We start from the raw sequence: 41,136 nt of genomic DNA on the forward strand, positions 1-41,136 counted from the left end.
TGCGATGTGCATGGTGTGAGAACCCGCATCATCGCAGGCAGGAGGCCACCTTCTTCGTTCATGTGTCGATACCGGCCACTACATCCGCCGACTTCACACCAAGATCACAAACCTTGACGCTCCCCTGGCTCTCCCCCCCACACGAAGGCAGTCCACCCAATCGAGCACAAACGTAACGGGTGTTGCGTACCAGCGGGGTCGGCATTTGGAGATCTAAAGATGAAACAAAAAAAGAGGGAGCGGGCCGGATCGGAATTCCGGGCGGAGTTGGGCCGGGCTGGGCTGGGTCGAGCTGAGGCCGGGTTGGGCTGGGACCGGGCCTGGCGGGGACCGGCAGGTGGCAGGTGGTGGGCGATCGGGCTGGCGAGAGGTGGGCCTGATCCAGGGCAGGTACTGCCGTTCTCGCCGGTCAGTTCTCTGGGTGTTGGATCAGGTTCAGCTGTCCGATCAGGCCCCGGTGGTGCAGGTCCAGGAACAGGTCCGCCGCGTCCGGGTCGAATTGGCTTTCTCGTCCGCCGCGGACTTCTTCCCGGGCTCGGTCCTCGCTCAAGGCCGCCTGGTAGGGCCGGTCTGATCGCATGGCTGCCCAGGAGTCGCAGACCGCGAGCAGCCTCGCCTCGACGCGGATGTCGTTGCCCGCCAGTCCGTCTGGGTAGCCGGTGCCGTCCCAGCGTTCGTGGTGTTGGCGGATGATCGTTGCGACGTCCGCGTAGCCGGGGACCACTGAGGCCAATCGGAAGCCGTGGTCGGGGTGTGCGCGCATCAGTGCCCACTCGTCCGGGCTGAGTCGGGAGGCCTTGGTCAGGATGGCGCGGGGGATCACGATCTTGCCGATGTCGTGCAGTCTGCCCGCCAGTTCCGCGCGCTGGACGGACTCGGTCGGCAGGCCCGCGTGGGTGGCCAGCAGTTTGGTCCACCGGGCGATGGCGCGGCTGTGTTCGTAGCTGGACAGCGTTCGGTCTACCTCGTCGGCGGTGCGGTGGAGGTAGTCGGTGGTCTCGGTGCGGGGGACGCTGGGGTCTGGGCCGACCACGACGCGGTCGCGGCCCGCTTCCTTCGCGGCGTAGAGGGCGCGGTCGGCCAGGGACACCAGTTCGTGCGGGTCCTCGCCGTGGATCGGGTAGACCGCTGTCCCGATGGACACCGTGACCGACACCCACTGCTCGTGGGAGATGGCGATCGGTGCGCCGGCGACGCGTTCGCGGAGGCGGTCGGCGATCAGCGGGAGGGTGTCCGCGGGCGCGTTCGGGAGGATCAGTGCGAACTCTTCGCCGCCGTAGCGCGCCAGGACCTCGCCGTCGCGGACGGTCGAGCGTAGGCGGGTGGCGATCTCGACCAGCACGCGGTCGCCCGCCGGGTGGCCGTGCTGGTCGTTGATCGTCTTGAAGTGGTCGACATCGGCGATCAGCACCGCGACCGTGCCGCCGGAGCGCCGGGCCCTGGCGACCTCCAGGGGCAGTTGGGCCTCGAAGAAGCGTCGGGTGTGCAGGCTGGTGAGCGCGTCGGTGATGGCGAGCCTGCGCTGGTCGGACACCAGCCCGGCGAGTCGGGCGATGGTCAGGCCGAACAGCAGCGCGCAGACCGCGGCGACCACCGGGACGTCGCGGACCGAGCCGTGTGCCCACTGCAGCACCAGGACCGCCGGTGCCACCAGCGCCGCCGCCGACAGGCCCGCGATCCGGACCGGGCTCAGCGGGGCGTCGGGGACAGGTGAGCGCTCGGCCAGCAGGCGCATGGTCGGGTGCAGGGCGCAGGCGCCCAGGGCCAGGTTGCCGGTGAGCCAGATGGCGTCGAGGAAGTTGCCCGCCTGGTAGTTGCCCGTCAGCTGCTGCAGCACGTAGATGGTGTCCGCGGTCATGATCGCGGCCAGCCAGGTGATCAGCAGGAAGAACGCCTTCGGCCGCGAGCCCGAGCCCAGGATCAGCCCGAGCGCCACGGTGAGCATGGCCAGGTCCATCACCGGGTAGCCCAGCGACCCCAGCTCCACCAGCACCGGTGAGCCGCGGCGGGTCTGCGGGCCGATGACGTAGAGCCAGGACAGCATCGCGGCCACCACGGCCAGCGTCGCGGCGTCGAGCAGGCCGGGCAGGTCGCGGCCGGGGGTGCGGCGGCGGATGAGCAGCAGCAGGCCGACCACGGCCAGCGGGAAGTGCGCGAGGTAGAACAGGTCGGCCAGCGACGGGTACTCGGTCACGTCGAAGACGTAGTGCGAGATGTAGAAGATCCCGTCCGCGGCGGCGTAGACCAGCTGGCTGGCCGCGATCATCACCCACGGCAGCCCGGGCCGCGGCCGGTTGCGCAGGAGCCCGTAGCAGACCGCGGCGGCCGCGGACGTGCTGACCAGGCAGTACAGCACCACGCGCAGCGGGAAGCCGCCGACGCGGACCGGTACCTGGTAGTACAAGGCGATGAGCACGGCCCCGGCGGCCAGGTACACCAGCCACAGCCTGCTCGGGTGCTTCGCCGCCGGTGGTCCGCTCCGGGACGGGGGCGTGGTCGCCTGGATCGCCGTGCCCACCCCGGCGGTGTCGTCCTCGCGGGCGGTCATCGCGTCGGCCATGGGGTGTCGGCGTCCTCCGCGGTGGTGGTTCGGCCTTCCCCGGCATGGGAGCGCGACCGGTGGCCCGCGTGCGCGCCGTCGGCAGGGAATCCGGCGATGTCGACCACTCGGACAGATTGGCATAGCGGGATTCCGACCCGTGACGCGACTCTCCGTAAGAACCCGTGCGACCCCGCCATTACGCCATTCGTGTCAAAATGCCGCCCTGCCGGGGGATTGCGGCCCCCGGCAGGACGGCGGTGTTCAGCAGCTCAGATTACTGCCCGGAGTCGTGCCCAGGATGCCCACGAAGCTTTGGTAGGAGTTGATCCGGCTCTGCACCTGCGCGGGGTTGCCGCCGTTGCACTCCAGGGCGCCGTTGATGCTGCGGATCGTCTCGCCGAAGCCGCGGCTGTTGACCATGGCGTCGTGCGGGGTCATGGTGCCCGGGCCCTTCTGGGTGTTCCAGTACCAGAGCGCGGTCTTCCAGGCCACGGCCGCGTCCTGCTCGACCAGGAACGGGTTGCGCAGCAGGTCGATGCCCAGCGCGTCGCCCGCGGCCTTGTAGTTGAAGTTCCAGCTCAGCTGGATCGGCCCGCGGCCGTAGTAGGCGGCCTGTCCCGCCGGGCAGCCGTAGGACTGGGTGGCGTCGCAGTAGTGCGGATAGTTGGCGGTGTTGGTCTCCTTGATGTAGACCAGCCCGCCGGTCTCGTGGTTGACGTTGGCCAGGAAGGCGGCGGCCTCCTGGCGTTTGACGGTGTCCGAGCCGGTGTTGGCGAACCCGGGGTAGGCGCTCAGCGCCGCGACCAGGCCGCTGTAGGTGTAGAACGGGTTCCGGTTCGGGAACATCCTGGTGAACTGGGCCTCGGTGACGACGAAACCGGTGCTGGGCGGGTTGCTCGTCGTCGGCGGGGTGGTGGTGGTCGGCGGGGTCGTGCCGCCGGTGCAGGTGTAGGGGTCCCAGTACCAGGTGCTCACGACCGGGCTGTAGCCCGGGTTGTCGTGCTCGGCGATGTAGAACTTGCCGTCGGTGTACTTCACGATGTCACCGGTGACGTACGCCTTGCCCTGCACCCAGGCGGGGTGGTTGCACCCGCTGGGCGGGGTGGTCGGCGGCGTCGTGGGCGTGGTCGGCGGGGTGGTGCCGCCACCGCCGCAGGCGCCCTGGTCGGACCAGACCTGGGCGGAGCCGGGGGTCTCGCCCTGGGTCCACCACTTCGCCGACCAGTTGTGGCTGTTGTAGGAGGCGGTGTTGCCGCCGGTGTAGACCGACGAGCTGTTCCACGCGGTGACGCAGGAGGCGGCCTCGGCGGACACCGACGGCAGCACGAAGGCCAACCCACCGGCCAGCGCCGCGGCACCGACCGCGGCGAGGATTCGGTTTCTGGACACGGGATCACTCCTTAGGGGCCTGCCCGGGACAAGGCAGGCGAGCAGGGAACGGCCCCGCCGCGGCCTGCTCGCGCGCCGCCGCAGCCGGGCCGATCCCACTTAAGCCGATTGGCCCAACCGCCGTCAAGGTCTAGACCACCTGTCTCGTGGTTCGAACCTCTGCCACTCCTCGGCGCGGACACCCGGCAGCTCTTCCCGCCCGGCCCGGCGGTGGGTGAGCGCCACTCGGCTGGAGCGGCGGCCGGCGGATTATCGCCGCGCCATGCCATTGCCGCCACACCATTGCCCGCCGTGTCACTCCCGTCGTGTCACTGCCGCTGTGTCACTGCCCGCTGTGCCCTCACGGGCTGATCAGCCTGGCGCCTGACCTAGGATCCGCCCGGCGCGGACCGGCCACCGGGCTTCCGATTCCATCGGACCAATGGCGCGGTTGGCGTTCGGTGAGGTCCGCGCAGTCCACTGTCGACCGGGTAGGTAGTGCTCTCGACGGCAACACCTGTGCGCCATGGTCGCCTGCTCCACCTCGCCGGGTCGGCAAGGCCGGTTCGATCTCCCTCCCGCAATCGGCGGCGGTAGTGAGGGAGAAGGCGCCATCGCTTTTCCGCTTCCTTAATGGCATGCGGCGCGGTCTGTACCGGTGTGGGCACGGTGGTCGGACGGTCGGTCCGGGTAGGTCCGGTCCCGAGGCGAGTGGCCCCCACCCGGTGTCCACCTTCGCCCGGCTGGGTGCGACGTGATCCACTCGAACGAGCGGTTTGGTCGTTTTCCATGCTGGAGCAGTGTTCTGGTCCGTTCGGCGGTGTTGCCAGATGATCTAGGCTCGGGGCGAACCGGTGGTGCGATGGAGGGTGGCACGGATGACGCGGTCGGCCAAGGAGCTGCTGGAGCGGGTGCAGCGCGAACTCCTGCCCGCCGAGGGCGACAACCGGTTGGTGCCGTTGGTCGCCAGCGGGGAGGCTCCGGTGGCGGTGCTCGGCGCGTTGGCCGCGGAGCAACACCGGATCATCCAGAGCGACTGGCGCACGTTCCTCACCCTGGCCGCCCAGGCCGTCGACCCGACCGCGCGCGAGGTGTTCAGCTCGCTGGCCGCGGGCGAGGGGATCGCGCTGGCCAACCTGCGCGACTTCGCCGCCGCGTGTGGGCTCAGCGAGGACGACGTCCGCGACTACCAGCCGCAGCCCGGGTGCCAGGCGTACCCCGCCTACCTGGCGTGGCTCGCCCTCAACGGCAACCCCCGCGACGCCCTCCTCGCGATCCTCGCCAACTTCGCCGCCTGGGGCGGCTACTGCGCGACGATCTCGGCGGGCCTGCGCGAGCACTACGGCTTCGACGAGAAGGGCACCGCCTTCTTCGACTTCTTCGCCACGCCGGTGCCGGAGCTGGAAGAGCAGTACGTCGTGGCGATCCAGGAGGCCCTGGACGCCGGCTGGACCCCGAAGACCTCGATCGGGTACGGCCGCCTGCTCCAAGGGTACGAGCTGATGTTCTGGAACACCCTCGCCGACCTGACCGTGTGACCGCCTGACCGGGGAGCCCGCACCCGGCCCGGACACCCTTGCCGTCGCACAGCAGATCTCGGGCACAGCAGATCTCGGGCACAGCGGATTTCGGGCACAGGAGATCTCGGGCGCGTCGCGTCCCACCCGCTCGAGCCCGACCGTGCCGTCGGCGTGCCTTCTGCCAGACCGGCCTCGTGAGCGCCAAGCGAATCCGGCCCGCGGCCCCGATGCCGCGCACGTCGACGGGGTGAGCGGACTCGCAAGGAGCTCGCGGACTCGCGGCCAGTCCGGATCGGCCGGGCCGGACAGCTGCTGAAAGCCCAGTTCTACGTGCCGTCCGCGACGACCACCTGTTCGCCCGGCACCCGCGCATGCGAACAGTCTGTTGTGGACACATGCCCAGCCCGGTGGCTCTCAGGGGCGTGCTATCACGGAGATCTCCGTTCCCCACGGCGCCGTGACCGTGGCGATCCGGCCGTAGACCATGTCCTCCGGCGCCGTCGTCGTGGCCCCCGCGGCCACCGCGCGGGCGACCGCCTCGTCGGTGTCGGCCACCTCGAACGTCGTGTTCCAGAACGGCGACCCGCCCGGGTTCGCGAAGATGCCGCCGATCTCGTGGCCGTCCCGGCGGCGCAGGAAGGTGAAGTCGAAGTCCGGCAGGTCCTGGTTCCCGTCCAGCGTGAAGTCGAACACCTCGGCGTAGAAAGCCCGGGCGGCCGCGGCGTCCGGTGTCGCCAAATCGTTGCGCACCAGGGAATTCGGTTCGTTCACCACCTCGCAGCCGATCCGGCCGCGAGCCTGCCACAGGCCGAAGCGGGCACCGGTCGGGTCTTCGGCCTCCGCCACCGTCGCGCCGTCGACCTCGCGCACCGGCGCCACCAGGCGACCTCCCGCCACGACAACGGATGCCGCTGTGCCCGCGCAGTCCTCGGTGGCGAAGTGGACTGTCCACGTGGGTGGGTCCGGGGTGCCCCCGGTCAGCGCCGCCACCGGGCGGCCGTCGAGCAGGCACACCGCCGCCCCGCCGGACACGGCGAAGTCCCACGAGAACAGGGCGTGGTGGAACGCCATCGCGGCGTCGAGGTCGGTGGTGGCGAGGGTGAGCCAGGTGGGGGTCCCGGGCGGCTGGGCTGTGGTCAGGATCGGCATGGGCAGGACCATAGGCCCGCGGTACGACACCGGGCCGGGAGTTGTCCACAGGCCCGGCCGCGCACAACCCGCCGCATGACCGTGCACGTGCGGATGGTCCCGCCGAACGCCAAGTGCACGGCGTTGGCACGACCCGGGCAACCGGTGCGCCCGATCAGCCGGGGCCGTTCGGCTCCGGGTGGTCTTATCGGGTGGTGGACCACCCCCGGCTGACACGACCCCGTCGCGTACGCGATACGGATCGAAAGGGGGCGCCCGCGCGCCCGCGAACCGTTGTGCCACTACCACTCTGCGAGGTGCCGTCATGCGGTCCAGCCTGGTCGAACTCCTGGTGTGCCCGGCCTGCTCGGGAAAGCTGAGGCTGTCCCTGGGCGGGGACGCGGGCGAGGTGCACACCGGTGAGCTCGACTGCGTCGACTGCGCGCTGGCCTACCCGGTCACCGACGGCGTCCCGCGGCTGCTCTCGGCGCGCGAGCGGGCGAACCAGGACCACGTCTCGGCCAGCTTCGGCTTCGAGTGGCAGACCTTCCACGACGGCGGCTTCGAGAGCGACACCGTCTTCGGGCGCACCATCGAGGAGGACGTGGCCCAGTTCGACGACGTCTTCGACACCGCCACCGAGCCGATCGCGGGCCTGGTGGTCGCGGACATCGGTTGCGGCAGCGGCAAGCTGACCGCGGAGCTGGCCCGCCGCCACCCGGGCACCACCTTCCTCGCCGTCGACCTCAACCCGGCCATCGCCGAGGTCGCCAAGCTCGCCGCCGACCTGCCCAACCTGCACGTGGTCCAGGCCAGCGTGTTCGCCCTGCCGCTGCGCGAGCAGAGCGTCGACCGGTTGTGGTGCAACGGGGTCATCCACCACACCGGGGCGACCGAGATCGCCTTCACCGCCCTGGCCCGGCTGGTGCGCCCGGCCGGTCAGCTGTTCGTGTGGGTTTACCAGCGCAAGTTCAGCCCATTGGTGCTGGTTCGTGACCTGCTCCGCCCGCTCGGCCTGCACCGGTGGAGCCACCGCACGACCTACCGGCTCTGCCGCGCCCTCTCGCTGCCGACCCTGCTCGCCGTGCGGGTGCTGAACACCGTCGCGGGCCTGCCGGGGCTGCGCTCACTGGTCGCCCGCAGCACCCACGCGAAGATCCTCACCCGCCGCCGCGAGTACGACGAGCTGGCGCTGACCTGGTTCGACGTGCTCTCCCCGCGCCACCGCGACACCTATTCCGCGACCCAGGTCGAGACCTGGTTCACCCACAGCGGGTTCGAGCCGGTCCGGCGCTATTGGTGGCCGGTCGGGGTCACCGGCAGGCGGGTCGGCTGAGCCCGTCCACATCGGAGCCCGACCCGGTTCGCGCCGTTCCGGTGTGGACACGCGGGCCGGGTCGCTCCGCGACCGGTGCTTCGGGCTGCTAACTTCCATTCCAACCAGCAACCCGTTGTGCAATGAGGTGCCCGAATGGCTCAGAAGACAATCGTCCAGCTCTACGACGACCTCGACGGATCGACCAGTGATGACATCCGGGTGGTCGAGTTCAGCCTGGACGGCGTGCAGTACGAGATCGACCTGACCGAGGCCAACGCCGAGCGCCTGCGCGAGGAGCTGGCCGATTTCGTGGCCGCCGCCCGCCGCACCGGCGGTCGGATCAAGCGCGCCGCCGGTCCCGCCTCGGCCAAGCCCGCCGGGGAGGGCCGCAGCAAGGAGCAGACCAAGGCCATCCGCGACTGGGCCCGGCAGAACGGCCACGACATCTCCGAGCGGGGTCGCATTCCCTCCGCGGTGGTGGACGCGTTCGAGACCGCGCACACCGAGCCGGAGCCCGAGCCCGCCCCGGTCGCCAAGCCGAAGCGCGCTCCCCGCGTCAAGAAGGCCGCTTTCTCCGGCTGAGTGGTGGCCCGGCTGAGCTCGCGCTCAGCCGGGCCTTCGCCAGCAGGTAGTCCCGTTCCGGCGCGCTGAGCGTCAGCCGGGCGGCGGCGCGGTAGTGCTCGCTCGCGGCGGCGTGGTCCCCGGCCATCGCCAGCAGGTGCGCCCGGACCGCGACCAGCCGGTGGTGCCCCGCGACCCGCGGGTCGTCGGCGAGGGTGTCCAGCAGGTCCAGACCTTCCGCGGGCCCGTGCGCCATCGCGGTGGCGACCGCGCGGTTGAGCGTCACCACCGGGTTCTCCGAGACCTGCTCGAGCAGGTGGTAGAGCGCGAGGATCTGCGCCCAGTCGGTCTCCGCCGCGGTGCGCGCCTCGTCGTGCACGGCCGCGATAGCGGCTTGCAACTGGTACGGCCCGAACACCGGGTCCCTGGTCAGCGCCACCGCGGCCAGCCTCGACCCCTCCGCGATGGCGGCCTCGTCCCAGAGGTCCCGGTCCTGGTCGGCCAGCGGCACCAGGGCGCCGCCGGGCCCGGTGCGGGCCGCGCGCCGGGCGTCGGTCAGCAGCATCAGCGCCAGCAGCCCGGTCACCTCACCGTCCCCGGGTAGCGCCCGGTGGACCGCCCTGGCCAGCCGGATCGCCTCGGCGGCCAGCTCCTCGCGGCCGGTGTAGCCCTCGTTGAACACCAGGTAGAGCACGTGCAGCACCGCTCCGAGCCGGTCCGCGCGCTCGGCGGGCGGCGGCAGCCGGAAACCGATCCCCGACGCCTTGACCCGCTGTTTCGCCCGGGTGATCCGCTTAGCCATGGTCGCGGGCGGCACCAGGAACGCGCGGGCGATCTCCTCGGTGGTCAGCCCACCGACCGCGCGCAGCGTCAGCGGTATCTGTGCTTCGGGCGTAAGAGCCGGATGGCAGCACAAGAACAACAGGACGAGCGTGTCATCGCTGTCTACGCGGTCCTCATCCGCGGCGGGGGAGACCACCGGCGCCTCTGCGCCGACGGTCTCCTCCCTGCGCCTGCGCGCGCCGTCTGACCGAAGCGCGTCCACGAGCTTGTTCGCCGCCACGCGGACCAACCAGGCCAGCGGGTCGTCCGGGGTGCCGTCCACCGGCCACTGCGCCGCCGCGGCGATCAGCGCCTCTTGCACGGCGTCCTCCGCGGCGTCGAAGTGCCCGTAGCGGCGCACCACGGCGCCGAGCACCCGGGGCGCGAGGCCGCGCACCAGGTCCCCGACGGACACGCTCAGACCCCCAGGTCCCCGGCCGGGCTCATCATCGGCCGCAGCTCGACGCTGTCGCCGGTGGCGTCGGTGATCCGGGCGGCGATCTCCACCGCCCGCTGGTAGCTCGCGCAGTCGACGATGCCGTAGCTGACCAGCACCTCCTTCGACTCGGCGAACGGGCCGTCGGTGGCCACCGCGACCCCGCCGGTCCGCCGCACGGTCTTGCTGTGCGAGGGGTCGGCCAGCCCCTCGGCGGCGACGAACTCGCCGGACTCGACCAGCTCCTTGCCCAGCTCGGCGTAGAACTCGCAGGCCGCCTGCACCTCGGCGGGCATCCGCTGGGTCTCGGTCCACTCCCGGGTGGCCGCCTCCCACGCGTCGCGGTTGGTGTAGGCCAGCAGCATGTACTTCATCGGATGGCTCCTCTCTCGGCGTCCCGGCCGGGCCGCCCGCGACACCGAGGTCGGAGCCGATGGCGGTGGGAGGACACCAGCGAGCGCATCGTCGCAAACTCCCGCTAGGTCTTCTTCGCGACCTCGGCCAGCAGGGCGGCGTACGCGCTTTCGGAAATGACCGGGATGCCGTACCGACGTGCTTTCTCCGCCTTGCCGGACTGCGAGTCGGCATCGGCGGCCACCACCAACCGGGTCGCCTTGGTAACCCCGGGTGCGGGCACCAGCCCGGCGGCGACCGTGCGCGTGTGCCAATCATCACGCTCAACGGTCCCCTCCCCGGTGAACACAACCACGTCACCCGGGACCAAGCGGAACAGCGGAACCGGGCGGGACTCGCTTTTCAACGCGGAGTCCACGCTGTCCTCGGACAGACCGAGCAATGCGGCTACCTCACGCAGGTCATTGCGCTCAGCCGAACCGATCTCACCTTCCGATAGCGCTGCCTTGGCGATGGCAGCGAGGTAGGTCTCGTGCAAACGGCGCGCGTCCGCGGCTGAGAGGTCAAGGCTGTGCGCGAGCGCGGTCAGGGACTCTTGTTCGTCGAGCGACACATACCGGTCGAGCAGCGCGCGATCGAGCAACGCCAGGTACTCGTCGGCCCGCGCGGGCTCGGACACCCGGGGCAGCCGGTCGACCAGGCGGGCCAGGAAGTGGCTCTGCACCACGGGTGCGTCCCGGGTCAGCGCGGCCCGGGTGGCCTCGGGCACCTCGGGCCAGCCACCGGGCTCGACGGGGAACTCCGCGCCGCTGTCGAGGAACCGGGCCAGCAGCCGGGCGCACGCGCGGGCGTCGTCCAGCGCGGAATGCGCCCGACCGATGTCGATGCCCGCGACCCGGCAGCAACTCGCCAGCGACCGCGACGGCGACGGCAGGTAGAGCGGCGCGGCCGTCATCGTGCACACCCCGTCGCGCACCGGCGCCACTACCCCGACCCGGTCGAACTCGGCGGCGATGAAGTCGGCGTCGAAGGCGAGGTTGTGCGCCGCGATCACCCGACCGCGCAACCGCTCGCCCACCGCACCGGCGATCTCGGCGAACGCGGGTGCCCGGCGCGCCTGCGCGGCCCGGATGCCGTGGATGCGCTGCGGGCCCATGTCGCGGCCGGGGTTCACCAGCGTGCACCACTCGTCGACGATGGCCCCCGCCCGGTCGGTCCGCACGACCGCGATCTCGGCGATCCGGTCGTGCCGCGCCGGGGACAGCCCCGTCGTCTCGACGTCGACAACCGCGTACCCGTCCACCACGTCACTCCCGTCCGTCGCCCGACCGCGTCAACGATCTACCAGGAACCCGACCATCCGGGTGGCGAAAGTGTGGTTTTCGACACCGATGCCCGCGCCGTTCGGTACCGTTCCGATCGCGGTCGGTCACTGGGGGTCCGCCGCGCGCCAGCCCGCCCCCGGGCCGGGAGCGGTCCGCCCGAACGATGGTGTGATGCGTTGAGCGAATCGGTCGACTGCAGGCACTGCACCGCCCCCGTGCAGCCGGGCAGGCACTTTTGCGAACACTGCGGCGCCGAACAGCGCATGCTGTTCTCCGGCCCGGCCGAGGCCCTGGACCTGCGCCAGGTCGCGGGCATCACCGACCGGGGCAGACGACGCGACCACAACGAGGACGCGGTCGCCGTCGGCACCCTGGGCCCGCTGTCCGCGGCAGTGGTCTGCGACGGCGTCGCCTCCTCACCGGGCTCCGCGGCGGCCGCGAGCCACGCGGTACAAGCAGGCCTACGCGGACTGCTCGACGCCGCGGCACGGGGCGAGGATCCGTCGATCGCGACCACCGCGGGCGCCCTGGCAGGCGCCGCAGCAGCGGCAGCGCTGGGAGACCCGAGCGACGACAACCCCCCGTGCACCACCTACGTCTCCGCACTAGCGGCAGAAGACGAGGCAGCCGTCGGCTGGGTCGGCGACAGCGCCGCCTACTGGGCGGGACCAGAGGGCCTGAGCAGACTCACCGTCGACGACTCCGCAGCGGGAAGACTCACGGCCGCGGGCGTACAACTGGAGGACCCACGCCTCGCCGACCCCACAGCCCACGCCCTGGAACGCTGGCTGGGCGCCGACGCGGGTGAAGTGGTACCGCAGGTCTACCAGTTCACCCCACCCACGCCAGGCCTGATCCTGGTGTGCAGCGACGGCCTGTCGAGATACCTGGACGCGGGATTGGTGGTCTTGGCGGATTATCGGGGAAGACCGGCAGAGATCGCCCAGGAACTTCTCACCGACGCACTTGAGGTAGGCGGCCACGACAATGTCACGATAGCCGTCATCGCTTGCCAAGGACCACTAGTCTGACTCTAACCCCACCACGACAGCGCCCAGTCGCAGCGGAAAGGCGCCCTCGCCACCGTCCAAACCGCAGCGGTGAGGCCGACCCGGCTGGAACGCAACAAGATCCCGACCCCGCTGGTGTCGCAGCGGAAAGAAGGCCCCTACCTCCCGTCCAAATCGCAGCGGAAAGGCCGCCCCCTCCGCCACCAAACCGCAGCGGATAGGCCGACCCCGCTGGAAAGTAAGTCCCGTTACGAATGCTCGATCTAGTGGACTCGCTTCGTGTGGGGGGAGAGTGCCGCTAAACTTGCCGTGGGTGGGGATGCCCTTACCCTGCCCTTTTCTCTCCGCCGCGGTGCTCTAGGGGCCCCGCACGAAGCGAGTTCACTAGATCGAGCCCATGCTTTTACTCGGGCAGCCCCAGCGACGAGCCACCATGCAGGTCGACCGTAGGTCGGCGTGCGGCACACCCTCCGAGCTGCCCAAGTAAGAGCGGCGCTCGATTGGCTGGACTGCCTTCGCGTGGGGCCCCTAGGCGACCGCGTGGGGAAAAAGCGTGGGGAGAAGGGCATCCCCACCACAGGTCAAGTTTAGCGGTCGCCTCCCCCCACACGAAGGCAGTCCACCCAATCGAGCACAAACGTAACGGGTGTTGCGTACCAGCGGGATTGGGTTCTAAGAATGAAGAGAGAAATGGAGGGAAAGGGAGACAGGAGAGGGGGCAAAGGGCAAAGGGCAAAGGGCAAGGGGCAAGGGGTAAGGGGCGCCGGGAGGACGAACTGGACGTCGGTCAGACCGTGTGGTGTCGTGTTCGTAGCTGCTCGGCCATCGGTCCCTTGATCTCCACCCGGGCGCCCGGACCTCGACCCGCCCGGGTCGACCTCGGTCAGGGCGCGCCCGAAGTGAATCTGCAAGGGTCGGTGTGGCCCACGGGACGGGTGGCGTGGTCTGCTGTCCTCGTGCACGAGGCGGCGGGGCCACGACAGGGGCGGTATCCGGTGCGGTTCGGGACCGCCGAACTGCTGCGCGACCTGGATCGGGCCAATGGCTGGTTGCTCAGTGTCGATGGTGTCGCACAGTCCTATCTCGACCTCGATGACCCGACGCACCTGGAGTTCGACTACGTGCGTCGGATCGCCGACGTGGTCGACGCCGCCGCCGACCCCGACGAGCCCGTGGACGTGGTGCACGTCGGTGGGGGAGCGTGCACGCTGGCCCGCTACATCGCCGCGACCCGGCCGGGGTCGCGGCAGCGCGTGGTGGACGCTGATGGTGCCCTGGTCGCGTTGGTGCGCGCGCACTTCGGGCTCGACGTGCCCGGTGTGGAGGTCACCGTCGGGGACGGCAAGGAGATCGTCGCCTGCCTGCCCGACGCCTCGGCCGACCTGGTCGTGGTCGACGCGTTCGAGCGGGGGATGCTAGCGGGCGGGCTGCTCACCATCGAGTCCACAAGAGACATCTCCAGGGTGCTCCGCGCCGACGGCGTCTACCTGGCCAACCTCTCCGACGGCCCTGGCTTGCCCTTCGCCCGCCGGGTGGTGGCCACCCTGTCCGCGGTGTTCGGCAACGTCCTGCTGCTCGCCGACCCGGGTGTTCTGCGCGGTAGGCGGTTCGGCAACATCGTGCTGGCCGCGGCCGCCGGGGAGCTGCCCGTGCGAGCGGTGGCGCAACGGGCCGCCGCGGCCGCGTTCCCGGCCCGTTGTGTCACCGCGGCGGAGTTGCGGGCGCTGTTCGGGCCCGCCAAGCCGCTGTCCGACACCGAGCCGGTCCCCGCGCCCGCGCCGCCGATCGACCCGTTCCTGAGTTCCTAGCCGAGCAGTCCCTCGCCCCAGTAGCCGCCCTGGGACAGTCCCGGGGGACAGGCGAAGTGGCCGGAACCGTTGTGCTCCAGGTACTCCATCATCTTGTCGTTGGCCGAGAGCGCCTGCTGCATCGGTACGAACTGGGTGCGCGTGTCCCGGTTGAAGCAGATGAAGAACAGCCCGGCGTCCAGGTGGCCGAAGCCGTCCGAGCCGTCGGTGAAGTTGTAGCCGCGGCGCAGGATGCGGGCGCCCTTGAGGCTCTCGGCGGAGGCCAGCCGGATGTGCGCGTCCTCGGCGATCCGGGGCACCCCGCCCGGGCCGCGCACGTGCAGGTCGACCTGGTCGAACTCGGCCGTCTGGCCCAGCGGCGCGCCGGTCCCCTTGGCCCGCCCGACGATCGCCTCCTGCTCGGTGAGCGAGGTGCGGTCCCAGATCTCGATGTGCATCCGGATCCGCCTGGCCACCAGGTAGCTGCCGCCGACGATCCACTGTGGACCCTCGGTGACCCACACGTGCTCGGCGAGCGCGGTCGGGTCCTCGGCCTTGAGGTTGTTGGTGCCGTCCTTGAAGCCGAACAGGTTGCGCGGGGTCGCCTGGGTGGTCGAGGTCGACGACGTCCGGCCGAAGCCCAGCTGCGACCAGCGCACGGCGACCTTGCCGAAGCCGATCCGGGCCAGGTTGCGGATCGCGTGCACCGCCACCTGCGGGTCGTTGGCGCAGGCCTGCACGCAGATGTCCCCGCCGGTGCGCCGCGCGTCGAGGTCGTCGCCGCGGAAGCGGGGCAGCTCCACCAGCGCCTCTGGTCGCTTGTCGGCCAACCCGAACCGGTCGTCGAACAGCGACGGCCCGAACCCGATGGTCAGCGTCAACGCCGAGGCGGGCAGGTCCAGCGCCTCGCCGGTGTCGGCGGGCGGGGCCTGCGGGGCGCCGCCGACCGCGCCACCCTGGGTGGCCTCCTCGCCCGCGGTCATCCGCTCGGCCGCGAGCGTCCAGTCCTTGAGCAGCGCGACGAGCTCCTCGCGCTTGCGCGTGGTGACGTCGAAGGCCACGAAGTGCATCCGGTCCTGGGCCGGGGTGACGATGCCCGCCTGGTGCGGGCCGCGGAACGGGACCGGGGCGGAGGTGTCGACGGCCGTCGCACGGACCTGCGGGTCGCGCGCGGTCGCCAAGACCCCGGCGGTCGCCCCGAGTCCGGCGACCGCCGCCCCCGCGCCCGCCAGCCCGAACAGCCGCCTGCGCGAGACACCCCCGTTCCGGTCGCTCACTTCTGCGCCACCACTTCGGCGACCTTGGAGATCGGCTCGCCCAGGGCGTCGACCGCCTCGGCGAACGCCTTGACCTCATCGGGGGTCAGGTCGGTGTAGAGCTTGTAGCCCTCGCCGCTGCGCTGCTTCTCCAGCAGCGCGTCGACCGCGGCGAACTTCTCGTCGAGCGCCTTGGCCAGCGCGGGGTCGCGCTCGGCGACCACCGGGCGCAGCGCCGCGACCGCGGCCTGCGAGCCCTCGACGTTGGCCCGGAAGTCCCACAGGTCGGTGTGCGAGAAGGTGTCCTCCTCACCGGTGATCTTCCCGGTTGCGACCTCGTCGAGCAGTTCCTTGGCGCCGTTGGCCAGCTGCAGCGGGGTCAGCTCGACCGCCTTGGCCTTGGTCACGATCTCGTTGACGTCGGTCACCAGCTGGTCGGCGATCTTGCCGCTGTCGGCCCGCAGGCCGGAGACCCACAGGTCCTTCTCCAGCCGGTGGAAGCCGGTGAACTCCTGCCCGGGCTCCAGGTCGGCCTCGCGCGCGTCGATCCGCGGGTCCAGGTCGCCGAAGCTCTCCGCGACCGGCTCGATCCGCTCCCAGTAGGTGCGCGCGACCGGGAACAGCGCCTTGGCCTCGTCGACCTTGCCCGCCTTGACCGCGGCGGCGAACTCGCCCGTCTTGGCCTGCAGCGGCTCGACCTGGGCGTTGACGTAGCGCTGGTAGCCCTTGGTGGCCTCGCCGAGCTTGACGTTCGCGTCGGCCTGGCGGGTGGCCGCGCCGGTGACGGTGAAGTCCGCGCGGATGCCGTCGCCGGTCATGCCGGGCCTGCACGAGGTCTGGTACTTGCCGCCGTCGGGCACCTCGACGATCAGCCGCCGGGTGATGCCCGGGGTGATGTTCTCGACCTCGCCCATGATCCGGTCGCCCTCGCCGTAGAGGTAGAACTCGGTGACCCGGCTGCCCTTGTTGCTCACCTCGAAGGTGATGGTGCCCGCCGCCGCCTCGGCCTTGGTCAGCCCGCAGGCGTCGTCCTTGGCCTCGACGGCGATCGGGCCGCCCGCGGCGGCCGGGGTGCCGCCGCTCGCGCCGCTCCCGCTGTCGCCGCAGGCGGCGAGGGTGGCGAGCGCGGCCAGGCCCGCCAGGGCGGCGGGCAGCTTGGGACGGGTCACGGGGCTTCTCCTTGGACGGGGACGGGAGTGGCCGAGGGCGCCGACGAGCGCTTCGGCCAGAGGAAGACGGTGAGGGTGATCGCGACGTAGGCGATCCAGGCGACGGCCTGCAGCCAGGTGGTCTGGGCCGAGTAGTTGAACAGGCCCTTGAGCAGCGCGCCGTACCAGGAGTCCTCCGGCACCGGCCCGGACAGGTCGAAGGCCAGATCGCGCAGACCGGGCAGCACCCCGGCCTCCTGCAGGTCGTGCAGCCCGTAGCCGAGCACGCCGGCCGCCACGAAGATCAGCAGCACCCCGGTGACGGTGAAGAATTTGGTGAGGTTGACCTTGAGCGCGCCCCGGTAGATGGCCCAGCCCAGGGCGACGGCGACCGTGATGCCGATCAGGAAACCGATCAGCGGGCCGCTGTTCTCGCCCGCCGACTGCGCGGTGGCGTAGAAGAACACGGCGGTCTCCAGGCCCTCGCGCCCGACCGAGAGGAACGCCACGACGATGATCGCGACCGGCCCGATGGCGACCGCGTCGGAGAGCTTGCCGCGCAGCTCCCCGCTGATCTTGCGCGCGGTGGAGCGCATCCAGAAGATCATCCCGGTGACGAAGGCGACCGCGATGAGCGACATCACCCCGCCGAAGGTCTCCTGCGCCTCGAAGCCGAGCTGGGCGCTGGTGAAGGTGACCAGCGCGCCGACGGCGACCGAGAGCAGCACCGCCGCGGCGACCCCGGCCCAGACCCAGCGCAGCGACTCGCGGCGCTCGGTCTTGACCAGGTAGGCGACCAGGATGCTCACGACGAGCGCGGCCTCCAGGCCCTCGCGCAGGCCGATCAGCGCGCTGCTGATCAGGAAGTTCACTCGACGTCTCCCGGGATTTGGCAAGCCTTACCTCTGGGAATGTAGGTAAGGCTTGCTTGGGATGTCCAGTGCGGTGGACGGGACGCGCGACACCCTTGCAGGTTTTGTCCGGTTCATCCCGACCGGAACCCGGCCAACCGCCTGCTCGCGGCATAACGAATCGGTAGCCTGCTGGGGATGCCGTTGTGAGGAGTCACGGGTGCGATCCCTGCAGATCGACGATCCGGAGCAGGTCGGTGACTACGCGTTGGTGGCCAGGCTCGGCCGTGGCGCGATGGGCACGGTGTACCTCGGGCGCTCGCTGGGCGGCCGACCGGTCGCGGTGAAGATCGCCCGGGCGGGCCTGGCGGCCGACCCGGAGTTCCGCGCCCGGTTCCGCCAGGAGATCGCCATGGCGCGCGCCGTCGGCGGGTTCTGGACGGCCGCGGTCGTCGGCGCCGACCCGGACGCGCACCTGCCCTGGCTGGCCACCGAGTACGTGCCCGGCCCCACGCTGCACGAGGCGGTTTCCGCGCACGGGCCGCTGCCCGAGCCGGTGCTGCGCAGGCTGCTGGCCGGCCTGGCCGAGGCGCTCTCGGCGATCCACGCCGCGGGCCTGGTGCACCGCGACCTCAAGCCGTCGAACGTGCTGCTCGCCGCCGACGGCCCCCGGGTGATCGACTTCGGCATCGCCAAGGCCATCCAGGCCGCCCCGCTCACCTCGACCGGCCTGGTGGTCGGCACCCCCGGCTACCTCTCGCCCGAGCAGATCGCGGGCGAGCCGGTCGGCCCGCCCAGCGACATCTTCGCGCTCGGCGCGGCATTGGTCTTCGCCGCCGCGGGGCGCGGCCCCTACGGCGAGGGTGAGCCCACCGCCCTGCTCTACCGCGCGCTGCACGCCGGACCCGACCTCGGCGGCGTGCCTGACGCCCTGCGACCCGCGGTGTCGCGCTGCCTCAACGCGCGCCCCCAGGCCCGGCCGACGCCCGCCGAGCTGCTGGTCGAGGCGGGCCCGTTCGACACCGGGAGCTGGCTGCCCGCCGCCGTCCGCACCCTGGTCGAGGACCGGCGCACCGAGCTCAACGCGCCCGTGCACCGACCGCCGACCCGGGTCTTCACCGAGTTCGCCGAGCCGCGTGCCCGCGTGTCGGCCCCACCGCGCTCCGCCACTCCGCCGCCCCCTGCCGCCCCACCGCACTCGGCCACCCCCGTGCGGCCTGCCACTCCGCCGCGGCAGGCGCCAGCTCCGGCCCGGGTGCCCGCACAACGGCCTCGTCCCGCGGCGCCCGAGCCCGCGGGCCGCACGGTGTTCCGGACCTCGCGGGTGATGATGTTGTTCTGGGCTGTCGCGGCTGGTTTCGGCGTCGCCGCCGGGGCCGCCGTCGCGGACTACGCCACCCAGCACGGCCGCTCCGACCTGGCGGCGGGAGCTCTCGTGGTCATCGTCCTGCTCGGGCTCTCCGGTGTCCGGTCCCTGGCCCGGTTCGCGGTCGCCAAGCGGCGCCGGGTCGAGGTGTCCGAGCACGGGCTCGCGGTGCGCACGGCGGACGCGACCAGGGTCCTGACCTGGGCGGAGATCGAGCTGGTTCGGGTCGCGGACAAGCGCGGGAAGCCGTGGTTGGTGGTCTGGCCGAGCGCTGCCGCGGACTCCGGCGCGAGTCTGGGCGCGAGGCACTCCCGCAAGCACGGCGGGTACCGGGTCTACCCGGTCGCGCACACCTCAGGGTCGCGCAGGCAGGCGCACGAGCTCGTCGAACTGCGGGCGGCGCTGGCGCGGTACGGCGGGAAGGCCTACGACCCGACGGACTAGCGCTCGACGGTCCAGGGCCCGATGGTCCAGGGCTCCCCGGTCTAGGGCTGAGCCCGCGGGGTGAACAGCTCGGCCAGCCCGGTGATCGCCAGCATCCTGGCCAGGTTGGGGTCGATGGCGGTGACCAGCAGTCGCCCGCCGAGCCCGGCCAGCCGCTTGTAGGCGGCGAGCAGCACGGACAGGCCGCTGGAGTCGCAGAAGCCGAGCTCGCCCAGGTCCAGGGCCAGCGTGGCGCCGGGGTCGAGGCGCAGCTCGGCGAAGGCGGCGGTCAGCTCGGTGGCGTTCGTGTAGTCCAGCTCGCCGCCGACCGCGAGTCCGCCGTCGGCCATACGGGTGATGTCGAGGGCGTGCGGGTTGGTCATCACCAGAGCGGACTCCTCGGTTTGGGTACGCGTCGGGGTACTACCCAGTCCAGTGGCCGCCCACACCTGCCCTTAACTGATGACAGTCCTCACTCTTTCCGGTGAGGAGGGCGAGCTGGGTCACAGCGCTACTCCGAATGCCTGGTGCACTCATCCCGCACTGACTGCGTCCGAACTCACCACCACCCCGGACGTCAGGACCTAGGAGGCTCTGTGCACCATCCGATTGACGAGCGCGGGTTGCGCGAACTCCTCGTGGAGTCCGACGACCTGCAATCCGACGCCATGCGTTCGGCGAAGCGCGATCTCGGTGACTACGTCGACGCCGCGCTCGAGGCGCGGTCCGAATCCCGTGACCCCGGGGGCCAGTGGCCCGGCTGGGGCCGAGCGGGCCTGGCCGTCGGTCTGGCGGGCGCGGGCACCCTGCTCGCCGCCTCGCCCGCCTTCGCCGACACCGCACTGGACGTCCAGGCGCTGCAGACCGCGGCGAGCCTGGAGAACCTCGCGGTCGCGACCTACAAGACCGCGCTGACGCTGCCGTTCATCGGCGGCGCCGACGCCAACGGCGTGGTCAAGGCGTTCGCGACCAAGACCATGGCCCAGCACACCGAGCACGCCCAGGCGTTCAACGGCGCCGTGCAGAAGCTCGGCGGCAAGGTCCAGAACGACCCGAACGCCAAGTACGCCGCCGTCGTCCAGCAGGCCGTGCCCACGATCAAGGGCGCGGGCGACGTGGTCGCCCTGGCGATCAGCCTGGAGGACGTGGCCGCGCAGACCTACACCAAGAACGTCGGTCAGGTCTCCACCGCCGAGCTGCGCCAGCTCTTCGCCAGCGTCGCGGGCGTGGAGTCGCAGCACAAGGCGATCCTGCTGGCGGTCAAGGCGCTGCTCGACGGGGGCGCCCCGCAGCTGATCGCCCTGCCCCCGGACGCGGCGAAGCTGCCCGACGCCGCGGGCAGCGTCGGCTTCCCGGACGCGTTCTTCCCCACCGACAAGGCCTCGCCGGTCGAGGAAGGAGCGGTCAAGTGACCGACAAGCGCCCCGAGATGGGCATCACCGAGCGCGAGCTCAACGCGCTGACCCGCGACCTCGACGACCTGCACCAGACCACGTTCCCGGGTGTGCGCGGCATGCTCGACGAGTTCTCGGCCAACCTCGCGGGCCTGGCCCGCGGGGCGGCCAAGAACCGCCGGGGCTTCCTGCTCGGCGTCGGTGGCGCGACCACCCTCGGCCTCGTCGCGGCCTGCTCCAGCAGCGACAAGGGGGCCTCGACCACCAGCACCACGGCCGCGGCCAGCACCGCCGCCGGGGCGACCTACGAGGGCGACCTGAAGGTGGTGGCCCTGGCCGCCGCCCTGGAGAACCTCGCGGTCACCGCCTACACCGGCGCCCTCGACGCCGCGGGCAAGGGCACGCTCGGCACCGTCCCACCGGCGGTGGGCGTGTTCGTGCAGACCGCCATGAAGCAGCACAAGGACCACTCCGACGCGTGGAACGGCGTGCTCAGCAAGGCGGGTAAGCCCACCATCACCGACGCGCCGCTCTCGATCACCGCCGACCAGGTCAAGGCCCTCGGCGAGGCGAAGTCGGTGCCGGACGTGGCCAAGCTGGCCCTGGGCCTGGAGCAGGCCGCGGCCGAGACCTACACCTTCGCCACCGCCAACGTCGGTGACGCGGGCGGCATCATGACCGCCGCCACGATCCAGCCGGTCGAGACCATGCACGCCGCGATCCTGCACTTCATCCTCGGCGAGTACCCGGTCCCGGACAGCTTCATCGGGGTGGAGAAGGCAGTGAAGCCGGACGTGCTGCTGGCCAAGTAAGTCGCGAGTCCGCACAGGCCCCGGTGCCCGACCGCAGGCTGGCGAGCCCGGTCGGGCACCGGTCCACCCCACGGGGCGGGCCGGTGCTCGCTGCGTTGTCCGTCGCGGAGGTTGTCGTGGTCATGTGGGTGCGGTGGTGGTGGCGTGCCGGAGGTTTCCGGTCGAGTCCAGGTGGACGGCGATCGGGTGCGCGGCCAGTGCCTCGGGCAGGCGCTCGCGGTCGCGGGCTGTGAAGGTCGGCTTGCCCGCCAGGTGCGGGAAGGCCGTGGCCAGGTCGCCGGTCAGGGGACCGGTGGGGGACAGGCGGATGATCTTCCCGCCGCGCACGTCGGTGGGTGTCACGGTGACGTCGCCGTAGCGGAGTTGGTGGCCGTCCGCCGGGGACGCGGGGACGTCCCAGACCAGGCGGTCGGGAGCCACCCAGAAGGCCTTGGGGTGGGCCAGGTCCACCTCGGCGGGGCTCGTCGAGGGTGGCAGGACGTAGGACGCCGAGCCGTCCGGGCGGGTGGCCCCTGAGACGAACCAGACCTCGTGGCCGGTGCCGGTCACGTCCAGGAACTGGTCGCTGCCGGGGTCTTTGGCGTCACCGCGGTGGATGATGTGGCTGAGCCCGCCCGCGCCCGGCGCCAGCGGCACCGACCACCACGCGCCGAAGCCGTCGGTCCCGTCCGGGGGCCGGGACTCGGGCCAGCTCGGGCTCGGGGTCTGGGAGCCGGTCCAGTGGTAGAGCGTCCAACCCGCGTAGTCGCCCGCCGGGCGGTGGTAGTGGATCACCGCACGGTTCTCGGCGGCAGCGCGGGACGGGTGCACCCGCGCGTCACCCTCGCGGACCCAGGCCGCCGCGCCGGGGAAGGCACCGCTGACCACCGTGCTTCCGTTGCGCACCAGCCTGAACTCCGACCCTGGCGCGACCTGCGCGGTGGCGCCGAACGCGTCACGGCCGGTCAGCGGCACCTCGGCTTGACCGGGAACCTTTACGGCGTAACCAGAGTAGTCGCCTGACGGGGCTTGGAAGTGCACGGTCGCGTGGTCGCTGGCGGCGATCTCGCTGGTGTACAGGGTTCCCTGTCCCTGCCGCAGCCAGACTTGCGCCCTGGTCGCGGGGTCGACCAGCCGGTCGCCGCCGTCCTTCTCGTCGCCCCGGTGCACGACGAACCCGACCTCACGCGCCCCTGGCTTGAGCCGCACCCAGGCGAAGCGGCCGTAGTCCGTCTCGCCCGCGAACGGCAGCGGCGCGGCCCACTCGGTCGGTGCTTCGACATCGCCCCACACGTGCAGGCCCCAGCCCTGGTAGTCACCTGCGGAGCGGTTGTAGTGCACCACCAGCCAGTCGGGGCTCGGTCCAGGCTCCGGCAGCGGGGGAGCAGCGGCCAGCCGGATCGACGCGCCATCCGCGCCGAGCCCGCCCGCCGAATCCTTCGCCACCAAGCGGAACTCGACCCTCTTGCCGACACCCGCCCCCGGCAGTGCCGCCACGTCGGCGAACACCCGGTACGGCGCGGCATCGTCGGTGCCCAACACGGTCCACTCGCGCGCGCCCTCGACCCGCGCGGCGAAGGTGGCTTGCGTGTACGAGGTCACACCATCGGCCCGCAACTCGACGCGACGGTCGAGCACCGTCCCCCGCGCAGGCACCACGAGGGTCGGTGCGGGTGTGGTCGCGGCCAGGCGGTCAATCCCCCGGAACGCGACGACGCTCAACGCCGGGATCGTTACCCGAACCTTACCCGCACTGCTCTCCAGTCGGGTGTCGCCAGCAGGAAGTGTTGCGCGATAGCGCTTTCCGGACACCGGGACGTTCACTGTGGTCTGTTCGGTGCCCGCGTTGACGACCACCAGGTGCTCGCGCTGCTCGCGGGCGGTCGTCCGGGTGAACGCGAGCACGTTGCCCTCGGCCAGGCGCAGCTGCTGGTTGCCGTCGGCCCACACCCGGTCTTGGTCCACAAAGGACGCCAGTGCGCGGAGCTGCCGGTACAGCGGGTGGCCGGGGTTGAAGTTGTCCTGCGCCCCGGTGCGACCGGCGCCGACCAGCCTCTCGGCGGCATACTCCGGGGTGCGGCTGGCGAACATGTCCTGACGGGCCAACTTGTCCCCGCCACCGCCCGCGAAGCCCTGTTCGTCGCCGTAGTAGACCACCGGGTTCCCACGCCACAGGTACATCAGCGCATTGCCCAACTCCAGGCGCCGCAGCAGCTCCGCGTCAACGATACCGGGCCGGGCGAGCCGCAGCTGCCAGGCCAACCTGCCCATGTCGTGGTTCCCCAGGAAGGTCGGCAGGCTCGCGGCGTTGGAGTCGGCGTCGGTGTACTGGTCGTCGGCCAGCAGCACGTCGGCCAGCCGCGCGGAACCACGGCCCGCCAACAGGTTCAGTGCCCCATCCTGGAACGGGAAGTCGAGGGTCGCCTGCATGCGCCCCGTGGTGGTGTAGGCCGACGTCTGCTCGGCGTCCCCACTGTAGACCTCCCCAAACACGAAGAAGTCCGGCTTCCCCCGCCGAGCCGCGTACGCCTTGACGTGCGGCGCCAGGGCCTGCCAGAACTCCATGTTCACGTGCTTGACCGTGTCTACCCGGTAGCCATCGATGTCGAGCGTGTCGATCCAGCTCGTGAAGATCCGCTCCATGCCCTCGACCACGCGCGGGTGCTCGGTCATCAGGTCGTCGAGCCCGGAGAAGTCACCGTACTCGGTGGACTCACCGGTGAAGGTCGAGTCACCCCGGTTGTGATAGAGCGCGACATCGTTGAGCCACAAGGGTTTCTTGGCACCCGGGTCAACCTGGACGGGCGTGTAGGGCGGGGATAGCACGGGAAAGCCCGGCCTCCCAGCGATGGCCTTGATGTCGACGGCGTTGCCCGCTGGGTCGAGGTAGGGATGAGCCCGGGTGTCAAGATACTCATGCCGCCCCTCCGCATGATCGATCACATCAGCAGTGTGGTTGGCCACGATATCGAAGAACACCTTGATCCCACGCCGATGCGCCTCAGTGATCACCGCACGCATGTCCGCCGTGGTCCCGAAGTGCGGATCCAAGCTGGTGTAATCGGTAGTCCAGTAACCGTGGTAAGCGGCCGAGACATCCGCCCCAACCCCCTGCACCCAGCGATTGGTGAACATCGGCGTCATCCAGATCGCCGTCACACCAAGGCCATCCAGGTAGCCCAACTTCGAACGCAGCCCGGCCAGATCCCCACCGTGGTAGAAACCTTTGTCCGACGGGTCAAACCCGGTCTTGAGCCGGTCCGGATCGGTGGTACCGCCACGATCATTACCCACATCACCGTTGGCGAACCGATCCGGCATCACGAAGTAGAACCGCTCACCCGACAACCCGGCACGCACCACATCCCGACCGAGGAACCGATCCCCGGGCCGAACTCCCGGCGCGACATCCACGACCTCCCCCACCGCCAACCGACCACCAGCGGCGGCCACTGCCTCGGGAACCGCCAGCAGCGGAACCACAAGCCCCAGCGCCACCAGAGCCCGCATCCCCCGACCCATCACAACCTCCGGCGGCATCGTTCCCGAGAACAGCCCGGCAATCGCACCAAACCACGCCAACCCCGACCCAGCCATCGGCCGATCGGTTGCACCTGGTCCACTTTCGGGCCACCGACCCCACCCGCCAACGCAGCGGAAGGGAGAGGAGGAGAAGGGAAGAGGAGGAGGGGAGAGGGAGGGGAGGGAGGAGGAGAAGGGCCAACCCCGCTGGCACGCAACAGACCACTACGCCCAGCAAACCCCAGCAGGTTCCCGACCCCGCTGGTACGCAAGTCCCGTTACGGATGCTCGATCTGGTGGACTCGCTTCGTGTGGGGGGAGAGCACCGCTAAACTTGCCGGTGGTGGGGAATGCCCTTCACCCGCCCTTTTTTCACCACTGCGGTGCTCTAGGGGCCCCGCGCGAAGTGAGTTCACTAGATCGAGCCCCGCTTCTAACTTGGGCAACCCAGGGCCGCAAACCCAACCAGGCAACGCAGAGCAGCAACGCCCACCAAGCCAAACCAGAAGATCACAACCGTCGCAGACCCAACCGGCGCAACTCCAATGACGCCAACGCCTCAATCGCCCCCGGATCCGCCGCTCGCCACCCCGCCCCCACATCCCGACTCCGAGCCAGCCGCCCCAACGGCTGCGTCATCAGTGCCCGCAACGCCAGCACGTCGTGCCCCTCAGCCCCCAACCGCCGGAGCCGCTCGGCCCCGCTGGCCTGGCGCACGTAGTGCAGCCGCAGCGGCAGCCAGGTGATGAGCAGGAGCGCCACCGGCACCGCGATCAGGACCACGGTGAGCCAGAAGGCCAGGTCCTCCACGGCAGCGATCTGCTGCTGCCCGGCCCCGCTGAGCCGGTTGCCCGCGTCCGCGCCGGAGCGCAGCGCCTCGGCCAGGGAGTCGCCGACCAGCGGGACGTCGTCGGCCTTGGCGGCGGCGGAGTCGAACGTGCCGCGCAGCGCGTTGCCCGCGTTGACCAGGCCGTCGCCCGGGGCGCGCAGCAGCAGGACGGTGTCGCGCACCTCGCTGGCCAGCCAGATGGCGAGCAGGACCAGCAGCACGGCGGCGACGTCGGCGACGACCTGCCGGGACCAGCGGACGGGGTGGTCGGCGTAGAGCTTCATCGGCGCTCCTGGGCTGGGGTGGCGCCCGGGAAGGTACCCCGGCCCGAAGACGATCAACCGAACAGCGAGCGCGCGACCAGCAACCCCACCGTGAACGCGGCGAGACCGCAGGCGACCGAGACCACGACGTTGACCACCGCCTGCCTGCCCCGCCCGGTCTCGGCGAGGTGGAGGGTCTCGTAGGAGAACGTGGAGTACGTGGTCAGGGCGCCGCACAGGCCCGTGCCCAGCAGGAGCCGCCACTGGTCGTCGCCGACCGCGACGACCACGCCCAGGATGAGGCTGCCCACGACGTTGACCGTGAGCGTGCCCCACGGGAACCGATCGCGACCGCGTTGGACGGCGCGGTCGGTGAGGTAGCGCAGCGGTGCGCCCAAGGCCGCGCCTGCGGCGACGAGCAAGGCCCCGATCACCGCAGCCGCCGGGTGAGCACGACCCCCAGCGTGACCGCCGCCAGCGCCGCGACGACCGTGGCGACGAGGTAGGCGAGGGCCTGGACCGCGTGGCCAGTGGCGAACAGGTGCTGGGTGTCGGCGCAGTAGGCGGAGAAGGTGGTGAACCCGCCCAGGACGCCGGTGCCCAGGAACGGCCGGACAAGCGGGTGGGCGTCGACGACCAGCACCACCAGGCACCCCATGGCCAGGCAGCCGACCGCGTTGACCAGCAGTGTCGCCCACGGGTTCCCGGGCCACAGCGTGCCGACGCCGTACCGGGCGAGTGCCCCCAGCACGCCACCCGCCGCCACCGCGGCGACCGTGCCGCGTCGCTGTTCCCGCACCCGGCCACGGTGCCACACCCCGCGAGCACCCGCGCCACAGCCAGCCCAGCCCGGCCCGACATAGCCAGCCCAGCCCGGCCCAGCCCAGCCCGGCCCGGCCCGGCCCGGCCAGCCCAGCCCGGCTTAGCCCGGCCCGGCCCGGCCAGCCCAGCCCGGCTCAGCCCGGCTCAGCCCGGCCCGGCTCAGCCCGGCCCGGCTCAGCCCGGCCCGGCTCAGCCCGGCCCGGCTCAGCCCGGCCCGGCTCAGCCCGGCCCGGCTCAGCCCGGCCCGGCTCAGCCCGGCCCGGCATAGCCAGCCCGGCCCGGCCCGGCCCAGCCAGCCCAGCCCGGCCCAGGACGGCCCCACCCGGTGTGCCAGAGGCCACCGGTGGGACGGCTGGTGCGCCGGTATTCCGGAGTGGAGGATCGGTGCCGTGGAGCGGATCGACGCCGACTGGCTCGCCGGGGTCCGCGACGACCTCGCCGAGGTGCTGGTCGACGCGGTCGCCGGTGGCGCGTCCGTGGGTTTCCTGCACCCCCTCGACCCGTCGGTCGCGCGGGCGTGGTGGTCGCGGTTGGGGCCCGCCCTGGCCGAGCGCCGGGCGCTGCTGTGGGTGGCCCGGGACGCGGGCCGGGTGGTGGGCACCGTCCAGCTGCGGCTCACCGACTATGAGAACGGCAGGCACCGGGCCGAGCTCGCCAAGCTGCTGGTGCACCGCGCCGCGCGCGGTCGGGGCCTGGGGCGGGCGCTGCTGTCGGCGGCCGAGGACGGCGCGGTCGCCGCCGGGGTGCGCCTGCTGCTGCTCGACACCCAGACCGGGAGCCCGGCCGAGGCCCTCTACCGCTCGGCGGGATGGGTCGAGCTCGGTGTCGTCCCCGGCCACGCGCTGGACCCGGCGGGCGTCGCGCGGCCGACCACGTTCTTCCACCGAACGCTGCGCTGAACACCCGTTCAGTCCGAAAAGGACTGTCCGTCACGCGGGTCGGGGCTTTTCCGCGTCGGACCTTTTCCGGTAATTCGACCAGCCACATTCTCGGCCGTCGAAATATTGCCACACCCTAACCTGACCGCGCGTTGTCCGATTTGCACTGCTCGGTTCGGCCATGATCCAGTTCAGCATTGCCCCTGGCCACGGGCATATCGCCAGAGTATGGTCTAGACCAAATCACCCATCCGTCCGATTGCCGGGCGATACCGGCCACCCCGATAGTGGGCGGGCCTCGCGAACCGGTCGCGTGACGGTCGAAGGAGTTTTGCAGATGTCCGCTGCGCTTCCGCAGAAGCCGACCCGACGCGATGTGCTGCGCGGGCTCGGTATCGTAGCCCTCACCGTCACCCCGCTCTCGGCCTGTGCCTTCGGGTCCTCCGACAGCCCGAGCAGCTCGGGCCCGACCGGCGCGGTCACCCCGGAGAACCCGTTCGGCGTCGCCGCCGACGCCCCGCTCGAGGTCGTCATCTTCAAGGGCGGGCTCGGCGACGAGTACGCCACCGGCCTGCACGAGCCGATGTACAAGAAGGAGTTCCCGAACGCCGCGATCAAGCACGTCCCGACCCAGCAGATCGCGCAGACCCTGCAGCCGCGGTTCGCCGGTGGCGACGTGCCCGACGTGGTGGCCAACTCCGGCACCGACCTGATGGACACCGGCGTGCTCCAGGACGCGGGCCAGCTGCTCGAGCTGACCAAGCTGTTCGACGCGCCGCCCATCGGCGGCAGCGGCAAGCTGCGCGACACGCTGCTGCCCGGCACCGTGGAGTCCGGCCTGGTCGGCGGCAAGCCCTACGTGCTGAACTACATCTTCACCGCCTACGGCCTCTGGTACGACGCCGAGCTGTTCAAGGCCAAGGGCTGGCAGCCCGCCACCACCCTCGAGGAGCTCGACGCGCTGCTGGGCAAGATCAAGGCCGCGGGCCTGCAGCCCTACGCCTACCCGGGCAAGAACGCCGCGTACTACCAGTACTGGATGATCCTGATCTCCGCCGCCAAGATCGCGGGCAACCAGGTGCTGCTCGACATCGACAACCTCAAGGACGGCGCCTGGACCGCGCCCGCGGTCAAGCAAGCGGCCGAGGCGTGGGCGGCGATCGGCAAGAAGTACCTCGACCCCAGCTTCGAGGGCCTGACCCACACCGAGGTGCAGACCGCGCAGAACCAGGGCCGGGTCGGCCTCTACCCGTGCGGCTCCTGGCTGGAGAACGAGCAGAAGGACCAGACCCCGGCGACGTTCAAGTACGCCGTGGCCGCCACCCCGAGCATCAGCGCCTCGGACAAGCTGCCCTACGGCTCGATCCGCGCGGCGGCGGGCGAGGGCTACATCGTGCCCGCCAAGGCCAAGAACGCCCCCGGCGGCCTGGAGTACCTGCGGATCATGCTCTCCCGCGAGGGCGCGCGCGGCTTCACCGAGAAGACCGGCAACCTGACCGTGGTCAAGGGCGCCGCCGACGGGCTGCCGCTCTCCCCGGGCAACAAGAGCGCCGCCGAGGCGCAGGCCAAGGCGGGCGACAGCGGGATCATCACCTACAGCCTGTTCGAGAACTGGTACAAGGAGCTCGAGACCGAGCTGCGCTCGCAGACCAACGCGCTGATGTTCGGGCGGATCACCGGCGAGCAGTTCTGCGCCAACATGCAGCGCAAGGCCGACGCGGTGAAGGCGGACCCGGCCGTGCCGAAGCAGAACCGCGCCTCGTGAGGATGCCCCGCGGCGGCGCCAGGTTCGTCATCTCGTTCCTGGCGCTGCCGGTCCTCATCTACCTCCTGTTCGTCATCGGCCCCTACGCGCAGGCGTTCTACCTCTCGCTCACCGACTGGCACGGGGTGACGTCGAACCCGCAGTTCATCGGGACCGACAACTTCGTCCGGCTGGTGAAGGACCCGACGTTCTGGACCGCGGTGGGCCACCACGCGCTGCTGGTGCTGGTGCTGCCGCTGGCCACCCTGGCGATCGCGCTGTTCTTCGCCTTCCTGCTGAACATGGGCTCCGGCACCAAGGGCGTCTGGGGTTCCCGGTTCTACCAGGCGGTGTTCTTCTTCCCGCAGGTCCTCGCGGTCGCCGTGGTGGGCGTGCTGTTCCAGGCCGTCTACCGGCCCGACCAGGGCGGCATCCTCAACGGCCTGCTCGGCTCGGTGGGCATCGCGCCGATCGGCTGGCTCACCCAGCCGAACCTGGCGCTGTGGTCGGTCATCGCGGTGATGGTGTGGCAGGCGGTCGGGTTCTACGTGGTGCTCTTCGCCGCGGGCATGTCCTCGATCCCCAAGGAGATCGTCGAGGCCGCCGAGCTCGACGGCTGCTCCCGGGCGGGCATGTTCTTCCGGGTCACCCTGCCGCTGCTGTGGGACACCGTCCAGGTCGCCTGGGTCTACCTCGGCATCGCCGCCTTCGACGGGTTCGCGCTGGTAGCGGTGCTCTCGGTCAACCGCGGCGGGCCGGACAACGCCACCACCGTGCTGCCGCTGGAGATCTGGCGCACGGCGTTCACCTTCTCCAAGTACGGCTACGCCTCGGCCATGGGCGTGGCGCTGTTCGTGCTGAGCCTCGCCTTCGCCGTGCTGACCCTGCGGGTCACCCGGCGGGAACGGATCGACTACGCATGACCAGGCGAGACCGCCCCAACCCCGTCCTAGGTGGACTGTCGCATGTGGCCCTGTTCGTCTGGGCGGCGACGGTCATCCTGCCCATCCTGTGGACCTTCCTGGCCTCGTTCAAGAACAACACCGAGATCTTCACCGACCCGCTGGGGTTGCCATCGTCGGTAAGCTGGAGCTCGTGGGGCCGCGCCTGGGAGAAGGCCAACGTCGGGCAGTACCTGCTGAACAGCGTCTTCGTGGTCGTGCTGGCCACCGCGGGCACCATGCTGCTCGGCTCGATGGCCGCGTACGTGCTGGCCAGGTTCTCCTTCCGGGGCAACCGGTTCGTCTACCTGCTGTTCGTCTCCGGCATGGTGTTCCCGGTGTTCCTGGCCCTGGTGCCGCTGTTCTTCGTGGTGCGCAACCTGGGCCTGCTCGACACCCACACCGGGCTGATCCTGGTCTACATCGCCTACTCGCTGCCGTTCACCGTCTTCTTCCTCTCGGCGTTCTTCCGCAGCCTGCCCGCCTCCATCGCCGAGGCCGCCATGATCGACGGGGCGTCGCACACCAGGACGTTCTTCCAGATCATGGTCCCGATGGCCAAGCCCGGCCTGATCAGCATCACCATCTTCAACGTGATCGGGCAGTGGAACCAGTACCTGCTGCCGATCGTGCTGCTCTCCGGCAACGTCGAGGACAAGTGGGTGCTGACCCAGGGCATCGCGAACATCTCCACCAGCGCGGGCTACCGCTCCGACTGGCCCAGCCTGTTCGCCGCGCTGACCATGACGATCATCCCGGCGCTGCTGGTGTACCTCGTGTTCCAGCGCCAGATCCAGGCCGGACTCACCTCGGGAGCCCTCAAGTGAAACTCGCTGTCGTCGGCGGCGGTTCGACCTACACCCCGGAACTCGTCGACGGCCTCGCCCGGCTGCACACCGACCTGCCGGTCACCGAGCTGGCCCTGGTCGACCCGGACGAGCGCAGGCTCGAGCTGGTCGCCGGGGTGTCCGCGCGCATCCTGAGCCGCGCCGGGCACCCGGCCCGGCTGACCACCAGCACCGAGCTGGAGCTGGGCGTGGCGGGCGCGGACGCGGTGCTGGTCCAGCTGCGCGTCGGCGGGCAGGCCATGCGCCACCAGGACGAGACGGTGCCGCTGGAGTGCGGCTGCGTCGGGCAGGAGACCGTCGGCGCGGGTGGGCTGGCGATGGCGCTGCGCACCGTGCCGGTGGTGCTCGACGTCGCCGAGCGGATCGCCGCGGTGGCACCGCGCGCGTGGATCGTGGACTTCACCAACCCGGTCGGCATCGTCACCCGGGCGCTGCTGGACGCGGGCCACCGGGCCATCGGGCTGTGCAACGTGGCGATCGGCTTCCAGCGCCGCTTCGCCGCGATGCTCGGCGTCGACCCGGCCCGCGTCGCCCTGGACCACGTCGGCCTCAACCACCTCACCTGGGAGCGCGCGGTGTACGTGCGCGGCGAGGACGTCCTGCCCAGGCTGCTCGACACGCACGGCGAGGAGATCGCCAAGCACGTCGGCCTCCCCGCCCCGGTGCTGCGGCGGTTGGGCATCGTGCCGTCGTACTACCTGCGCTACTTCTACGAGCACGACGCCGTCGTCGACGAGCAGCGGGTGTCCCCGTCGCGGGCCAGCGCGGTCGCCGAGGTCGAGGACCAGCTGCTCCGGCTCTACGCCGACCCGGCCGTCGACACCAAGCCCGACCTGCTCGCCAGCCGCGGCGGGGCGTACTACTCCGAGGCCGCGGTCGCCCTGCTGGCCTCGCTGTTCGGCGACGGGGGAGACGTGCACGTGGTCAACGTGCGCAACAACGGCACCCTGCCGTTCCTGCCGGACAACGCGGTGGTCGAGGTTCCCGCCACGGTCACCGGCGCGGGCGCCCAGACCTGGCCGATGGCACCGGTCCCACCGCTGCTGGCGGGCCTGATCGGGCACGTGTCGGCCTACGAGACGCTGGCCGTGCGCGCGGCCATCCAGGGCGGCGTCGACCTGGTCACCGAGGCGCTGCTGGCGCACCCGCTGATCGGCCAGGTCTCGGTGGCCGAGCGGTTGGCGGCCCGGCTCATCGAGGTAAACCAGGCCCACCTGCCGTGGGCCCCGGTCCGATGAGGACGGTGCTGGCCGTCGACGGGGGCAACAGCAAGACCGACGTCGCCCTGCTGCGCGAGGACGGTTCGGTGCTGGCCCAGGGCCGCGGCCCCGGCTTCGAACCCCAGACGGTCGGCGTCGCCGCGGCCGTGGACGTCGTGGCCCGCACCGCCGCCGCGGCATTGCGGATCCAGCCCCCCTTCGCCGACCACGTCGCCGCCTACCTCGCGGGCGCCGACCTGCCGGAGGAGGAAGCCGCCCTGCGCACCGAGTTCCTCCGCCGCGGCTTGGGCCGAACGGTCGAGGTCGGCAACGACACCTTCGCCCTACTCCGCGCCGGAACCACCCGAGGCTGGGGCGTCGCCGTGGTCTGCGGCGCGGGCGTCAACGCGGCAGGCATCGGCCCCGACGGCCGAGTCGCCAGATTCCCCGCCCTCGGCAGGCTCACCGGCGACTGGGGCGGAGGCCAACACCTGGGCGAGGAAGTCCTCTGGAACGCGGTCCGGGCAGAGGACGGCCGCGGATCACCAACGGAACTGGTCTCGTTGGTGTGCGGCCACTTCCGAGCCTCCAGCGCCACAGACGTCGCAGTGGCGGTACACCGCGGCGACATCCCGCGGGGACGGCTAGCGGAATTGACGGTGCCCTTGCTGACCTCATCCGACCCCGTAGCACTGGGTCTAGTGGCACGATTGGCGGCGGAGGTCTGCCTATTGGGCTGCTCAATCCTGGACCGGTTGGAACTGGGCAACATCCCGACAGACGTGGTCCTAGGCGGAGGAGTCCTCACCGGCGGTGCACCGCAATTACTGGCGGCCGTGGAATCGGGCTACACCGCACGAGCCCCATTCGCGACCCTGCGGGTAGTCCAGTCCCCGCCGATCCTCGGCGCCGCAAGACTGGGCTTGGACCACCTCCAAGCAGACAACGCGGCCCACACCCGAGCCACCGCCGCATTCGCCCGCTGACCGACAGCCCAGCCCTGACCCCTTGCCTTCGCTCTGAGCCCTTGCCCTTGCCCTTGCATTGCATTGCTCTCGAATCCCTAATTCTCAAGCCCTACGGAACGCGACACCCGCTACGGACGCGCTCGATCTGGCGGACTTCCTTTGTGTGGGGGGAGAGTGCCGCTAAACTTGACCTGTGGTGGGGATGCCCTTCTCCCCACGCTTTTTCCCCACCGCGGTGCTCTAGGGGCCCCGCGCAAAGGGAGTTCGCCAGATCGAGCCCGCTCTCAAGCCGGGTTCCCACGACGGCCTGAACTCAATCCCCACGACGGCCTGAACTCAATCCCCACGACGGCCCGAACTCAATCCCCACGACGACCTGAACTCAAACGCCACGACGGCCTGAACCCGAGCCCAAGCACCCCGTACCATCCAGCACATGCCGTCCGAACCGTCGGAGATCGGCCAACGCGCCCGCCGCATACGCCGCAGGCGCGGACTAAGCCTGGAAACCGCAGCGGGCTTGGCCGGGATCAGCAAGGGCTACTTGTCGATGCTCGAACGCGGGCAGCGCGGCTTCGAACGGCGCGGTCTGCTTGAGGACCTCGCGACCGCGCTCGGTTGTGCCGTCGCCGATCTCACCGGCCAGCCGTACCCGCCCGGCGACCGGGCATCGGCTGAGTTGTTGTGCGCGCTCCCGGACATCTCCCTCGCCCTGTACGACTCGACCCTGGACGACGCGGCCGACCTGCGACCCCGGCCGCTCGCCGAGCTGGTCCGGTGGGCGCGACTGGCCAACGAGCACACCGCGCACTCCCGGTACTCCCACGCCGCACGGCAGATGGGCGCTCTTCTGGCCGAGTTGCACGTGTGGGTGGCCACCGGCACGGCCGCCGAGCGGCGGACCGCGCTGGCGGGCGTTGTCGAGGCCGGTTTCGCGGCATCGGCAGTGGCGCGGACCGTGGGCAACGGCGATCTCGCCATCGTGGCGTCCCGCCGAGCCGAGGATGCGGCGGCTCGGATCGGTGATCCGGGGCTGGTGGGGTTCGCGGCCATGTGCAGCACCAGCGCGCTGAGCAGGCTCGGCGCCCGTCACCGCGCCCGCCAGGTCGCGGCCAGGGCGTTGGCGCAGACGGACAGCATCGCCGACCCGTGGGCTGCCGACACCTCCGTCGCCGAGGCCGCGGGCATGCTGCACCTGTGCTCTGCCCAGCTGGCGGCGAAGGAGAACCGCCCGGTCGAGGCGCGCACCCACCTCGCCGAGGCCAGAGCGCTGGCCGAGCGCACCGGGGAGCGCAACCGGCTGTGGTTCAGCTTCGGTCCGGCGAATGTGCGCGCCTGGACGCTGAGCGTCGAAGTCGAGCTGGGCGCGGGACCCGCGATGGCCGAGCGGGTCGATCGGACACCCGGCTACACCGACCAACTCCCGACTGCCGACCGCCGGGCCGCCCTGCACTTCGATCTGGCCCGCGCACACGCGCAGGCGGGCGGAAGCGGTGACGCGCGGGCGATCCACCACCTCGACGCCGCCGACCGCACGGCCCCGGAGCGCGTCCGCCACGACCCCATCGCCCGCGAGCTCCTGCGTGAGCTGGACGGGCGTGCGACCGTGCGCACCTGGGCGTTGGACAGCCTCGGCAACCGCATCGGCAACTAGGTTCACACTGTGTGAACGGCGTGGCGTCGGCTACCCCTAGCGTTCGTTCGAGCACTCGACGTGACGCTGGAGGAAGTCCGATGAACAACACCACTATCACCGCGACGATCGACGTCCAGGGTGGGCAGATCCAGTACCGGGTCGCAGGCAAATGGGTGGAGATCTTTCTCGGGGAAGAGGAAATGGGCCTCCTGGCTACGCTCAACCTGACCGAAGCCGCAGTCTCCGCCCTGCGCACGGTGTTGGCCGAGGCGCTGCCTGTACTGCGCCGCAACTCCATTGAGAGCCAGGTCGACGGCGGCGGTCAGGTGCGGTGCCCGTCGCCGATGCAGAGCGTGGTCCTGGTCGAGCACCCTGATCACGAGGTACCCGCAGTCGACATCAGGGGCTAGCGCCCGGTTTGACGAGGGTGGTTACGGCGTCCGCGCGTTGTCCACGTTTCGAAAGAGGACATCGGGATCGGGAATCCGGTAGGTCGGGAGCTTCTCGTCCAGCCACGCCCGATCGAACGCCACTGAGGTCTGCTGCTCCATCACCGCGAGACATGTCGCCTTGTAGTGCTTTTCGAACTCGGCTTCAAGTCCTGCGGTCCAGTCCGGGGTCAGATCCGCCTGGGCGGCTGGATAACCGACGAACATGGGGTCGAAGCACGCGGTCACCTGTCCGTCCACGGCTTGAAGGACGCGGTTGCCGGTGTGGCTGTGGTAGAAGCTGAAGTAGTGACTGTCATCGACGGAAGCACGTCGGCCCAGCTCCGGCACGCTGCCACTCCACCCGTTGTTCTCGATGACGACCACGTGGTGCCCCGCCGAGAACGCCTGAGCGTTGAAGTACGCACCGGGCTGCTCGGCGGCGTCCGCCTCCGCTTCCTGGAACGTCATCTCGACTGGCTGCGACGGGTCGCCGCCGTAGGTCCGCACCACTCGGTCCACGCTCGTGCTGCGCACGACGGCGATCGTCCACACGAGATCCAATGACGGGTCCTCGATCCACAGGTAGTGCTCGATCAGACTCCGCATGATGGGTCCTTCGCGATATCAACACCCCAGTAGGGTCGATCGGCGATCTTCTGCGGATACGCGATCACGACGAGGAAGTCCTCGCCATCTCGCGGGTACTGCCACCGCACAGTTCCGCCCTGGCAACTGTTCTCGCGATCGGGCACCTCTTCGGTGCGCGCGTCAACACCGCCCTGGTCGGTGGCAGCCATGGGGTACTCGTCACAACTGCCTTTGGGGTGGACTCTGGTGAAACGCCCGCAGGCCGCCCTGCGGTTGGCCGTCTCCGCGGCCCGGTTCATCGTCAACACCGCCGGGTGGCCCGAACTCCAGGCTTGGCTGATGTTCCGGGTGATGAACGGCATCTTCTCGGCGTCGAAGACCACTACCCTGGCATCGCCGCACTTCTTCTCGGCGATGACCTGTTTCGCCGTGCAGTCGTCGAGTTGGGTCTTTTCGCTTGACCTGACCATGATCTGGTGGTCTCCCGCTCCGATGATCTCGGTACCGTCGGCGACACCACCGAGGATGTCGGACACCGTATCCGTAATCTTGCCGACGCCGAACACCGCCGCGACGGTCGCGACAACCACCACCGGCAGCAGCAGGCCGCTCCCGGTCCGCGTACCCACAACGCCTCCTCGCAAGTTCCCACGCAGGTCGGGAACATCGGTCGCAACGTAAGCCACAGCTGCCGAGAGTGTAACGGACAGTACTGATTTCGCTACTCTTGATGTTGGTCGGGTGACTCGCCGCGCGTGGCCTGGAGCTAGGGCGCAGCGGAGCGCCTACTCGTTCGGGGAGGGGCTTTGTTCGGCGATTCGTTGGTGGAAGGGCTTGCGGGCCAATGCCTCCTCCAGTGCCGCCAGCACCCCCGTCAACGGGTACGGCAGCTCCGCCTCCAGCCCTGCCGCCGCTGCCGCTGTCGCTGTCCACTCGGCGTTGACCACTGGCAGCAGGTCCCGAGCCCGGTCGGTCAACGCGACAATCCGTTGTCGGGCGTCCTCCCCGGCCGCCAGGGTCACCAGTTCGTCCCGGCGGAGTTGGGCCACGGTCTGGCTGGCCGCCGAGTGCGTCACCCCGACCGCCACGGCCAGGTCGCGGATGGCGCACGGGCCGGAGACCGCCAGGTGCCGGAGGAAGGCGCTGAAGCGGGGGCGGTACCAGCCCAGGCCCTGCTCGACGTACACCCGGGCCACGTCGCCCTCCAGCAGTTCGAGGACGTGGCGCAGTCGGGTGCCGAGGGCTTCCGGATCGCTCACGGGGTGAGAGGCTACTTCACACCCCCGGCGGTCAGGCCCGCCACGATCCGGCGCTGGAACAGCAGCACCAGGACCACCAGCGGGATGGTGACCACGACGCCCGCCGCCATCTGGGTGCCGAAGGGGGAGTCGAACTGGGTGAGGCCGGTGAACTGGCTGATGATCACCGGAGCGGTCTTGAGCTCCTGCTTGTTGACCACCGACAGCGCGATGATGAACTCGTTCCAGGCGGCGATGAAGGTGATGATCGCGGTGGTGAACACCCCGGGGGCGGCCAGCGGCAGGATCACCTTGCGGAACGCCTGGGCCGGGGTGCAGCCGTCGATCTGGGCGGCCTCCTCCAGCTCCAGCGGCATCTGCTTGAAGAACGCCGTCAGGTTCCACACCGCCAGCGGCAGGGCGAAGCTCATGCTGGGCACGATCATCGCCTGGTAGGTGTTGATCCAGCCGATCCCGGAGAACAGCTGCAGCAGCGGGACCAGCAGGGAGATGCCGGGGAACATGCTGGTGGTGATGATGACCGCCAGCACCACGTTCTTGAACCGGAAGTCCAGCCGGGCCAACGCGTACGCGGTCAGGGTGCCGATCAGCAGGACCAGCACCGTGGTGATGCCCGCGACCAGGAAGCTGTTGCCCAGCGAGCGCACGAACCCGTTGCTGGACCCGAACACCGCGCGGTAGGACTCCAGGGACAGCGGGGTGGGGACCGGGGCCGAGTCGAAGATGTCGTTGGCGCGCCGCAGGCTCGAGACCAGCATCCAGTAGAACGGCGCCAGGCAGTACGCCACGATCACCGCGATGCCCAGGTACGGCACCCACCGCCGGCGGCCGGTCATCTGCCCCTCCTCGCCTTCGTGCCCAGCACGTCCGCGCCCAGCAGCCGCACGAACACGAACGCCACCACCGCGACGTAGGCGAACAGGAACACCGCGTAGGCCGACGCCGGCCCGTACTTGCCGAACTTCACCGCCTCCTCGAACGCCAGCACGGTGACCGTGTCGGTGGCGTTCTTCCCCGGGCCGATCAGGGTGTAGGGCAGGTCGAACATCCGCAGCGTGTCCAGGATCCGGAACAGCACCGCCACCAGCAGCGTCGGCTTGACCAGCGGCAGCGTGATCGAGAAGAACGTGCGCCACGCCGAGGCCCCGTCCAGCCGCGCCGCCTCGTAGACCTCGGTGGAGATCACCTGCAGCCCGGCCAGCACCAGCAGCCCGATGAACGGCGCGGTCTTCCAGCTGTCGGCGACCACCACCGCGAACCACGCCTGCGCGCCGTCGGTGGTCCACAGGATCGGCGGGCCGGGGATGAGGTCGTTGGCCACCCCGTCCGCCTGGAAGATCCAGCGCCACAGCAGGCCCGCGATCGCCGTCGGGACCGCCCACGGCACCAGGATGCTCGCCCGCACCAGCGCCCGGCCGCGGAAGGCCTTGTGCATCACCAGGGCCATCAGCACCCCGATGACCACCTCCAGGCTGACCGCGGTGACGGTGAACGTCGTCGTGTTCCACAGCGCGTTGAGGAACCGGGTGCTGCTCTCGCCCGCGAACATGTCGGTGAAGTTGTCGATCCCGACGAAGTGGTCGCCCGGCCGCAGCAGGCCGGTCACCGGGTCGGGGGTGTCGTCGCGCCGGTAGAACGCGAGCCGCAGCGCGGAGACGATCGGGTACGCCACGACCAGCGCGAGCACCAGCAGCGTCGGCGACACCAGCAGCGCGGCGAGCTTGCCGACCCCGGTCCGGCGCAGGCCCGGCGCGGGTCGGGCGGGCTCGGGGCCCGCGGGCGCGTCGATGAGGATGGCCATCTGTCCTCCTGGACCAGGGGAGCGGCCCGGTGCGGGTCCCGGTCCGGGACCCGCGGCCGGGTCACTTGCCGGTGAGCGACTCCAACTTCCCCTGCAACGACGTCAGCGCCTGCTCGGTCGTGCTGGTGCCGCTCATCGCGCTGTAGGCGGCCTCCTGGATCGCGCTGGAGACCTCCTGGTACTTGACCACCGACGGCCGCTTCTTCGCCGTCTCGATGCTCTTCTTCAGCTGGGTCAGGTACGGGAACTTCGCCACCAGCGCCGGGTCGTCGTAGAGCGCCGCCCAGGTCGGGGCCTGCGAGGTCTTCTCCAGGTTCGCCCGCTGCTGTTTCTCGTCGACCATGTAGCGGATGAAGTCCAGCGCGGTCTTCTTGTTCTTGGCGAACGAGCTGATCGCGAAGTTGTGCCCGCCCAGCGCTGAGGAGCCGGGCCCGGTCAGGCCGGGCAGCGGGGCCACGGCGAACTTGCCCGCCACCGTGGAGGACCCGTCGGTGGCGTTCGCCTTGGCGTACTGGTAGGGCCACTGGCGGTGGAACAGCAGCTCACCCGCCTGGAACGCGCGCCTGCCCTCTTCCTCCTTGAAGGTGCGCGCCTTCTGCGCGATCTTGCCCGACTTCACCCCGTCGACGAGGAAGTTCAGCCCTTGGCGGGCTTGCTCGCTGCCCAGCGTGGGCTTCCCGTCCTCGCCGACCACACTGCCGCCCGCGGAGTTCACCGCTTCGGTGAAGTTGACCGTCAGTCCCTCGTACTTCTCGAACTGCCCGGCATAGCAGGACATCCCCGGCTGGCTGGGCACGATCTTCTCGCAGGCGGCGGACAGCTCGGCCCAGGTCTTGGGCGGTGCCACGCCCGCGGCGTCCAGCAAGTCCTTGCGGTAGAACAGCAATCCGCCATCGGAGGTCGTCGGGACGGCGTAGAGCCGCTTGAAGTACCGCGCGGTCTCCACGGTCGCGGGCAGCAGCGAGGTGAGCGGGAACTCGGCGTCGGGCAGCTGCGCCACCCACTGGTTCGCCGCGAACTCCGCCGTCCACACGACGTCGAGGTTGAGCACCCCGTACGCGTCGGACTTGGTCTGCGCGTTCTGCACCATCTGCTGGCGCTGCGCGTCGGCGTCCTCCGGCAGCTCGATGACGGTCACCTTCTGGTCCGGGTGCGCGGAGTTCCACTCGTCCACCTGGTTCTGCAGGTTGCCCGAGATGTCCTTGCCGGTCACCAGGCTGATCGGCCCGACGCCGTCCAACACGGCCGGAGCCGAGGCGCCCGCGTCCGTTCCCGGCGCCGTCTCGCCCCCGCACGCGCCCGCGCCCAACAGCAGGACGGTGGCGAGAACGGCACCGCGAACACGACCTCGCACTACCACGACGCCTCCCGAAAGCGTTGCGGAGCAACCACATCCCGCCCGGTGGCGGTCGTGGACCACTGCTCGGTGTGGAGCGGACTGTGCTCGCAACTCGGCCGTGGGGGAACGCAAAGTTGATCGTCGTTATCCTTTCGTGACGGCCTCCTGTGCCAAACGGGCGACCCTTTCGGGGTAAGACTCGCGAGCCCTTGGCGGGGCGCCGGGGAGTGCGGCATGGTGAGGTGTCCTGTGTCCCGAGAACGGTGAGGATGTGCCGATGGCCGAGGTCCGCTACGAAGCGGCATCCAGGGTCTACCCGGGTTCACCGCCGGTGCGTGCGGTGGACGGCTTGGACTTGTCGATCGCCGATGGTGAGTTCTTGGTGTTGGTGGGTCCGTCTGGGTCGGGTAAGTCGACGGCGTTGCGGATGGTGGCCGGGCTTGAGGATGTGGATGAGGGTTCGATCTGGATCGGTGATCGGGATGTGACGGCGGTGCCGCCGAAGGGTCGGGACATCGCGATGGTGTTCCAGTCCTATGCGCTGTACCCGCATATGACGGTGGCGCAGAACATGGGGTTCGCGTTGAAGTTGCAGGGTTTGTCGAAGCAGGTGATCGGGGAGAAGGTCGCTGAGGCGGCGAAGCTGTTGGACCTGGAGAAGTACTTGG

General features: G+C 70.5%; 38 protein-coding genes. 17 read left to right on the top strand and 21 right to left on the bottom strand.

Annotation, left to right across the window (positions count from 1 at the left end):
- Positions 1-409 precede the first annotated feature (409 nt).
- Entirely contained in the window at positions 410-2,560 is a 2,151-nt protein-coding gene (locus tag QSK30_RS33405; RefSeq protein WP_285509130.1) for a diguanylate cyclase, read from the bottom strand.
- A gap of 243 nt (positions 2,561-2,803) precedes the next feature.
- Complete coding sequence (locus QSK30_RS33410; protein WP_285509131.1) at positions 2,804-3,931, bottom strand: glycoside hydrolase family 19 protein; 1,128 nt, start codon at positions 3,929-3,931, stop codon at positions 2,804-2,806.
- 857 nt (positions 3,932-4,788) lie between these two features.
- Here QSK30_RS33410 and QSK30_RS33415 point away from each other — a divergent pair.
- A complete protein-coding gene (locus QSK30_RS33415) occupies positions 4,789-5,448 on the top strand; it encodes a thiaminase II/PqqC family protein (protein ID WP_285509133.1) in 660 nt (219 codons plus the stop codon).
- A 396-nt stretch (positions 5,449-5,844) separates the two neighbouring features.
- Here the strand turns inward: QSK30_RS33415 and QSK30_RS33420 are convergent, their stop codons facing one another.
- Positions 5,845-6,579, bottom strand: coding sequence for a VOC family protein (locus tag QSK30_RS33420; RefSeq protein WP_285509135.1), 735 nt, complete (start codon positions 6,577-6,579; stop codon positions 5,845-5,847).
- 304 nt (positions 6,580-6,883) lie between these two features.
- Between QSK30_RS33420 and QSK30_RS33425 the strand changes: the two genes are divergently transcribed.
- Both QSK30_RS33425 and QSK30_RS33430 read left to right on the top strand, forming a co-directional pair.
- Positions 6,884-7,894, top strand: coding sequence for a methyltransferase domain-containing protein (locus QSK30_RS33425; RefSeq protein ID WP_285509136.1), 1,011 nt, complete (start codon positions 6,884-6,886; stop codon positions 7,892-7,894).
- Between the two features lie 135 nt (positions 7,895-8,029).
- Positions 8,030-8,458, top strand: a complete 429-nt coding sequence (locus tag QSK30_RS33430) for a histone-like nucleoid-structuring protein Lsr2 (RefSeq protein ID WP_285509137.1) — start codon at positions 8,030-8,032, stop codon at positions 8,456-8,458.
- On the opposite strand, the gene QSK30_RS33435 is transcribed toward QSK30_RS33430, so the two are convergent.
- The 3 genes from QSK30_RS33435 to QSK30_RS33445 all read right to left on the bottom strand — a co-directional run bounded on the left by QSK30_RS33435 (position 8,433) and on the right by QSK30_RS33445 (position 11,352).
- A complete protein-coding gene (locus tag QSK30_RS33435) occupies positions 8,433-9,680 on the bottom strand; it encodes an RNA polymerase sigma factor (protein ID WP_285509187.1) in 1,248 nt (415 codons plus the stop codon). The genes QSK30_RS33430 and QSK30_RS33435 overlap by 26 nt on opposite strands.
- Positions 9,677-10,069, bottom strand: coding sequence for a YciI family protein (locus tag QSK30_RS33440; RefSeq protein ID WP_285509139.1), 393 nt, complete (start codon positions 10,067-10,069; stop codon positions 9,677-9,679). Before QSK30_RS33440 ends, QSK30_RS33435 begins: the two co-directional genes overlap by 4 nt.
- 104 nt (positions 10,070-10,173) lie before the next feature.
- On the bottom strand, positions 10,174-11,352 hold the full coding sequence (locus QSK30_RS33445) for an exonuclease domain-containing protein (RefSeq protein ID WP_285509140.1): 1,179 nt from the start codon (positions 11,350-11,352) through the stop codon (positions 10,174-10,176).
- A 198-nt stretch (positions 11,353-11,550) separates the two neighbouring features.
- Here QSK30_RS33445 and QSK30_RS33450 point away from each other — a divergent pair, with 198 nt between their 5' ends.
- Together QSK30_RS33450 and QSK30_RS33455 are read left to right on the top strand one after the other, a co-directional pair.
- The gene (locus tag QSK30_RS33450; RefSeq protein WP_285509141.1) at positions 11,551-12,405 is read left to right on the top strand and encodes a PP2C family protein-serine/threonine phosphatase; all 855 of its coding nucleotides are present in this window, start codon (positions 11,551-11,553) and stop codon (positions 12,403-12,405) included.
- Positions 12,406-13,379: 974 nt separating this feature from the next.
- Positions 13,380-14,192 (top strand): spermidine synthase, encoded by an 813-nt coding sequence (locus QSK30_RS33455; RefSeq protein ID WP_285509143.1) that lies wholly within the window; start codon positions 13,380-13,382, stop codon positions 14,190-14,192.
- Here QSK30_RS33455 and efeB read toward each other — a convergent pair.
- From efeB to efeU, 3 genes are read right to left on the bottom strand one after another with little or no spacing between them, the layout of a single operon-like run.
- Positions 14,189-15,448, bottom strand: coding sequence for an iron uptake transporter deferrochelatase/peroxidase subunit (gene efeB, locus QSK30_RS33460; RefSeq protein WP_285509144.1), 1,260 nt, complete (start codon positions 15,446-15,448; stop codon positions 14,189-14,191). The genes QSK30_RS33455 and efeB overlap by 4 nt on opposite strands.
- The gene (gene efeO, locus QSK30_RS33465) at positions 15,445-16,596 is read right to left on the bottom strand and encodes an iron uptake system protein EfeO (protein ID WP_285509145.1); all 1,152 of its coding nucleotides are present in this window, start codon (positions 16,594-16,596) and stop codon (positions 15,445-15,447) included. The genes efeB and efeO overlap by 4 nt, the downstream gene beginning before the upstream one ends.
- Positions 16,593-17,438 (bottom strand): iron uptake transporter permease EfeU, encoded by an 846-nt coding sequence (efeU, locus tag QSK30_RS33470; protein ID WP_285509188.1) that lies wholly within the window; start codon positions 17,436-17,438, stop codon positions 16,593-16,595. The genes efeO and efeU overlap by 4 nt, the downstream gene beginning before the upstream one ends.
- A gap of 208 nt (positions 17,439-17,646) precedes the next feature.
- Here efeU and QSK30_RS33475 point away from each other — a divergent pair, with 208 nt between their 5' ends.
- Positions 17,647-19,236 carry a serine/threonine-protein kinase gene (locus tag QSK30_RS33475; protein ID WP_285509147.1) on the top strand — a complete coding sequence of 530 codons (1,590 nt, stop codon included), beginning with the start codon at positions 17,647-17,649 and terminating at the stop codon, positions 19,234-19,236.
- Between the two features lie 41 nt (positions 19,237-19,277).
- Here QSK30_RS33475 and QSK30_RS33480 read toward each other — a convergent pair whose 3' ends face one another.
- Positions 19,278-19,598 carry an STAS domain-containing protein gene (locus QSK30_RS33480; RefSeq protein ID WP_285509149.1) on the bottom strand — a complete coding sequence of 107 codons (321 nt, stop codon included), beginning with the start codon at positions 19,596-19,598 and terminating at the stop codon, positions 19,278-19,280.
- Between the two features lie 213 nt (positions 19,599-19,811).
- Here QSK30_RS33480 and QSK30_RS33485 point away from each other — a divergent pair, with 213 nt between their 5' ends.
- Entirely contained in the window at positions 19,812-20,627 is an 816-nt protein-coding gene (locus tag QSK30_RS33485; RefSeq protein WP_285509151.1) for a ferritin-like domain-containing protein, read from the top strand.
- Entirely contained in the window at positions 20,624-21,421 is a 798-nt protein-coding gene (locus tag QSK30_RS33490) for a ferritin-like domain-containing protein (protein ID WP_285509153.1), read from the top strand. The genes QSK30_RS33485 and QSK30_RS33490 overlap by 4 nt, the downstream gene beginning before the upstream one ends.
- A gap of 120 nt (positions 21,422-21,541) precedes the next feature.
- Here QSK30_RS33490 and QSK30_RS33495 read toward each other — a convergent pair whose 3' ends face one another.
- The 5 genes from QSK30_RS33495 to QSK30_RS33515 form a co-directional block, all read right to left on the bottom strand.
- Positions 21,542-24,922 (bottom strand): alpha-amylase family glycosyl hydrolase, encoded by a 3,381-nt coding sequence (locus QSK30_RS33495; protein WP_285509156.1) that lies wholly within the window; start codon positions 24,920-24,922, stop codon positions 21,542-21,544.
- Between the two features lie 510 nt (positions 24,923-25,432).
- The gene (locus QSK30_RS33500) at positions 25,433-26,035 is read right to left on the bottom strand and encodes a hypothetical protein (protein ID WP_285509158.1); all 603 of its coding nucleotides are present in this window, start codon (positions 26,033-26,035) and stop codon (positions 25,433-25,435) included.
- Positions 26,036-26,088: 53 nt separating this feature from the next.
- The gene (crcB, locus tag QSK30_RS33505; RefSeq protein WP_352231664.1) at positions 26,089-26,448 is read right to left on the bottom strand and encodes a fluoride efflux transporter CrcB; all 360 of its coding nucleotides are present in this window, start codon (positions 26,446-26,448) and stop codon (positions 26,089-26,091) included.
- Positions 26,445-26,813, bottom strand: coding sequence for a fluoride efflux transporter FluC (locus QSK30_RS33510; protein WP_285509160.1), 369 nt, complete (start codon positions 26,811-26,813; stop codon positions 26,445-26,447). Before QSK30_RS33510 ends, crcB begins: the two co-directional genes overlap by 4 nt.
- Positions 26,814-26,936: 123 nt before the next feature.
- Positions 26,937-27,158: a pentapeptide repeat-containing protein gene (locus tag QSK30_RS33515; protein ID WP_285509161.1), complete on the bottom strand. Its 222-nt coding sequence runs from the start codon at positions 27,156-27,158 to the stop codon at positions 26,937-26,939.
- Positions 27,159-27,225: 67 nt separating this feature from the next.
- Here QSK30_RS33515 and QSK30_RS33520 point away from each other — a divergent pair, with 67 nt between their 5' ends.
- The 8 genes from QSK30_RS33520 to QSK30_RS33555 all read left to right on the top strand — a co-directional run bounded on the left by QSK30_RS33520 (position 27,226) and on the right by QSK30_RS33555 (position 35,460).
- Positions 27,226-27,735 (top strand): GNAT family N-acetyltransferase, encoded by a 510-nt coding sequence (locus QSK30_RS33520; protein WP_285509163.1) that lies wholly within the window; start codon positions 27,226-27,228, stop codon positions 27,733-27,735.
- Between the two features lie 316 nt (positions 27,736-28,051).
- Positions 28,052-29,479, top strand: a complete 1,428-nt coding sequence (ngcE, locus tag QSK30_RS33525) for an N-acetylglucosamine/diacetylchitobiose ABC transporter substrate-binding protein (protein WP_285509165.1) — start codon at positions 28,052-28,054, stop codon at positions 29,477-29,479.
- Positions 29,480-29,481: 2 nt separating this feature from the next.
- Positions 29,482-30,381: a carbohydrate ABC transporter permease gene (locus QSK30_RS33530; RefSeq protein ID WP_285509190.1), complete on the top strand. Its 900-nt coding sequence runs from the start codon at positions 29,482-29,484 to the stop codon at positions 30,379-30,381.
- Positions 30,378-31,226: a carbohydrate ABC transporter permease gene (locus QSK30_RS33535; RefSeq protein ID WP_285509167.1), complete on the top strand. Its 849-nt coding sequence runs from the start codon at positions 30,378-30,380 to the stop codon at positions 31,224-31,226. The genes QSK30_RS33530 and QSK30_RS33535 overlap by 4 nt, the downstream gene beginning before the upstream one ends.
- On the top strand, positions 31,223-32,485 hold the full coding sequence (locus QSK30_RS33540) for a 6-phospho-beta-glucosidase (protein ID WP_285509168.1): 1,263 nt from the start codon (positions 31,223-31,225) through the stop codon (positions 32,483-32,485). Before QSK30_RS33535 ends, QSK30_RS33540 begins: the two co-directional genes overlap by 4 nt.
- Positions 32,482-33,432, top strand: a complete 951-nt coding sequence (locus QSK30_RS33545; protein WP_285509170.1) for an N-acetylglucosamine kinase — start codon at positions 32,482-32,484, stop codon at positions 33,430-33,432. The genes QSK30_RS33540 and QSK30_RS33545 overlap by 4 nt, the downstream gene beginning before the upstream one ends.
- Positions 33,433-33,850: 418 nt before the next feature.
- Positions 33,851-35,068, top strand: a complete 1,218-nt coding sequence (locus QSK30_RS33550; RefSeq protein ID WP_285509171.1) for a helix-turn-helix domain-containing protein — start codon at positions 33,851-33,853, stop codon at positions 35,066-35,068.
- Between the two features lie 80 nt (positions 35,069-35,148).
- On the top strand, positions 35,149-35,460 hold the full coding sequence (locus QSK30_RS33555) for a hypothetical protein (protein WP_285509173.1): 312 nt from the start codon (positions 35,149-35,151) through the stop codon (positions 35,458-35,460).
- Between the two features lie 21 nt (positions 35,461-35,481).
- Here QSK30_RS33555 and QSK30_RS33560 read toward each other — a convergent pair whose 3' ends face one another.
- The 6 genes from QSK30_RS33560 to QSK30_RS33585 all read right to left on the bottom strand — a co-directional run bounded on the left by QSK30_RS33560 (position 35,482) and on the right by QSK30_RS33585 (position 40,483).
- Positions 35,482-36,087 (bottom strand): DUF6461 domain-containing protein, encoded by a 606-nt coding sequence (locus QSK30_RS33560; RefSeq protein WP_285509174.1) that lies wholly within the window; start codon positions 36,085-36,087, stop codon positions 35,482-35,484.
- Positions 36,075-36,698, bottom strand: a complete 624-nt coding sequence (locus QSK30_RS33565) for a NucA/NucB deoxyribonuclease domain-containing protein (protein WP_285509176.1) — start codon at positions 36,696-36,698, stop codon at positions 36,075-36,077. The genes QSK30_RS33560 and QSK30_RS33565 overlap by 13 nt, the downstream gene beginning before the upstream one ends.
- Before the next feature lie 156 nt (positions 36,699-36,854).
- Positions 36,855-37,328, bottom strand: coding sequence for a MarR family winged helix-turn-helix transcriptional regulator (locus QSK30_RS33570; protein WP_285509177.1), 474 nt, complete (start codon positions 37,326-37,328; stop codon positions 36,855-36,857).
- Positions 37,329-37,339: 11 nt separating this feature from the next.
- Entirely contained in the window at positions 37,340-38,164 is an 825-nt protein-coding gene (locus QSK30_RS33575) for a carbohydrate ABC transporter permease (RefSeq protein WP_285509179.1), read from the bottom strand.
- Entirely contained in the window at positions 38,161-39,129 is a 969-nt protein-coding gene (locus QSK30_RS33580; RefSeq protein ID WP_285509181.1) for a carbohydrate ABC transporter permease, read from the bottom strand. Before QSK30_RS33580 ends, QSK30_RS33575 begins: the two co-directional genes overlap by 4 nt.
- 61 nt (positions 39,130-39,190) lie before the next feature.
- Positions 39,191-40,483, bottom strand: coding sequence for an ABC transporter substrate-binding protein (locus tag QSK30_RS33585; RefSeq protein WP_285509183.1), 1,293 nt, complete (start codon positions 40,481-40,483; stop codon positions 39,191-39,193).
- A 262-nt stretch (positions 40,484-40,745) separates the two neighbouring features.
- Here QSK30_RS33585 and QSK30_RS33590 point away from each other — a divergent pair.
- Positions 40,746-41,136 (top strand): ABC transporter ATP-binding protein (locus QSK30_RS33590; protein ID WP_285509185.1); only part of this gene is annotated, 391 nt, incomplete at its 3' end.

It is taken from the genome of Actinokineospora sp. NBRC 105648 (assembly GCF_030269645.1).
GTDB lineage: Bacteria > Actinomycetota > Actinomycetes > Mycobacteriales > Pseudonocardiaceae > Actinokineospora.

Bases quoted from the DNA above. Each gene is read 5' to 3' on its own strand.
- QSK30_RS33405 (WP_285509130.1), bottom strand. From the start codon at position 2,560: ATGGCCGACGCGATGACCGCCCGCGAGGACGACACCGCCGGGGTGGGC.
- QSK30_RS33415 (WP_285509133.1), top strand. From the start codon at position 4,789: ATGACGCGGTCGGCCAAGGAGCTGCTGGAGCGGGTGCAGCGCGAACTC.
- QSK30_RS33420 (WP_285509135.1), bottom strand. From the start codon at position 6,579: ATGCCGATCCTGACCACAGCCCAGCCGCCCGGGACCCCCACCTGGCTC.
- QSK30_RS33425 (WP_285509136.1), top strand. From the start codon at position 6,884: ATGCGGTCCAGCCTGGTCGAACTCCTGGTGTGCCCGGCCTGCTCGGGA.
- QSK30_RS33430 (WP_285509137.1), top strand. From the start codon at position 8,030: ATGGCTCAGAAGACAATCGTCCAGCTCTACGACGACCTCGACGGATCG.
- QSK30_RS33440 (WP_285509139.1), bottom strand. From the start codon at position 10,069: ATGAAGTACATGCTGCTGGCCTACACCAACCGCGACGCGTGGGAGGCG.
- QSK30_RS33480 (WP_285509149.1), bottom strand. From the start codon at position 19,598: ATGACCAACCCGCACGCCCTCGACATCACCCGTATGGCCGACGGCGGA.
- QSK30_RS33495 (WP_285509156.1), bottom strand. From the start codon at position 24,922: ATGGGTCGGGGGATGCGGGCTCTGGTGGCGCTGGGGCTTGTGGTTCCG.
- QSK30_RS33500 (WP_285509158.1), bottom strand. From the start codon at position 26,035: ATGAAGCTCTACGCCGACCACCCCGTCCGCTGGTCCCGGCAGGTCGTC.
- ngcE (WP_285509165.1), top strand. From the start codon at position 28,052: ATGTCCGCTGCGCTTCCGCAGAAGCCGACCCGACGCGATGTGCTGCGC.
- QSK30_RS33530 (WP_285509190.1), top strand. From the start codon at position 29,482: ATGCCCCGCGGCGGCGCCAGGTTCGTCATCTCGTTCCTGGCGCTGCCG.
- QSK30_RS33535 (WP_285509167.1), top strand. From the start codon at position 30,378: ATGACCAGGCGAGACCGCCCCAACCCCGTCCTAGGTGGACTGTCGCAT.
- QSK30_RS33545 (WP_285509170.1), top strand. From the start codon at position 32,482: ATGAGGACGGTGCTGGCCGTCGACGGGGGCAACAGCAAGACCGACGTC.
- QSK30_RS33550 (WP_285509171.1), top strand. From the start codon at position 33,851: ATGCCGTCCGAACCGTCGGAGATCGGCCAACGCGCCCGCCGCATACGC.
- QSK30_RS33555 (WP_285509173.1), top strand. From the start codon at position 35,149: ATGAACAACACCACTATCACCGCGACGATCGACGTCCAGGGTGGGCAG.
- QSK30_RS33560 (WP_285509174.1), bottom strand. From the start codon at position 36,087: ATGCGGAGTCTGATCGAGCACTACCTGTGGATCGAGGACCCGTCATTG.
- QSK30_RS33575 (WP_285509179.1), bottom strand. From the start codon at position 38,164: ATGACCGGCCGCCGGCGGTGGGTGCCGTACCTGGGCATCGCGGTGATC.
- QSK30_RS33580 (WP_285509181.1), bottom strand. From the start codon at position 39,129: ATGGCCATCCTCATCGACGCGCCCGCGGGCCCCGAGCCCGCCCGACCC.